47 protein-coding genes and 1 pseudogene are annotated in these 57,183 nt (G+C 64.9%); 23 read left to right on the top strand and 25 right to left on the bottom strand.

Translation table 11 applies throughout. The features are described from left to right. Positions 1-221 precede the first annotated feature (221 nt). Positions 222-629: a hypothetical protein gene (locus IAE37_RS22475; RefSeq protein ID WP_201177105.1), complete on the bottom strand. Its 408-nt coding sequence runs from the start codon at positions 627-629 to the stop codon at positions 222-224. 249 nt (positions 630-878) lie between these two features. Here IAE37_RS22475 and IAE37_RS22470 point away from each other — a divergent pair, with 249 nt between their 5' ends. Both IAE37_RS22470 and glyA read left to right on the top strand, forming a co-directional pair. After that, positions 879-4,691: a sensor domain-containing protein gene (locus IAE37_RS22470; protein WP_201177103.1), complete on the top strand. Its 3,813-nt coding sequence runs from the start codon at positions 879-881 to the stop codon at positions 4,689-4,691. 177 nt (positions 4,692-4,868) lie between these two features. Further along, on the top strand, positions 4,869-6,122 hold the full coding sequence (gene glyA / locus IAE37_RS22465; RefSeq protein ID WP_201177101.1) for a serine hydroxymethyltransferase: 1,254 nt from the start codon (positions 4,869-4,871) through the stop codon (positions 6,120-6,122). Between the two features lie 95 nt (positions 6,123-6,217). Here the strand turns inward: glyA and IAE37_RS22460 are convergent, their stop codons facing one another. From IAE37_RS22460 to IAE37_RS22440, 5 genes are all read right to left on the bottom strand, one after another. Beyond that, positions 6,218-6,505 (bottom strand): XRE family transcriptional regulator, encoded by a 288-nt coding sequence (locus IAE37_RS22460; protein ID WP_201177099.1) that lies wholly within the window; start codon positions 6,503-6,505, stop codon positions 6,218-6,220. Beyond that, entirely contained in the window at positions 6,502-6,939 is a 438-nt protein-coding gene (locus IAE37_RS22455; protein ID WP_201177097.1) for a type II toxin-antitoxin system RelE/ParE family toxin, read from the bottom strand. The genes IAE37_RS22460 and IAE37_RS22455 overlap by 4 nt, the downstream gene beginning before the upstream one ends. A gap of 17 nt (positions 6,940-6,956) precedes the next feature. Continuing rightward, the gene (gene yjiA / locus IAE37_RS22450; RefSeq protein ID WP_201177095.1) at positions 6,957-7,949 is read right to left on the bottom strand and encodes a GTPase; all 993 of its coding nucleotides are present in this window, start codon (positions 7,947-7,949) and stop codon (positions 6,957-6,959) included. Positions 7,950-8,027: 78 nt separating this feature from the next. Then, a complete protein-coding gene (locus tag IAE37_RS22445; RefSeq protein WP_008094130.1) occupies positions 8,028-8,225 on the bottom strand; it encodes a YbdD/YjiX family protein in 198 nt (65 codons plus the stop codon). A gap of 13 nt (positions 8,226-8,238) precedes the next feature. Next, positions 8,239-10,305 (bottom strand): carbon starvation CstA family protein, encoded by a 2,067-nt coding sequence (locus IAE37_RS22440; protein WP_201177093.1) that lies wholly within the window; start codon positions 10,303-10,305, stop codon positions 8,239-8,241. 174 nt (positions 10,306-10,479) lie between these two features. Here IAE37_RS22440 and IAE37_RS22435 point away from each other — a divergent pair, with 174 nt between their 5' ends. Further along, on the top strand, positions 10,480-10,845 hold the full coding sequence (locus tag IAE37_RS22435; protein ID WP_201177091.1) for a PilZ domain-containing protein: 366 nt from the start codon (positions 10,480-10,482) through the stop codon (positions 10,843-10,845). 260 nt (positions 10,846-11,105) lie between these two features. Beyond that, on the top strand, positions 11,106-12,623 hold the full coding sequence (locus tag IAE37_RS22430) for a nucleobase:cation symporter-2 family protein (RefSeq protein WP_201177090.1): 1,518 nt from the start codon (positions 11,106-11,108) through the stop codon (positions 12,621-12,623). A 99-nt stretch (positions 12,624-12,722) separates the two neighbouring features. Here IAE37_RS22430 and radA read toward each other — a convergent pair whose 3' ends face one another. Then, a complete protein-coding gene (gene radA, locus IAE37_RS22425; protein WP_201177089.1) occupies positions 12,723-14,090 on the bottom strand; it encodes a DNA repair protein RadA in 1,368 nt (455 codons plus the stop codon). Positions 14,091-14,267: 177 nt separating this feature from the next. Here radA and mscL point away from each other — a divergent pair, with 177 nt between their 5' ends. Continuing rightward, the gene (gene mscL / locus IAE37_RS22420) at positions 14,268-14,687 is read left to right on the top strand and encodes a large-conductance mechanosensitive channel protein MscL (RefSeq protein ID WP_201177088.1); all 420 of its coding nucleotides are present in this window, start codon (positions 14,268-14,270) and stop codon (positions 14,685-14,687) included. A 33-nt stretch (positions 14,688-14,720) separates the two neighbouring features. Here mscL and IAE37_RS22415 read toward each other — a convergent pair whose 3' ends face one another. Continuing rightward, the gene (locus IAE37_RS22415) at positions 14,721-15,497 is read right to left on the bottom strand and encodes a ferredoxin--NADP reductase (protein ID WP_201177087.1); all 777 of its coding nucleotides are present in this window, start codon (positions 15,495-15,497) and stop codon (positions 14,721-14,723) included. Between the two features lie 211 nt (positions 15,498-15,708). Between IAE37_RS22415 and IAE37_RS22410 the strand changes: the two are divergent. Both IAE37_RS22410 and IAE37_RS22405 read left to right on the top strand, forming a co-directional pair. Continuing rightward, a pseudogene (locus IAE37_RS22410) lies at positions 15,709-16,421 on the top strand (autoinducer binding domain-containing protein). 96 nt (positions 16,422-16,517) lie between these two features. After that, positions 16,518-17,642: a methyltransferase gene (locus tag IAE37_RS22405; RefSeq protein ID WP_201177086.1), complete on the top strand. Its 1,125-nt coding sequence runs from the start codon at positions 16,518-16,520 to the stop codon at positions 17,640-17,642. A 30-nt stretch (positions 17,643-17,672) separates the two neighbouring features. On the opposite strand, the gene IAE37_RS22400 is transcribed toward IAE37_RS22405, so the two are convergent. Genes IAE37_RS22400 through IAE37_RS22390 form a run of 3 tightly spaced genes read right to left on the bottom strand, consistent with a single transcriptional unit; the run spans position 17,673 to position 20,300 of the window. Continuing rightward, positions 17,673-17,840, bottom strand: coding sequence for a DUF2474 domain-containing protein (locus tag IAE37_RS22400; protein ID WP_201177085.1), 168 nt, complete (start codon positions 17,838-17,840; stop codon positions 17,673-17,675). Between the two features lie 12 nt (positions 17,841-17,852). After that, entirely contained in the window at positions 17,853-18,860 is a 1,008-nt protein-coding gene (gene cydB / locus IAE37_RS22395; protein ID WP_201177084.1) for a cytochrome d ubiquinol oxidase subunit II, read from the bottom strand. A gap of 3 nt (positions 18,861-18,863) precedes the next feature. Beyond that, a complete protein-coding gene (locus tag IAE37_RS22390) occupies positions 18,864-20,300 on the bottom strand; it encodes a cytochrome ubiquinol oxidase subunit I (RefSeq protein WP_201177082.1) in 1,437 nt (478 codons plus the stop codon). A 348-nt stretch (positions 20,301-20,648) separates the two neighbouring features. Between IAE37_RS22390 and IAE37_RS22385 the strand changes: the two genes are divergently transcribed. The 3 genes from IAE37_RS22385 (at position 20,649) to trmA (ending at position 24,504) form a co-directional block, all read left to right on the top strand. Beyond that, positions 20,649-21,869 (top strand): MFS transporter, encoded by a 1,221-nt coding sequence (locus tag IAE37_RS22385; protein WP_201177081.1) that lies wholly within the window; start codon positions 20,649-20,651, stop codon positions 21,867-21,869. Between the two features lie 257 nt (positions 21,870-22,126). Further along, complete coding sequence (locus IAE37_RS22380; RefSeq protein ID WP_201177080.1) at positions 22,127-23,422, top strand: NCS2 family permease; 1,296 nt, start codon at positions 22,127-22,129, stop codon at positions 23,420-23,422. After that, entirely contained in the window at positions 23,419-24,504 is a 1,086-nt protein-coding gene (gene trmA / locus IAE37_RS22375; RefSeq protein WP_201177079.1) for a tRNA (uridine(54)-C5)-methyltransferase TrmA, read from the top strand. The genes IAE37_RS22380 and trmA overlap by 4 nt, the downstream gene beginning before the upstream one ends. Positions 24,505-24,588: 84 nt before the next feature. Here trmA and pcaG read toward each other — a convergent pair whose 3' ends face one another. Continuing rightward, positions 24,589-25,194 carry a protocatechuate 3,4-dioxygenase subunit alpha gene (pcaG, locus tag IAE37_RS22370; RefSeq protein WP_201177078.1) on the bottom strand — a complete coding sequence of 202 codons (606 nt, stop codon included), beginning with the start codon at positions 25,192-25,194 and terminating at the stop codon, positions 24,589-24,591. A 10-nt stretch (positions 25,195-25,204) separates the two neighbouring features. Continuing rightward, positions 25,205-25,924, bottom strand: coding sequence for a protocatechuate 3,4-dioxygenase subunit beta (gene pcaH / locus IAE37_RS22365; RefSeq protein ID WP_201177077.1), 720 nt, complete (start codon positions 25,922-25,924; stop codon positions 25,205-25,207). Between the two features lie 223 nt (positions 25,925-26,147). Here pcaH and ypfJ point away from each other — a divergent pair, with 223 nt between their 5' ends. Together ypfJ and IAE37_RS22355 are read left to right on the top strand one after the other, a co-directional pair. Next, positions 26,148-27,032: a KPN_02809 family neutral zinc metallopeptidase gene (ypfJ, locus tag IAE37_RS22360; protein WP_201177076.1), complete on the top strand. Its 885-nt coding sequence runs from the start codon at positions 26,148-26,150 to the stop codon at positions 27,030-27,032. 208 nt (positions 27,033-27,240) lie between these two features. After that, a complete protein-coding gene (locus IAE37_RS22355) occupies positions 27,241-29,160 on the top strand; it encodes a HAMP domain-containing methyl-accepting chemotaxis protein (protein WP_201177075.1) in 1,920 nt (639 codons plus the stop codon). Positions 29,161-29,293: 133 nt separating this feature from the next. Here IAE37_RS22355 and ggt read toward each other — a convergent pair whose 3' ends face one another. The 3 genes from ggt to IAE37_RS22340 all read right to left on the bottom strand — a co-directional run bounded on the left by ggt (position 29,294) and on the right by IAE37_RS22340 (position 32,647). Beyond that, a complete protein-coding gene (gene ggt / locus IAE37_RS22350) occupies positions 29,294-30,961 on the bottom strand; it encodes a gamma-glutamyltransferase (protein WP_201177074.1) in 1,668 nt (555 codons plus the stop codon). 117 nt (positions 30,962-31,078) lie between these two features. Further along, entirely contained in the window at positions 31,079-31,975 is an 897-nt protein-coding gene (locus IAE37_RS22345; RefSeq protein WP_201177072.1) for a LysR family transcriptional regulator, read from the bottom strand. A gap of 81 nt (positions 31,976-32,056) precedes the next feature. Further along, a complete protein-coding gene (locus tag IAE37_RS22340; RefSeq protein ID WP_201177071.1) occupies positions 32,057-32,647 on the bottom strand; it encodes an NAD(P)H-dependent oxidoreductase in 591 nt (196 codons plus the stop codon). Between the two features lie 196 nt (positions 32,648-32,843). On the opposite strand from IAE37_RS22340, the gene IAE37_RS22335 reads away from it, so the two are divergent. Continuing rightward, positions 32,844-33,158: a putative quinol monooxygenase gene (locus tag IAE37_RS22335; protein ID WP_201177070.1), complete on the top strand. Its 315-nt coding sequence runs from the start codon at positions 32,844-32,846 to the stop codon at positions 33,156-33,158. Here the strand turns inward: IAE37_RS22335 and IAE37_RS22330 are convergent. Then, complete coding sequence (locus IAE37_RS22330) at positions 33,148-33,912, bottom strand: sulfite exporter TauE/SafE family protein (protein ID WP_201177069.1); 765 nt, start codon at positions 33,910-33,912, stop codon at positions 33,148-33,150. The two genes, IAE37_RS22335 and IAE37_RS22330, sit on opposite strands and share 11 nt — an antisense overlap. A gap of 78 nt (positions 33,913-33,990) precedes the next feature. On the opposite strand from IAE37_RS22330, the gene IAE37_RS22325 reads away from it, so the two are divergent. From IAE37_RS22325 to IAE37_RS22285, 9 genes are all read left to right on the top strand, one after another. Further along, a complete protein-coding gene (locus IAE37_RS22325) occupies positions 33,991-34,884 on the top strand; it encodes a LysR family transcriptional regulator (protein WP_201177068.1) in 894 nt (297 codons plus the stop codon). A 92-nt stretch (positions 34,885-34,976) separates the two neighbouring features. Then, the gene (locus IAE37_RS22320; RefSeq protein ID WP_201177067.1) at positions 34,977-35,582 is read left to right on the top strand and encodes a CDP-alcohol phosphatidyltransferase family protein; all 606 of its coding nucleotides are present in this window, start codon (positions 34,977-34,979) and stop codon (positions 35,580-35,582) included. Between the two features lie 43 nt (positions 35,583-35,625). After that, entirely contained in the window at positions 35,626-37,380 is a 1,755-nt protein-coding gene (locus tag IAE37_RS22315) for a bifunctional alpha/beta hydrolase/class I SAM-dependent methyltransferase (RefSeq protein ID WP_201177066.1), read from the top strand. Continuing rightward, positions 37,377-38,717 carry a phosphatase PAP2/dual specificity phosphatase family protein gene (locus IAE37_RS22310; protein WP_201177063.1) on the top strand — a complete coding sequence of 447 codons (1,341 nt, stop codon included), beginning with the start codon at positions 37,377-37,379 and terminating at the stop codon, positions 38,715-38,717. The genes IAE37_RS22315 and IAE37_RS22310 overlap by 4 nt, the downstream gene beginning before the upstream one ends. Next, positions 38,714-39,145 carry a hypothetical protein gene (locus tag IAE37_RS22305; RefSeq protein WP_201177062.1) on the top strand — a complete coding sequence of 144 codons (432 nt, stop codon included), beginning with the start codon at positions 38,714-38,716 and terminating at the stop codon, positions 39,143-39,145. Before IAE37_RS22310 ends, IAE37_RS22305 begins: the two co-directional genes overlap by 4 nt. A 10-nt stretch (positions 39,146-39,155) precedes the next feature. Beyond that, entirely contained in the window at positions 39,156-39,779 is a 624-nt protein-coding gene (locus IAE37_RS22300) for a lysophospholipid acyltransferase family protein (RefSeq protein WP_201177061.1), read from the top strand. Between the two features lies 1 nt (position 39,780). Continuing rightward, positions 39,781-40,713 carry a phosphatidate cytidylyltransferase gene (locus tag IAE37_RS22295; protein WP_201177060.1) on the top strand — a complete coding sequence of 311 codons (933 nt, stop codon included), beginning with the start codon at positions 39,781-39,783 and terminating at the stop codon, positions 40,711-40,713. Between the two features lie 96 nt (positions 40,714-40,809). Beyond that, positions 40,810-41,154 (top strand): cupin domain-containing protein, encoded by a 345-nt coding sequence (locus IAE37_RS22290; protein WP_003258412.1) that lies wholly within the window; start codon positions 40,810-40,812, stop codon positions 41,152-41,154. Between the two features lie 123 nt (positions 41,155-41,277). Continuing rightward, on the top strand, positions 41,278-41,664 hold the full coding sequence (locus IAE37_RS22285) for a hypothetical protein (RefSeq protein ID WP_201177059.1): 387 nt from the start codon (positions 41,278-41,280) through the stop codon (positions 41,662-41,664). A 143-nt stretch (positions 41,665-41,807) separates the two neighbouring features. Here the strand turns inward: IAE37_RS22285 and mmsB are convergent, their stop codons facing one another. Continuing rightward, entirely contained in the window at positions 41,808-42,695 is an 888-nt protein-coding gene (gene mmsB / locus IAE37_RS22280) for a 3-hydroxyisobutyrate dehydrogenase (RefSeq protein ID WP_201177058.1), read from the bottom strand. Between the two features lie 10 nt (positions 42,696-42,705). Beyond that, positions 42,706-44,232 (bottom strand): CoA-acylating methylmalonate-semialdehyde dehydrogenase, encoded by a 1,527-nt coding sequence (locus IAE37_RS22275; protein ID WP_201177057.1) that lies wholly within the window; start codon positions 44,230-44,232, stop codon positions 42,706-42,708. Positions 44,233-44,369: 137 nt separating this feature from the next. Here IAE37_RS22275 and IAE37_RS22270 point away from each other — a divergent pair, with 137 nt between their 5' ends. Next, positions 44,370-45,320 carry a LysR family transcriptional regulator gene (locus IAE37_RS22270; protein ID WP_201177056.1) on the top strand — a complete coding sequence of 317 codons (951 nt, stop codon included), beginning with the start codon at positions 44,370-44,372 and terminating at the stop codon, positions 45,318-45,320. 11 nt (positions 45,321-45,331) lie between these two features. Here IAE37_RS22270 and IAE37_RS22265 read toward each other — a convergent pair whose 3' ends face one another. From IAE37_RS22265 to recC, 6 genes are all read right to left on the bottom strand, one after another. Next, complete coding sequence (locus IAE37_RS22265; protein WP_201177053.1) at positions 45,332-45,823, bottom strand: OmpA family protein; 492 nt, start codon at positions 45,821-45,823, stop codon at positions 45,332-45,334. 3 nt (positions 45,824-45,826) lie between these two features. Then, complete coding sequence (locus tag IAE37_RS22260; RefSeq protein WP_201177051.1) at positions 45,827-47,092, bottom strand: diguanylate cyclase domain-containing protein; 1,266 nt, start codon at positions 47,090-47,092, stop codon at positions 45,827-45,829. Beyond that, positions 47,089-47,655 (bottom strand): YfiR family protein, encoded by a 567-nt coding sequence (locus IAE37_RS22255; protein ID WP_201177042.1) that lies wholly within the window; start codon positions 47,653-47,655, stop codon positions 47,089-47,091. Before IAE37_RS22255 ends, IAE37_RS22260 begins: the two co-directional genes overlap by 4 nt. Before the next feature lie 108 nt (positions 47,656-47,763). Then, the gene (recD, locus tag IAE37_RS22250) at positions 47,764-49,839 is read right to left on the bottom strand and encodes an exodeoxyribonuclease V subunit alpha (RefSeq protein ID WP_201177040.1); all 2,076 of its coding nucleotides are present in this window, start codon (positions 49,837-49,839) and stop codon (positions 47,764-47,766) included. After that, the gene (gene recB / locus IAE37_RS22245) at positions 49,836-53,522 is read right to left on the bottom strand and encodes an exodeoxyribonuclease V subunit beta (protein WP_201177038.1); all 3,687 of its coding nucleotides are present in this window, start codon (positions 53,520-53,522) and stop codon (positions 49,836-49,838) included. Before recB ends, recD begins: the two co-directional genes overlap by 4 nt. After that, on the bottom strand, positions 53,519-57,001 hold the full coding sequence (gene recC / locus IAE37_RS22240; RefSeq protein ID WP_201177037.1) for an exodeoxyribonuclease V subunit gamma: 3,483 nt from the start codon (positions 56,999-57,001) through the stop codon (positions 53,519-53,521). Before recC ends, recB begins: the two co-directional genes overlap by 4 nt. Positions 57,002-57,183: the final 182 nt, after the last annotated feature.

Genomic DNA, 57,183 nt, shown 5'->3' with positions numbered 1-57,183 from the left:
TGGCGGGCCGGGTGATGTGTTGACGGGTGTCATTGAACAAAGACGACCATTCTACGCCAACGCGCGGCGTTGCACAGGGTGGTCGGATGGTGGGCGGTTGGGGAGACTCTCGGAGTCCTGCGGCGGCCTATTCGCGGGTGAACCCGCTCCTACAGGGGTTTGCGGTATACCTGTAGGAGCGGGTTTACCCGCGAATAGGCCGAGCGGTTACCGCCAAGGGCTCAGACGTGGCGCTGCCTGGCCTTGCCCCGCGGCAACCGGCAGCGGTCGCCCTGCTCGGCCAGGCGCGCGGCCCAGGCGGCTTTCACGCTGAAACCTCCACTGCGGGCGGGCTGCTCGGCAACTGCGGTTTGGGCAACGGTAGCCTTGGGCTTGCTCGCCGCGACAACGGGCGCGGCGGCCACAGCTGGCGCAGTTGGCGCGACGGCAGGCGCGGCGGCCTTGGCGCTCTTGCGCAGCTCGGCCAGCGAGGGCGACTTGGCCTTGGCCACGGCCGCCGGGTCAGGCTTGACCAGCGAGCGCTGGCAGGATTTGCACGACACGTCCTCGGTCACGGCAGTGCTGACCAGGGTCTGACTGCTGCGCCCACAGGCGGAATCGAGGCCATTGGTGGAATAGTGTGTAACCAAAACCGAACATCTCCGATGCGTTGTCATTGAAGCGGGCGGCATTCTCGCACAAGTTGCAGGGCCTTGCCGAACCCCGGCCCGTCGGACGTCGGCCCACACCCGAGTGCTGGCAGTTTGCCACAATGCCAGGCATGCTAGCTGATTTCGGGCGCTCGGCCTTATAGTGCGCGCCCTTGATCGACTCAGACAGCGGCACACACCGTGCATGTCCCGAACCTGCCATCGCCAGCCTATTCGCAGGACCAACGCTTGACCGACCTCACTCAACCGTCATTGCCGCCCCTCTCGCGCAGCAGTTCTGCCGCCTCGCTGCATGCCACGGTAAAGGCTGCGCTGGCCCTGCTGGCCTTGGCACTGCTGGCTTTGCTGCTGTGGCAGCTGTTCGCCCAGTTCAGCCATACCCAGGCCGAACAGCGCCAGCAGCACCTGGTGACCAGCGCCGAACTGGCCGACCACCTGAGTCTCAACCTGGCGCTGAAGGCCGAGCAGGCGACCAACCTGGTCCAGCCTTACGTCAAGCCACCGTCGCCCGGCGCCCTGCCCAGCCTGCTGGCCACCCTGCGCGAACGCCTGCCCGCCTTGCAACAGTTGGCCTGGCTGGACCATGACGGGCGAATCCGCAGCGATACCCTGGCCGGCAGCCCCGACCGCCAGATGATTGGCGAATTGTTGACGCTCAACCAGGGCCGCGCCTACCTGTTCGCCAACGCCCCGGACAACCAGACCATCTACCTGCTCTTGCGCCAGGCGCCCGAGCAGGACCGCGGCTACTGGCTACTGCGCCTGTCACGCGACTATTACCAGTCGCTCATCGGCCACCTCGAACGCCCAGGGGAAACCCTCTGGCTGCTGGAGAACAGCCGCAGCGGCGAGGTGCTCGAGCGGCATGGCGCAGGGGCGTCCGGCACGGCGGCGCTGCAAAGCGTGATGCTGGCGTTCATCAACAACAGTACCTGGCAGTTGCGCGGCCTTTACGATGCCGACCTGGCACGTCAGAAGCTGCTGCCGGCGCTGATCGGCAAATGCCTGCTGGTGCTGCTCTGCGCCCTGCTGCCGGTACTCGCGCTGATGAGCATGCGCCGCCGCCAGCGGGCACTGCAGGAGGACCGTCGGCGCTATCAGGAAATCTTCGAAGGCACCGGCGTGGCGCTGTGCGTGCTCGACCTGTCGAGCCTGCCCGGCCAGCTCGACCGCTACCACCTGCGCAATTACGCCGCGCTCAAGCAAAGCCTGGCGCTGGACCCGAACCTGCGGCGTTCGCTACTGCTGGAGCTGAAGATCACCGAGATCAACCAGGTAGCCCGCCAACTGCTCAACGTCGAATGCCACGAAGGCGCCTGGCAGCGCCTGATCGACGGCAGCGGCGACGGTCGCGACAGCATCGGCATGCAACTGATCGATGCGCTGATCGAACAACGCCCGTTGCTGGAGCTGGAAGTGCGCCTGCCGGCTCCGCAGGGCGGCGAGCTGCACCTGTGGCTGATGGCCCGCCTACCCGAGCAACGCCGCGACTACCAGGCGGTGATCCTGAGCATCAGCGACATCACCAGCCGCAAGCAGGTGGAGCTGTCGTTGCTCGAACGCGAAAGCTTCTGGTCGGACGTGGTCCGTACCGTGCCCGATCAGCTGTACGTGCAGGACGTCTGCAGCCAGCGGATGATCTTTTCCAACCGCCACCTCGGCCAGACCCTGGGCTATGACCGCACCGAGCTGTCGCAGATGGGCGACCGCTTCTGGGAACTGCTGCTGCATCCCGGCGACGCCGCGTTGTATCAGGCGTCGCGCCAGCAGCAGCGCGGCACCGCCGACGACGAATCGCTGCACTGCCAGCTGCGTTTTCGCCACCGCGACGGCAACTGGCGCAGCTACGAAATCCGCGAGCAGGTGCTGACCCGCGACGCCGATGGCCTGGTCACCCGGATCATCGGCGTGGGCAAGGACGTGACCGTGCAGATCGAGGCCAGCCAGTCGCTGCGTGACAGCGAACAGCGCTATCGCCTGCTCGCCGAGAGCATCAGCGACGTGATCTTCTCGACCGATCGCCAGTTGCAGCTCAACTACGTCAGCCCGTCGGTACAGGCGGTCCTGGGCTACCCGGTCGACTGGATCTTCGACAACGGCTGGCAGTCGATCATCGCCAACCCAGCCCAGCTCACCGGCATCTACAGCTTGATGGAACGGGTCGGCAAGTCCATGGGCGACCATGAGCAGCTGGCGCAACTGCGGGGGCAGCTGCCCATGCAGCTGTTCCAGTTCGACTGCCTGCGCGCCGATGGTCGCAAGATTCCCATCGAGCTGCGCCTGGTGCTGGTATGGGATGACCACCAGCGCTTCGAGGGTGTGCTCGGCGTGGGCCGCGACATCAGCCAGCAGCGCCGCGCGGAAAAAGACCTGCGCATGGCCGCCACAGTCTTCGAGCATTCGACCTCGGCCATCCTCATCACCGACCCGGCCGGCTACATCGTCCAGGCCAACGAAGCATTCAGCCGCGTCAGCGGTTACGCGGCCGACGAAGTCCTCGACCAACTGCCTGGCATACTCACGGTCCACGAGGAGCAGGAAGGCCATCTGCGTTACGTGATCAAGCAACTGCACGACAACGACAGCTGGGAAGGCGAAGTCTGGCTCAAGCGCCGCAATGGCGAGCGCTATCCAGCCTGGGTCGGCATCACTGCGGTATTCGATGACGAAGGCGACCTGGCCAGCTACGTGTGCTTTTTCACCGACATCAGTGAGCGCAAGGCCAGCGAGCAGCGCATCCACCGCCTGGCCTACTACGACGCCCTGACCCACCTGCCCAACCGCACGCTGTTCCAGGATCGCCTGCACACCGCGTTGCAGCAGGCCGAGCGGCAGAAGTCGTGGGTGGTATTGATGTTCCTCGACCTGGACCGCTTCAAGCCGATCAACGACTCCCTCGGCCACGCCGCGGGCGACGCCATGCTCAAGGACATGGCCTTGCGCCTGCTGGCCTGCGTCGACGAAGACGACACCGTAGCACGCATGGGCGGTGATGAATTCACCTTGCTGCTGCAACCGCGCGCCACCCGCGAGATGGCCCTGAATCGCGCCATCCACGTGGCCGAGAGCATCCTCGGCAGCCTGGTGACGCCATTCGTGCTGGAAAGCCGCGAGTTCTTCGTCACCGCCAGCATCGGCATTGCCCTCAGCCCTCAGGACGGCAGCGAGCTGAGCCAGCTGATGAAGAACGCCGACACCGCCATGTACCACGCCAAGGAGCGTGGCAAGAACAACTTCCAGTTCTACCAGGCCGAGATGAACGCCAGCGCCCTGGAGCGCCTGGAGCTGGAAAGCGACCTGCGCCACGCCCTGGAGCAGAACGAATTCATCCTCTACTACCAGCCGCAGTTCAGCGGCGACGGCCTGCGCCTGACCGGGGCCGAGGCCCTGCTGCGATGGCGCCATCCAACCCGCGGGCTGGTGCCGCCGGGCGACTTCATCCCGGTGATCGAGGAGCTGGGCCTGGTGGTGGATGTCGGCGATTGGGTATTGCGTGAAGCCAGCCGCCAACTCAAGGCCTGGCACAACGCCAAGGTGCGGGTGCCGAAGGTGTCGGTGAACATCTCGGCGCGGCAGTTCTCCGACGGCCAGTTGGGCACGCGGATCGCCACCATCCTCGACGAGACCGGCCTGCCGCCGGCGTGCCTGGAGCTGGAGCTGACCGAGAGCATCCTGATGCGCGAGGTCAACGAAGCCATGCAGATTCTCGACAGCCTGAAGAAACTGGGCCTGAGCATCGCGGTCGACGACTTCGGCACTGGCTACTCCTCGCTCAACTACCTCAAGCAGTTCCCCATCGACGTGCTGAAGATCGACCGCACCTTCGTCGACGGCCTGCCCGAGGGCGAACAGGATGCGCAAATCGCCCGGGCGATCATCGCCATGGCCCACAGTCTCAACCTGGCGGTGATCGCCGAAGGCGTGGAAACCCACGAACAGCTTGGTTTCCTGCGCGAGCACGATTGTGACGAGGTCCAGGGCTACCTGTTCGGACGGCCGATGCCGGCCGATCAGTTCGAGGCGCAGTTCATGTTCCAGTGAACCCTGCTGTCGCAAAAAGCGGACTTCCAGGTCAACTCAAACCCGCATCCAGCCCAGGCAGGGCGCGGGATGCAACATGAGGCCCATTGGTCCGCGACTTGACGTCACTTCATATGCCAGGCCCGAGGCAATCGGTTAGAATGCCCCCCCAATTCAGCCCGATCCTTGAGGACCGCCATGTTCAGCCGTGATTTGACCATTGCCAAGTACGACGCCGAGCTCTTCGAAGCCATGCAGCAAGAAGCCCTGCGCCAGGAAGAGCATATCGAGCTGATCGCTTCGGAAAACTACACTAGCCCCGCCGTCATGGAAGCCCAGGGTTCGGTACTGACCAACAAGTACGCCGAAGGCTATCCAGGCAAGCGCTACTACGGTGGCTGCGAATACGTCGACGTGGTCGAGCAGCTGGCCATCGATCGCGCCAAGCAACTGTTCGGCGCCGACTATGCCAACGTCCAGCCGCACGCCGGCTCCCAGGCCAACGCCGCGGTCTACCTGGCCCTGCTCTCGGCCGGTGACACCATCCTCGGCATGAGCCTGGCCCACGGCGGTCACCTGACCCACGGTGCCTCGGTCAGCTCGTCGGGCAAGCTGTACAACGCCATCCAGTACGGCATCGACGGCAACGGCCTGATCGACTACGACGAAGTCGAGCGCCTGGCTGTGGAACACAAGCCGAAGATGATCGTCGCTGGCTTCTCGGCCTACTCGCAGGTACTGGACTTCGCTCGCTTCCGCGCCATCGCCGACAAGGTCGGTGCCTACCTGTTCGTCGACATGGCCCACGTGGCTGGCCTGGTCGCCGCTGGCGTGTACCCGAACCCAGTGCCGTTCGCCGACGTCGTCACCACCACCACCCACAAGACCCTGCGTGGTCCACGTGGCGGCCTGATCCTGGCGCGCGCCAATGCCGACATCGAGAAGAAGCTCAACTCGGCGGTCTTCCCTGGCGCCCAGGGTGGCCCGCTGGAGCACGTCATCGCCGCCAAGGCGATCTGCTTCAAGGAAGCGCTGCAGCCTGAGTTCAAGGCTTACCAGCAGCAAGTGGTGAAGAACGCCCAGGCCATGGCCAGCGTGTTCATCGAGCGTGGTTTCGACGTCGTTTCCGGCGGTACCCAGAACCACCTGTTCCTGCTCTCGCTGATCAAGCAGGAAATCTCCGGTAAGGACGCCGACGCCGCCCTGGGCAAGGCCTTCATCACCGTCAACAAGAACTCGGTCCCGAACGACCCACGCTCCCCGTTCGTCACCTCGGGCCTGCGCTTCGGCACCCCGGCCGTGACCACCCGTGGCTTCAAGGAAGCCGAGTGCCGCGAGCTGGCCGGCTGGATCTGCGACATCCTCGCCGACCTGAACAACGAAGCGGTGATCGACGCCGTGCGTGAGAAGGTCAAGGCCATCTGCAAGAAGCTGCCGGTGTACGGCAACTGATTGGCGATTGCCTGATGTGAAAAAGCCCGGCCATGTGCCGGGCTTTTTTCTAATGGAGCGTCCTACAACACCGCTACCGATTCGGCAACAACGGATTAGTGCTCCGGTACCAGGCGTATGTCCACACGCTGCCCCAGCGCTCTGGCGGCACTGGCGAGCGTCGCCAGCGTCATACCCGGGTCGCTTTGGTCCAGAGCTCTGTCCACGGCTGCGCGGCTCGTATGCATGCGCTCGGCCAGTGCCTTCTTGCTGACCTTCTGCTGTTTCATCGCCTCCGTCAGTTGCCAGGCAATGACTCGTTTCAGGGCAGTTGCCGTGACCTCTTCGAGCAGGCCTTCCTCGGCGAGAAAATCATCGAAATCGGAACCGATACGAGGGTTCATGGCGTGCACCTCCTGAGGCTTGTCTTGCGTTGTCTGGCCAGCGCGATGTCGACCAAAAGCGTTTTCTGGCATTTCTTGATGAATCCGTGAAGCAGAACCATTGCGCCGTCGCTCATCGTGAACATGACGCGCGCTGCGGTATCGCCCAGCCCAACGCGAACCTCCCACAGCCCGCTTTCCAACTTGCGGACCAAAGGCATGCCCATCGGCCAGCCCATCTGCACCGTCTTGATCTCGACCCCAATCACTTGGCGTTGCTCGCGTGACAAGCCTTTCAACCAATCCCGTACGGGCTCGTTGCCAAGCTCACTGCGAAAGAACAGAACCTTGATTTGCTGATCCGATACGGCCAAGTGTACCAAAAAAGGTACGCCTTTCAAGGGCCTGGTTGTGGCGGCCCATTGGTTGAATGAGGCCCATAAAAATGCCGCCATTCGGCGGCATGATCGAGTCAGCTACGGCTCTTTCCGCTGTGGGACAACGCCTCGAACCCAGCCCGAATCGCTTCTTCCGGCAGGTCATCGGCAATGAACACCATGACGCTCTCGCGGCGTTCATCCTCGCCCCATTCGGCATCCCAGTCGAAACCATAGAGCTTGAGTACGCCCTGGAACACCAGGCGTCGCTCATCGCCGGCGATGTTCAGCACGCCCTTGTAGCGCAGCAGTTGCTTGCCGTGGGTTTCCAGCAGCTCGTTCATGAAGTCGCTGAGGCGGTCGATGTCCAGTGGCGTCTCGCTGCGCAGCACCAGGGTGGAAATCCGGTCCGGGGTGGCAGGCTTGAGGATCGGACGCAGGGTGGGCCGTGGAGCCAGACCGAGGTCCGGGTTGAGGTTGAAACCGCGCACGTCGAGCAACTCGGCCAGGTCGATCCGACCGTGCTCGACCACGCGGATGGCGGCGCGGCCGTTGATCCGCGCCAGGCGTTCGCGCAGCGCTTGCACGGCCTCAGGCGTCACCAGGTCGGTCTTGCTCAACAGCAGGCGATCGGCAAAGCCCACCTGGGCCTGGGCGATGGTCTGCGCCAGGTGGGTGTCGGCATGGGCGGCGTCGACCAGGGTGATGATGCCATCGAGCAGGTAGCGCTCGCGCAGCTCCTCGTCGACGAAGAAGGTCTGCGCCACCGGCGCTGGGTCAGCCAAGCCGGTGCACTCGATGACCAGGCGCTCGAAAGCGATCTCGCCAGCATCCAGGCGTTCGAGCAGCAGGTACAGGGCACGCGTCAGGTCGCCGTGGATGCTGCAGCATACGCAGCCGTTGGCCAGGGTCATGACCTGCACCGGCTCGTCTCCCAGCAATTGGCTGTCGATGCCGGCCTCACTGAACTCGTTCTCGATGACGGCGATCTTCAGGCCGTGCTCGGCCTTGAGCATGTGCTTGAGCAATGTGGTCTTGCCGGCACCGAGGAAGCCGGTGAGCACGGTGACGGGAATGGGCGTGATCACGCAAGAATCTCCTGAAGCTGAAAATGACTGTGGGAGCCCGGTTCCCCGGGCTCCCACAGGTTCACGCATGTCGCGGGTTCAACAGCACTTGGGCCCGGACTTGCCACCATAACGCGCTTCCTGGCGTTCGCGGAAGAACGCCTCGTAGCTCATCACCGGCTTGTCCGGATGCTTGGTCTGCATGTGCTCGACATAGTTGTCGTAGTCGGGCATGCCGACCATCAGGCGGGCTGCCTGCCCCAGGTACTTACCCAGTCGACCCAGGTCGTTGAACATCGTTGCAGTCCTCTCAAGCGTCAGGCAGGGCCTGGAACGGGGATTCCTTGTCGCTGCGCTCCTTGCGACCCAGCGCGGCGTAACCGACCTTGATGGCGAAGAACAGCACGCTGAACACCACCAGCAGGAACAGCGCGGTGAGGCCGGCGTTCGTGTAGGCGTTGAAGATCACGTGCTGCATCTGGTCGATGTCCTTGGCCGGCGCCAGCACCTGGCCGGCATCCAGCGCGGTGCTGTACTTCTTGGCCAGGGCCAGGAAGCCGACCGCCGGGTTCGGGTCGAACAGCTTGATCAGGCCCGCAGCGGTGGTGCAGATCAGCAGCCAGGCAGCCGGCAGCAGGGTGACCCAGACATAGCGCTCGCGCTTCATCTTGATCAGCACTACGGTACCCAGCATCAGCGCGATACCGGCGAGCATCTGGTTGGAGATACCGAACAGCGGCCACAAGGTGTTGATACCGCCCAACGGGTCGATCACGCCCTGGTACAGCAGGTAGCCCCACAGCGCCACGCAACCGGCTGTGCCGATCAGGTTGGCGGTCCACGACTCGGTGCGCTTGAGGGCTGGCACGAAGCTACCCAGCAGGTCCTGCAGCATGAAGCGACCGGCACGGGTACCGGCATCCACTGCAGTGAGGATGAACAGCGCCTCGAACAGGATCGCGAAGTGGTACCAGAAGGCCATGGTGTTCTCACCCGGCAGCACCTGGTGCAGGATTTGCGCGATACCCACCGCCAGGGTCGGCGCACCGCCGGCACGGGCCAGCACGGTGTGCTCGCCGATGTCGCGGGCGACCGCTTCCAACTGCTCGGGGGTGATCAGGAAGCCCCAACTGCTGACCGTCTGCGCCACCGAGGCCACGTCGGCACCCACCACTGCGGCCGGGCTGTTCATGGCGAAGTACACCCCCGGCTCGATCACCGAGGCGGCGACCATGGCCATGATGGCGACGAACGATTCCATCAGCATGCCGCCGTAGCCGATGTAGCGGGCGTTGGTTTCGTTATCCAGCAGCTTGGGCGTGGTGCCCGAGGAGATCAGCGCATGGAAGCCGGACACCGCGCCACAGGCGATGGTGATGAACAGGAACGGGAACAGGGTGCCCTTCCAGACCGGGCCGGTGCCGTCGGTGAATTGGGTCAGCGCAGGCATTTTCAGCTCAGGCGCGATGACCAGGATACCGATTGCCAAGGCGACGATGGTGCCGATCTTGAGGAAGGTCGACAGGTAGTCGCGCGGCGCGAGCACCAGCCATACCGGCAGTACCGCGGCGACGAAACCGTAGCCCACCAGCATCCAGGTGATCTGCACGCCAGTGAAGGTGAAGGCCGGGCCCCAGACCGGATCTGCGGCGATCTGGCCCCCCAGCCAGATCGACAGCAGCAACAGCACCACGCCGACCACCGAGATCTCGCCGATGCGGCCCGGGCGGATGTAGCGCATGTAGATGCCCATGAACATGGCGATCGGGATGGTCGCCATCACCGTGAACATGCCCCATGGGCTCTCGGCCAGGGCCTTGACCACGATCAGCGCCAGCACCGCGAGGATGATGATCATGATCAGGAAGCAGCCGAACAAGGCAATGGTGCCGGGAATCCGGCCCATCTCCTCGCGCACCATGTCGCCCAGCGAACGACCGTTGCGGCGGGTGGACAGGAACAGGACCATGAAGTCCTGCACTGCGCCGGCCAGTACCACGCCAGCGATCAGCCACAGCGTCCCGGGCAGGTAGCCCATCTGCGCGGCGAGCACCGGGCCCACCAGGGGACCGGCGCCGGCGATGGCGGCAAAGTGGTGGCCGAAAAGAATGTGCTTGTTGGTCGGGACGTAGTCCAGACCGTCGTTGTTGAGCACCGCCGGCGTAGCCCGACGGGGGTCGAGTTGCATCACCTTGGTGGCGATGAACAGGCTGTAGTAACGATAGGCGACCAGGTAGATGGCCACTGCCGCGACCACGATCCACAAGGCATTGATCGCCTCGCCGCGACGCAGGGCAACCACACCCAGCGCACAGGCTCCTATGACGGCCAGCGCGAGCCACGGAATGTGACGTAGCAGGCTATTATTGTTGTTCATGGTTTACTTCCAGCTGGTGGATTGGAAAGACCGCCCACCGAGTCTAGGGCGAGTCATCGCGCATTGCCATACTTGCTTTGGTCTAGAGCCTCTGCGGGCAGATTGGCGATACCGGATGTGCACACAAAACTAACTACTAACTATAGTCAGGATGTCCTCCCGGAGAGCTCCACCATGAACCCACACGACGAACGCCGGCGGTTCCAGCGCATCGACTTCGACGCTCCCACCGAACTGCGCCAGGGCGAGCGGCGCTGGTCGGTGAAACTGCTCGACCTGTCGCTCAAGGGCTTGCTGATCACGCGACCGGATCCCTGGGACGCCGACCTCACCCAGGATTTCGACGCCATCATCCGCCTCGATGACCAGACCCAAGTGGCCATGCAGGTCGAACTACGTCATGAAGAGCCCGCCCGCCTGGGCTTCATCTGCCTCTATATCGACATCGACTCGATGACCCACTTGCACCGTTTGGTGGAATTGAACCTGGCCGACAGCACCGAAATGATGCGCGAGCTGCGCGAACTCATCGAATATTGAAATCTTTTAGCTAGCTAATAGCTCCTCCCCGGGGCGTTTCTTGTCTACCCAGACAGCTTTCTGTCTGGTGCACAGCATTTTGTACACACCCCTCTAACCCAGCCTCCCCAGACTTGGAACGCAATCTGCATTCCGGTGTTACGCACCCTGGGGGCCCCGTTGTGCGCGCTCAGATCAAAATGTTGTATACAATTGTTGTGGCAATCTTTTGTAGGAAGTGTCTACAGTAGCCACACAACAATAAACAGAGAGCCTGCTCCATGACCACGTCTCCTAGCACGTCTCCCGCCAAGCGCCCCGAGGACGAGAATCTTGGCCTCGGGGCCAACCTGGCCTATGGCCTGCAGCATGTGCTGACCATGTATGGGGGGATCGTTGCGGTGCCCCTGATCCTGGGGCAGGCAGCCGGTCTCAACCCCGCCGAAATCGGCCTGCTGATCGCCGCCTCGCTATTCGCCGGTGGACTGGCCACCCTGCTGCAGACCCTGGGACTGCCGTTTTTCGGCTGCCAACTGCCGCTGGTACAAGGGGTTTCGTTCGCCGGGGTCGCGACCATGGGCGCGATCCTCAGCAGCGAAGGCGGCGGTGGCCTGCCTGGGGTGCTGGGTGCCGTCATGGCAGCGTCGTTCATCGGCTTCCTGATTACGCCGGTGTTCTCGCGCATCACCAAGTTCTTCCCGCCGCTGGTGACGGGCATCGTCATCACCACCATCGGCCTGACCCTGATGCCAGTGGCGGCACGTTGGGTGATGGGCGGCAACAGCGCCTCGCCGGAGTTCGGCAGCGTGGCCAACATCGGCCTGGCTGCCCTGACCTTCGCCATCGTGCTGTTGCTGAGCAAGCTCGGCAGCGCCGCGATTTCGCGCCTGTCGATCCTCCTGGCGATGGTGGTCGGCACACTGATCGCCTGGAGCCTGGGCATGGCCGACTTCAGCAAAGTTACCGAAGGCCCGATGTTCGCCTTCCCCACGCCGTTCCACTTCGGCATGCCGACCTTCCACATCGCGGCAATCCTGTCGATGTGCATCGTGATCATGGTGACCTTGGTGGAAACCTCGGCCGATATCCTCGCGGTGGGTGAGATCATCGACACCAAGGTCGATTCCAAGCGCCTGGGCAACGGCCTGCGTGCCGACATGGCGTCGAGCATCCTGGCGCCGATCTTCGGCTCCTTCACCCAGAGCGCCTTTGCCCAGAACGTCGGTCTGGTGGCCGTGACCGGGGTCAAGAGCCGCTATGTGGTGGCCACCGGTGGGGTGATCCTGGTGGTGCTCGGCCTGCTGCCGATCATGGGCCGGATCATTGCCGCCGTGCCCACCCCGGTGCTCGGTGGCGCAGGCATTGTGCTGTTCGGCACCGTGGCGGCCAGCGGCATCCGCACCTTGTCCAAGGTCAGCTACAAGAATAACGTCAACCTGATCATCGTCGCCGCCTCGCTGGGCTTCGGCATGATCCCGATCGCCGCACCGACCTTCTACCACCAGTTCCCGAACTGGTTCGAGACCATCTTCCACTCGGGCATCAGTTCCTCGGCGATCATGGCCATCCTGCTGAACCTGATCTTCAACCACTTCACCAAAGGCAATTCAGACCAGCAGTCGGTGTTCGCCGCAGGCTACGAGCGCACCATCCAGTACTCCGACATCTCGGCGCTGCGCGATGGAGACTATTTCAAGGACGGCAAGCTGTTCGATGCCGAGGGCAACGAGGTGCCGGTGCAGGAGTCTGCCGAGCAAGGCAGCGAAACGCCCCGGCGCAGTGCCGTGGCGGAGCATTGAGCGAGCGGTAGTCCGTCGGGGGATTTGCAGCAACGCGAATATCGCGCGCCGCGCGGGCGGCGCACGATCTCGTAAGCGCCACATCACTACCGGCGAACCTCATTCGAACAACGCATCCAGCGCCTGTTCCAGACGCGTCACCGCAATCACCTGCAACCCCGCCGGGGCCTCCTTCGGCGCATTGCCCTTGGGCACGATGGCGCGCTTGAAGCCATGCTTGGCCGCCTCTTTCAAGCGCTCCTGGCCGCTGGGCACCGGCCGCACTTCACCCGACAAACCGATCTCGCCAAAGACCAGCAGCCCATGGGCCAGTGGCCGGTTGCGCAGGCTCGACATCACCGCGGCCAGCAGGGCCAGGTCCGAGGCCGTCTCCAGCACCTTGACCCCGCCGACCACGTTGAGGAACACGTCCTGGTCGTGGGTAGGGATGCTGCCATGCCGGTGCAGCACCGCCAGCAGCATGGCCAGGCGATTCTGGTCCAGGCCGAGGGTGACCCGCCGCGGGTTGGCCAGGTGACTGTCGTCGACCAGCGCCTGCACCTCCACCAGCATTGGCCGGGTGCCTTCCCAGGTAGCCATGACCACGCTGCCTGGCACCTCGTCCTGGGTGCGGTTGAGGAAAATCGCCGAAGGGTTGGACACCTCCTTGAGGCCGCGATCGGTCATACCGAACACGCCCAGCTCGTTGACCGCGCCGAAGCGGTTCTTCACCGCCCGCAGCAGGCGCAGGCGGCCATCGGACTCCCCTTCGAAATACAGCACGGTGTCGACCATGTGTTCGAGCACCCGCGGGCCGGCCAGCGAACCCTCCTTGGTGACATGGCCGACCAGGAAGATCGCCGTGCCGCTCTGTTTGGCATAGCGCACCAGCAGCGCCGCGCTTTCACGCACCTGGGCAACGCCGCCGGGCGCCGATTGCAGCTGTTCGGTGAAGATGGTCTGGATCGAGTCGATCACCATGACCCGGGGTTTCTCCTGACGCGCCGTGGCGATGATGGCCTCGATGCAGGTCTCGGTCATGACCTTGAGCTGGTCCTGGGGCAGGCCAAGGCGACGCGAGCGCATGGCTACCTGCTGTTGCGACTCCTCGCCGGTAACGTACAGCGCGGGCATGCCCACGGCGATGTTGCACAAGGTTTGCAGAAGGATGGTCGACTTGCCGATGCCCGGATCGCCGCCAATCAGCACCACCGAGCCATCGACCAGGCCGCCACCCAGCACCCGGTCCAGCTCGGTACTGCTGGTGGTGAAGCGCGGGATCTCCTCGACGCTGACCTCGGCCAAGGTCTTGATCTGCGCCTGCTGCCCCGCCCAACCGGTGCGACCGCTGGGAGCCGCTGCGCCACCGCTCTCGATCATGGTCTCGACGAGGGTGTTCCAGGCGCCGCATTCGCCGCACTGGCCGGCCCATTTGGGGAAGGTCGCGCCGCACTCGGTGCAGCCATACAAGCGCTTGGCCTTGGCCATGGGGCAGGTCTCCTGGGAAAAAACCGCCATGATAGCCGAGGCAGACGTGTCTCGAACGCATCGAGACGCGACAAAACTATTCGTTCTAACGGCAGTCTTTAGCCCTGAGCGCCACGCATGAAGCGTTCAGGTGGCTTACACTGCGTTTACCTCACCATTTGTTACAAGGAATCAAACATGGGCATGCTCAGTGAGTTCAAGGCCTTCGCGGTCAAAGGCAATGTCGTCGACATGGCGGTCGGTATCATCATCGGCGCGGCCTTCGGCAAAATCGTCTCCTCGTTCGTCGGGGACGTGGTGATGCCGCCACTGGGGCTGCTGATCGGCGGTGTCGACTTCAGTGACCTGGCCATCACCCTCAAGGCCGCCGAAGGCGATGTACCGGCGGTGGTGCTGGCCTACGGCAAGTTCATCCAGACGGTGATCGACTTCATCATCATCGCCTTCGCCATCTTCATGGGCATCAAGGTGATCAACCGCCTCAAGCGCGAAGAGGCCGTGGCGCCCAGCGCCCCGCCGGCGCCGACGCCTTCTGAAACCCTGCTGACCGAGATCCGCGACCTGCTCAAGGCGCAGGACCACAACCGTCTGCCCTGAGGGTCGCCAGGGCCGCGCAACGCGGCCCTGGTTTTACCAGTAGTTCTCGACCGCCACCTGGCCGGGCCGCTTGCTCAGGCTCAGTTGCAGGTCGCGCGCCTTCAGGACCTTGCGCGTTTCATCGATCATCTGCGGGTTGCCGCAGAGCATGATGCGCGAATGTTCCGGCGACAACTCGAGCCCAGCGGCTTTCTCCAACTCGCCATTCTCGATCAGCGTGGTGATGCGCGCGTTCAACGCGCCTGGGTGCTGCTCACGGGTGACCACCGGAATGAACCGCAGCTTGCCGGCGAACTCCGCCAGGTAGTCGCGCTGCTCGAGCCCGGCGATTTCCTCCAGGTAGGCCAGCTCCTTGGCCTCGCGCACGGAGTACACCAAGCGAATGTTGTCGAAGCGCTCCCAGGCCTCGAAGTCCTGCAGGATCGACATGAACGGCGCGATACCAGTACCGGTGGCCAGCAGCCAGAGGTCGCGGCCACCCACGAAGCGGTCGAGGGTCAGGTAGCCGAACGCCTGGCGGTCGACCAGCAAGGTGTCGCCTTCGCCCAACCGGCTCAGCTCGCTGGTGAACTCACCGCCTGGTACCACGATCGAGAAGAAATCCAGGTGCTCGTCATGGGGCGCGCTGACCATCGAATACGCCCGCCACACCACGCTGCCGTCGGCCTTGGTCACCCCCAGCCGGGCGAACTGGCCGGCACGGAAACGAAACCCGGTGTCACGAGTGGTCCGCAGGCTGAACAGGTTCGGCGTCAACGGATGGACTTCGAGCAGGGTCTGGCGGGTGAATTTTTCGGCGCTGGCGGTCATGAGGGTCTCCATGGGTGGCATGGGCCAAGTTTCGCGCAAAGTGACTCGAATAAACACCACTGGTTTGTAGGGCCAGCGCTTACAAGCTGGCCCCTGGCCCAGCCAAATAGGGCTCATATAGCAAAAAAACCCAACAGGATGCTGGGACATTTTCTACAATCCATCTGCAGTTCGAATGGATTGAGATTGGCCACAACAGGAGTTTTTACCGATGCCAACGCGCCACTGGAACCCCGAGCGCCTGCACCAGTTCGTCAGCGAGCGTTCGCCACAGCGCTTGTTCGACCTCGCGGTACACTTGGCGCAAGAGCTCGGCATGGAGTACCTGGGGCTGAAACTTCGCATCCAGGTGGCCACGCAAACCCCGCGGTTGTTCCTCTACAGCAACTATCCAAGCGATTGGATCGAGCGCTACCAGCGCGACGACTTTACCGGCAAGATCCAGCAGCAGCGCACAGCCATGGCTCGACCATGCCGGTGCTGTGGACCGAAGACCTGTATAGCGAAGCCCCGCACTTTCGCCAGGCAGCCCGCGCGCACGGCTTGTGTCACGGCTGGACCCAGTCGGTCCATGACTTGCAGCACAATGAAAGCCAGCTGAGCGTAGCCAGGCCGCAGCCCCGGATCAGCATGGCCGAGCTCTACGACAAGGCCGGCAGCGTGCAGTGGCTGTGTCACACCTTGCATGCCGTGCTCAGCGAGCACCACCTGGAAGAAATCTGCCCACCCACGCCGAAGATGAGCGACCGCGAGCTGGAAGTGCTGAAGTGGTCCGCCGCCGGCAAGACTGCCGCCGACGTCGCCTGCATCCTGTCGTTGTCGCAAAGCACGGTCAATTTCCACATCCGCAGCGTCATCACCAAGACCAACGCCGCCAACAAGGCCGGTGCCATCGCCATTGCCGCCCTGCGCGGGTGGATCTGACACCCCGCCCTGCGATCCTCGCTAAAGCCCTGTAGAATCCGCGGCAAAGGCCCGTGGCGATCCGCAGCGGGCAGATCCGTACCCGAGCCAGACGCCATGCCCCTGTTCACCTCCCCGTATGCCCAACTCGACCTGATCCGCCAGCCGGACCAGGCCAACGATCCCCTGCAGGCGTTCGACGCCGCCGACGAGTACCTGCTCGAACAGCTGCATGCCCAGGCGCCGGGAGCCGATTGCCGGGTGCTGGTGCTCAACGACAGTTTCGGCGCCCTGGCCGCCAGCCTGGCCGGGCACCTGCCGGTGGTCAGCAGCGGCGATTCGCATCTGGCGCGCATGGCCCTGGAAAAGAACCTGGCGCGCAACGACAAGGCCTACGACAGCGTGCCCTTCATCCCGGCCAGCGAGCCGTGGCAGGGCCCGTTCGACCGTGTGCTGGTGCGCGTACCAAAAACCCTGGCGCTGCTCGAAGAGCAGTTGATCCGCCTGCAAGGCCATCTGGCCCCCGGCGCACAGGTGATCGCTGGCGCCATGATCAAGCACCTGCCGCGCGCAGCGGGCGAGCTGCTGGATAAGTACATCGGCCCGATGCAGGCCTCCCTGGCCCAGAAGAAGGCGCGCCTGCTCAGCGCCAATTGGGCCGGGCGCCCCGCCGCACAGTCGCCCTACCCGACCCGTTACCGCCTCGACAAGCCGGCGCTGGAGCTGGTCAACCATGCCAACGTGTTCTGCCGCGACGGGCTCGACATCGGCACCCGCGCCTTCCTCCCGCACCTGCCGCGCGACCTGGGCAGTGCCCGTGTCGCCGATCTCGGCTGCGGCAATGGCGTGCTGGCGATCGCCAGCGCCGTGGCCAACCCGGATGCGCAATACACCCTGGTGGACGAGTCGTACATGGCCGTGCAGTCGGCGCGGGAGAACTGGCAGGCAGCCCTCGGTGGGCGGCCCGTGGAGGTGCAGGCAGGCGATGGCCTGGCCGGCGTCGAAAAGCAGTCGCTGGATGTGGTGCTGTGCAACCCGCCGTTCCACCAGCAGCAGGTGGTGGGCGACTTCCTCGCCTGGCGCATGTTCCAGCAGGCGCGCGAGGCGCTGGTGGTGGGTGGCGCGCTGTACATCGTCGGCAACCGCCACCTGGGCTATCACAACAAGCTGGCACGGCTGTTCCGTGGCGTCGAGCAGGTGGCGGCGACGCCCAAGTTCGTGATTCTCAAGGCCCGCAAGTAAAACCCTGGGGCGCTTTGCGCCCCCAGGACCTCAATGGGTGGTCAACCCCGCCGCCCCCATGAACAGCCGCATCACCCAAGCCGCCACACCCAGTGCGGCAACGCTCATCGCCCAGATCAGCACCAACCAGCCCAGGCGCTGCCACAGCGGCTTCTTCTCTTCCAGATCATGCTTTTCCAGGCCATGCTTGCCGGTCATGCTGCGGCCCTCCTAGTGGTAGCCATCTTCGTGGGTCACCTTGCCGCGGAACACGTAGTAGCTCCAGAAGGTGTAGCCGAGGATGAACGGCAGGATGAACAACGTGCCCACCAGCATGAACCCCTGGCTCTGCGGCGGCGCCGCCGCATCCCAGATCGAGATCGATGGCGGGATGATGTTCGGCCACAAGCTGATGCCCAAGCCGCTATAGCCCAGGAAGATCAGCACCAGGGTCAGCAGGAACGGCGTGTAGTGGGCATTGCGTGCGACCGCCTTGAGCAGCCCGTAGAAGGTCACCAGCACCAGGATCGGCACCGGCATGAACCAGATCAGGTTTGGCATGCTGAACCAGCGGTCGGCGATCTGCGGGTAAGCGATCGGCGTCCAGAGGCTGACGATGCCGATCACCGCCAGCAGTACCAGCGCCAACGGCCGCCCGAGGTTGTGCATCTGCTCCTGCAATGGCCCTTCGGTCTTCATGATCAACCAGGTACAGCCCAACAGAGCATAGGCGACGATCAGACCCAGGCCGCTGAACAGGCTGAACGGCGTCAGCCAGTCCAGCGAGCCGCCGGCATAGTGCCGATCGACCACCTTGAAGCCCTCGATGAACGCGCCCAGCGCCACGCCCTGGAAGAACGTGGCCACCAGCGAGCCCCAGATGAATGCCTTGTCCCACAGGTGCCGGCGCGCGGCGGTGGCCTTGAAGCGGAACTCGAAGGCCACGCCGCGGAAGATCAGCCCGATCAGCATCAGGATCAGCGGCAAGTACAGCGCTTCGAGCACCACGGCATAGGCCATCGGGAAGGCGCCGAACAGCCCCGCACCGCCCAGCACCAGCCAGGTCTCGTTGCCGTCCCAGACCGGTGCCACGGTATTCATCATCACGTCGCGGTCTTGCTCTGCCTTGACGAAGGGGAAGAGGATGCCGATGCCGAGATCGAAGCCATCCATCACCACGTACATCATCACGCCGAAGATGATGATCACGGCCCAGATCAGCGGAAGGTCGATACCCATGGCTCAGTTCTCCTTGCTCAAGCTGGCGGAGTTGGCCTCATGGCCATCGTCGGCGGCGGACAGCGGCCGCGCCGGGGTGCGCTTCTGCCCCGGCCCACCGGGCCGTTGCTCATCGCCCTCACCGGTATGCGGGCCCTTGCGCACCAGGCGCATCATGTAGCCGAAGCCGGTGCCGAACAGCGCGAAGTAGACGACCACGAAAGCCACCAAGGTAAAGCCGAGTTGGCTGTAGCTGTGATGGGACACCGCATCGGCGGTGCGCAGCAGGCCGTACACCACCCAGGGCTGACGGCCGACCTCGGTGGTGAACCAACCGGCCAGGAGCGCCACCAGGCCGGAGGGGCCCATCCACATCACGAAGTGCAGGAACAGGCGGTTGCTGTACAGCCCACCGCTCTTGCGCAGCAACAGGCTCCACAAGCCCGCGGCGATCATCAGCAGGCCCAGGGCGACCATGATGCGGAACGACCAGAAGACGATGGTCGAGTTAGGCCGATCCTCGGGCGGGAACTCCTTCATCGCCGGCACCTGCTTGTCCAGGCTATGGGTCAGGATCAGGCTGCCAAGCGCGGGGATCTCGATCTTGTAGCGGGTGGTCTCGGCCTGCATGTCGGGGATGCCGAACAGAATCAGCGGCGTCGACTCGCCGGGGGTGTTTTCCCAGTGCCCCTCGATGGCGGCGATCTTCACCGGCTGGTGCTTGAGCGTGTTCAGACCATGGAAGTCACCGATCACTGCTTGCACCGGTGCTACCACCAGCGCCATCCACATGGCCATCGACAGCATCTTGCGCACTGCCGGGTTGTCGCGCCCGCGCAGCAGGTGCCAGGCCGCCGATGCACCGACGAAGAAAGCGGTGGCGACGAATGCCGCCGTGGCCATGTGCATCAGGCGGAACGGGAAGGAAGGGTTGAAGATCACCGCCAGCCAGTCCACCGGCACCACTCGCCCATCGATGATCTCGTGGCCCTGGGGCGTCTGCATCCAGCTGTTGGAGGCCAGGATCCAGAAGGTCGAGACCAGTGTACCGAGCGCCACCATGCAGGTGGCGAAGAAGTGCAGGCCGCGGCCCACACGGTTCCAGCCGAACAGCATGACTCCGAGGAAGCCCGCCTCGAGGAAGAACGCGGTGAGCACCTCGTAGGTCAGCAAGGGTCCGGTGATGTTGCCGGCGAAGTCGGAGAAGCGGCTCCAGTTGGTGCCGAACTGGTAGGCCATCACCAGGCCGGAGACCACGCCCATGCCGAAGTTGACGGCGAAGATCTTCGACCAGAAGTGGTACAGGTCGCGGTAGACGTTGTCGTGGGTCTTGAGCCACAGGCCCTCGAGCACCGCCAGGTAACTCGCGAGGCCGATGGTGATGGCAGGGAACAGGATGTGAAACGAGACGGTGAAGGCGAACTGGATTCGGGCGAGCTCGAGGGCTTCTATTCCGAACATGGTGCTTCCTCTTCAGATAAATCCGGCGTCCAGGCGGTTGGCCTTGTCGCCCACGGCCCCTACGTTTCAGTCGAGTACGGCGTGTTGGAATTGTTCTGTTCGATCGCAGGGAATCTGGCCCGAAGGCACGAATCGTTGGCTCTGGAAGCATTGATCCAGATCAACGTTTGCCTGCAAGCATAGTCGGGAATGGACAGACAGGCCGTGCGGTTGTTTGCCGCGTGACCGGTTGCCCCACCGCCTTCCAGAAACGCTGGAAAAGTGCAGGCGACGGCAAACAGTAACGGGTTGTTACAAACAGATGATACGCTGCGCCCCCCTCTACTGCGCCGAGGCCACTGGTTTTCGATGTCCGATTCCGCACCGCAGTTGTTACGCCACCACCGCCCGTTCCTGGCCTTCTGGCTGGCCCGGGTATTCACCGCCAGCGGCTTCCAGATGCTCACCGTGGCGATTGGCTGGCACCTCTACCAGCTCACCGGCAACGTACTCGACCTGGGCCTGGTCGGCCTGGTGGAGTTCGCCCCTCGGGTGTTGTTCATGCTGCACACCGGGCATGTCGCCGACCGCTATGACCGACGCAAGGTCGCGGCTCTGTGCCAGAGCCTGCAGGGGCTGATCGCCCTGGCCCTGGCCGTGGGTAGCGCGACCGACAACGTCAGTCGCGAGCTGATCTTCGTACTGGCGTTCCTGCTCGGATCGACCCGTTCGTTCGAGATGCCTGCGACCCAGGCCCTGTTGCCCAACGTGGTGCCGCCCGGACTATTCCCTCGCGCCGTGGCCGCCTCGGCATCGGCCACCCAGTCAGCGACCATCGTCGCGCCGGCGGTAGGCGGCTTCCTGTATGCCTTCGGCAGCATCTGGGTGTACGGCCCCACCGTGGCACTGTATGCCATTGCCTGCGTACTCACCTTGAGCCTGGATGCCCGTGGCCAGGTGGCCCAGCGTGGCCGCGCCAGCCTGGAATCGCTGCTGGCTGGCATCCGCTTCATCCGCAGCCGCCCGGATATTCTCGGGGCCATCTCGCTGGACCTGTTCGCGGTGTTGCTGGGCGGTGCCACGGCGCTGCTGCCGGTGTTCGCCAAGGACATCCTGCTCACCGGCCCACTGGGCCTGGGCCTGCTGCGCTCGGCGCCAGCGGTCGGGGCGCTGTTGATGTCGGTGTGGCTGGCGCGCTTCCCGTTCGAGCGCAAGGTCGGGCGGACCATGTTCACCGCCGTTGGCATCTTCGGCGTAGCGACCATCGCCTTCGGCCTGTCGACCTCGTTCTGGTTCTCGCTGGCGGTGCTGGTGGTGCTGGGTGCGGCGGACATGATCAGCATGGTGATCCGTGGCGCCTTCGTGCAGCTGGAAACACCGGACGAGATGCGCGGGCGGGTGAGCGCGGTGAACGGGCTGTTCATTGGCGCCTCGAACCAGCTCGGCGAGTTCGAGTCCGGGGTCACCGCGCACTGGTTCGGCACGGTGCCGGCGGTGGTGCTGGGCGGCGTCGGGACGCTGGTGGTGACGGGGGTGTGGATCAAGCTGTTCCCGACGTTGGCCAAGCGGGACAGGCTCCACAACGGGTGATGGATCGCCTGTACCGGCCTCTTCGCGGGTAAACCCGCTCCTACAGGGGCAGTGTAGGAGCGGGCTTGCCCGCGAAGAGGCCGGCACAGGCAACAGCACACCCATCCCCCCAACGGCCATAGGCCCCCGACCAGCATGCTGGTATGATGCGCGGCTTTTTTCCGCCCCACACAAAACCTGCGTACCCGGTACGCACTGTGCTTTGCTGATGGGGTCGATACATTCACGGCGCCCCAGAGGCGCCTTGGGGAGCGGGCATGCTGGAAAGGCTGTTTCAACTAAGAGCACACAACACCAACGTGCGCACCGAGATTCTCGCCGGTGTCACCACGTTCCTGGCCATGGCCTACATCCTGTTCGTCAACCCGAGCATCCTCGGCGAAACCGGCATGGACAAGGGCGCGATCTTCGTCGCCACCTGCCTCGCCGCAGCCATCGGCTCGACGACCATGGGCCTGATCGCCAACTACCCGATCGCCCTGGCGCCGGGCATGGGCCTGAACGCCTTCTTCACCTACACCGTGGTCCTGCACATGGGCCACACCTGGCAAGTGGCGCTGGGTGCAGTGTTCCTCTCGGCAGTGATGTTCTTCCTGCTGTCGATCTTCCGCATCCGCGAATGGATCGTGAACAGCATCCCGCTGCCGCTGCGCTCGGCCATCGCTGCCGGTATCGGTCTGTTCCTGGCGCTGATCGCCCTGCATAACGCGGGCATCGTCGTCGATAACCCCGCTACCCTGGTAGGCCTGGGCGACCTCAAGCAGCCCGCACCGATCCTCGCCACCCTGGGCTTCTTCCTGATCGTCGGCCTGGAGTCTCTCAAGGTCCGTGGCGCCGTGCTGATCGGCATCCTGGCGGTGACCATCGCCGCGATCCTGATGGGCGTCACGCCGTTCGGCGGCGTGGTCTCGATGCCACCTTCACTGGCCCCGACCTTCCTTCAGCTGGATATCAAGGGCGCCCTGGACGTGGGCCTGGTCAGCGTGATCTTCGCTTTCCTGTTCGTCGACCTGTTCGACAACTCCGGCACCCTGATCGGCGTGGCCAAGCGCGCCGGGCTGATGGGCAAGGACGGCCACATGCCGAAGATGGGCCGCGCCCTGATCGCCGACAGCACCGCAGCCATGGCCGGCTCGCTGCTGGGCACCTCGACCACCACCAGCTACATCGAATCGGCGGCCGGCGTCAGCGCCGGGGGCCGCACCGGCCTGACCGCCATCGTGGTCGCCGTGCTGTTCCTGCTGGCGCTGTTCTTCGCCCCGCTGGCCGGTAGCGTACCGGCCTTCGCCACCGCCCCGGCGCTGCTGTTCGTCGCGGTGCTGATGGCCTCGGGCCTGGCCGAGATCAACTGGGACGACGTCACCGAGGCCGCTCCGGTGGTGGTGACCGCCCTGGCCATGCCACTGACCTATTCGATCGCCAACGGCATCGCCTTCGGTTTCATTTCCTGGACCGCCGTCAAGCTGATCTCGGGTCGCCACCGCGACCTGAACCCGGCCCTGGTGATCCTTTCCATCCTGTTCGTCATCAAGCTGGGCTGGTTCAACGCATGAGTGCCGTCTTCGACCCCTCTTCCTATGCCAGCCAGCTCGACGCCAAGGTCGAGCGCCTGCGCGAGCTGCTGGCCCCGTTCGGTGCTCCGGAACCGGCCGTGTTCGACTCGCCCCGCGAGCACTATCGCCTGCGCGCCGAATTCCGCCTGTGGCGCGAAGAAGGCCAACGCCACTACGCGATGTTCGCCCCGGGCGAGAAGCACAAGGCGATCCTGATCGACGACTTTCCCATCGCCAGCCAGCGCATCAACGAACTGATGCCGCGCCTCAAAGCCGCCTGGCAGGCCAGCGAGGCGCTGAGCAACCGCCTGTTCCAGGTCGAGTTCCTCACCACCCTGGCCGGCGATGCGATGGTCACGATGTGCTACCACCGCCCGCTGGACGAGGCCTGGGAAGTGGCGGCACGGCAGCTGGCAGAGGACCTCGGAGTGAGCGTGATCGGCCGTTCCAAGGGCAAGCGCCTGGTGATCGGCCGTGACTATGCGGTAGAACAGCTTGACGTCGCTGGCCGCGTGTTCAGCTATCGCCAGCCCGAAGGGGCGTTCACCCAGCCCAACGGCGCGGTGAACCAGAAGATGCTGAGCTGGGCCTTCGAGGCCATTGGCGAGCGCGACGACGACCTGCTGGAACTGTATTGCGGCAATGGCAACTTCACCCTGCCACTGGCCACTCGCGTGCGCCAGGTGCTGGCCACCGAGATCAGCAAGACCTCGGTCAACGCCGCGCTGAGCAACCTCGACGAGAACGGCGTGGACAACGTGCGGCTGGTGCGCCTGTCGGCCGAAGAACTGACCCAGGCATTGAACGAGGTGCGCCCGTTCCGCCGCCTGGAAGGCATCGACCTGAAGAGCTACGAGTTCGGCACGGTGTTCGTCGACCCGCCGCGTGCCGGGATGGACCCGGACACCTGCGAGCTGACCCGGCGTTTCGAGCGGATCCTGTACATCTCGTGCAATCCCGAGACACTGGCAGCGAACATCGCCCAGTTGCAGGACACGCACCGCATCGAGCGCTGTGCGCTGTTCGACCAGTTCCCCTATACCCACCACATGGAAAGCGGCGTTCTGCTGGTTCGCCGTTAAAGCATTCGCGGGACAAGTCGCTGCGGCGGTTCGCCGCTGCGTCTTGTCCCGCGAATGGGCGGCAAAGCGGCCCCCAGGTTTCACTCAGAAGTCGAAGAACACCGTCTCCCCTTCCCCCTGAATACGGATATCGAAGCGATACGCCGTCTTCCCATCCACTTCGCACCGCTTGGCGATCAACGTCTCGCGGCGCTGCGGCTGCTCGATCAGGTTGAGCACCGGGCACTTGGCATTGGCCTCGGCCTCATCATCGAAGTACACCCGGGTATGCAGGTGGATGTTGATCCCCCGAGCGAACAGGGCGAGGTTGATGTGCGGCGCCATCGGCACACCGGCGGCGTTGTTCACCACACCCGGCTTGACCGTGTACACGGTCCACTCACCGGCATCGAACGTGGTGGCGGTACGGCCGAAGCTGTTGAAGGCGTTTTCCAGGTTGTAGGCATCCTGGTACTGGCCGTTGGCGTCGGCCTGCCAGATTTCCAGGAACGAGTCGCGCACCAGGTGGCCGTTGCCGTCGTAGACCTGGCCGATCAGCAGGATGTGCTCGCCCGGAGCATCGGGCTTGGCCAGGCGATTCCAGATTTCCTTGTCGCGCGTGGGGTTGCCGGCCGCTTCCAGGGCCAGGCCGATGTGCACGTAGGGGCCGGCGGTCTGCGAAGGAGTTTCCGGCAGCAGTTCGATTGGCATGACGGTGTCCTCAGCAGTTCTCGAAGTGGGTCTTGCGCTGGCCACGCAGCACGATGTCGAAGCGATAGGCCAGGGCGTCCATGGGGTTGGCATGGCCCATGTCGAGCCGGGCGATCAGTTGCTGCACCGCTTCGGGGTTGGCGATCGACTTGACGATCGGGCACAGCGGGATCAACGGGTCGCCTTCGAAATACAGCTGGGTGATCAGCTTGGTGGCGATGGCCGGGCCGCTGACGGAGACGTGGATGTGCGCCGGACGCCAGTCGTTGGGGCCGTTGCGCCATGGGTACGGGCCCGGCTTGATGGTGCGGAAGCTGTAGAAGCCATCACGGTCGGTGAGGCAACGACCCACGCCGCCGAAGTTCGGGTCCAGCGGGGCCAGGTAACGGTCGTTCTTGTGGCGGTAGCGACCGCCGGCGTTGGCCTGCCAGATTTCCACCAGGGTGTTGGGCACCGGCTTGCCGTACTGGTCGAGCACGCGGCCGGCCAGGATGATGCGCTCACCAATCGGCAAGCCACCGTTGTTGAAGTTCAGCAGCAGGTCATGGTCATGGGCACCGAAGCCCAAGTGGGAAAAGTCAGGGCCGGTGGTTTCGCTGACCGACTGCGGGATGCTGACCAGTGCCTGGCGCGGCGAGCGGGCAATGGACGTCTTGTAGTCGGGCGTGAGGGCCTTGGGGTGCCAGTTGCGATCACGGATCACGAAGCGGCTGTTGTCCTGGGCGGGCATGCCGTTTTCCTCTCTTGGAATTATGTGAATACCCCCGCATGGGGCTTCCATGAAGCCCATCGCCGGAAAGCCGGCTGTTACAGGGACTTGCAGTTTCGGATAGGTCGCGCGGGATGAACATTGAAATCGCACGACTAATACATAACCAAATGGTTATGTATTAGTACCTTTGCGCGCGGTGAACTAGTCTATGACTTCATGTTTCACGCTTCGGAGAGCACTCATGGATTGGCGAAAAGGCCGGCGCAGCGACAATGTTGTCGATGCCCGCGGCGAAGGCGGTGGCGGCGGCATGCGCTTCGGTGGCGGCAAGGGGCTGGGCCTCGGCGCGATCCTGTTGATCGTCGGTATCGGTTGGATCACGGGCCAGGACCCGCTGCAGATCCTCGGCCAGCTCGCCGGGCAGATGGAGCAGCAGCAAACCGCTCCGGTCGGCGCCGGTGGCAAAGCGCCGCCGGCCAACGACGAACAGGCCGAGTTCGTCGCCTCGGTACTGGGCGATACCGAGGACACCTGGAAGGCCCTGTTCTCCCAGGCTGGCAAGCAGTACCGCGACCCCAAGCTGGTGCTGTTCAGCGGCCAGGTGAACTCCGCATGCGGCTTCGCCTCGGCAGCCGTCGGGCCGTTCTACTGCCCGGCCGACCAGCGGGTGTACCTGGACATGTCATTCTTCCGTGAGATGGAAACGCGCTTCGCCGCTGCCGGCGATTTCGCCCAGGCCTATGTCATCGCCCACGAGATCGGCCACCATGTGCAGACCCTGCTCGGTGTCTCGGCCAAGGTCGATGCCGCCCGCCGCGCCGGCCAGCGCATGGAAGGCGACAATGGCCTGCTGGTGCGCCAGGAGCTGCAGGCCGACTGCCTGGCCGGGGTCTGGGCCTACCAGGCGCAACAGCGTCTGAACTGGCTGGAACCGGGCGACGTCGAGGAAGCGTTGAATGCGGCCAATGCCATTGGCGACGATCGCCTGCAGCAGCAGGGCCAGGGACGCGTGGTCCCGGACTCGTTCACCCATGGCACCTCGGCGCAGCGCGTGCGCTGGTTCAAGGCGGGGTTCGCCCAAGGCGATGTGAACAGCTGCGATACCTTCAGCGCGCGCAGTCTCTGAAAGATCGCCACCACCCTGTTCGCGGGCCAGCCCGCGAACAGGCCTCATGCAAAACGCAAACGTTTTCATAGGGTTGCATCTTGGCTGAAAAAGCGTTTCAGCTTCGCGGTTCCCTGCCGATAACCCCTGCACGAATCAGCAGGCCCCCAGAAGAACAACGCCCTGCGATCGAAGATCAAGTGAGCGAACAACTTTCTGGAGAGCGTGCATGAACAGCTGGTTTGCCAATATCAGCGTCAACCTCAAGCTGGGCCTGGGCTTTGGCCTGGTCCTGATCCTGACCGGCCTGCTGGCCCTGACCGGCTGGAACAGCCTGGGCAGCCTGATCGACCGTAGCAACTGGATGGGCGACATCGGCCAGCTCAACAAGGACCTGACCGACCTGCGGGTCGCCCGCCTGCAGTACATGATCGCCAACGGCGACGATGCGGCGGCCGCCAACACCCTGACCAAGCTGGAGGCCTTCAGCAAGCAGCAACAGCACCTGGTCACCACCTTCATCAGCCCGGCCAACGTCAAGCTGCTGCAGGAGCTGGGCGGTACCATCGAGCAGTACAAGGTCTCGCTGGCCAAGATGCGCGTCGGCTACAAGAGCAGCCTGGCTGCCCAGGAGGCGATGAACGTATCGGCAGCCAATGCCGACCAGGCCATGGAAACCCTCAGTCGCGACGTGCTGAACCGCCCGGAGGCCGACAGCGTACACCTGGAGCAGTACAGACTGGTCAGCGACGCCCGCCAGCAACTGCTGCAAGTGCGCGTGGACGTGCGCGGCTACATCGCCGACAACAGTGCAGCCAACGAACAGGCCGCCCTCGGCCAACTCGACAGCGCCTTGGCGCAGGTCGATGCGCTCAAGCGCCAGTTGCCCAACGAAGCGGCCCGCCTGCAACAGTTCGACCAGGCCGTGCAGGCCTACCGTGACGCCGTGCGCCAGTTCCGCGATGCAGTGGCGCAGATCACCATCGCGCGTGCGGAAATGACCGTGCAGGGCGCCGATATCGTCAAGCGCAGCGATCAGCTCTACCAGATCCAGATCGAACGCCGCGACGCCGAAAGCGCCCAGGCCCGCAGCATGCAGATCATTGCCACGCTGCTGGCGTTGCTGGTGGGCGTGCTGGCCGCAGTGCTCATCACCCGCCAGATCACCCGCCCGCTGCGTGAAACCCTGGTGGCGGTGGAGAAAATCGCCGGTGGCGACCTGACCCAGAACCTGCGCGTGACCCGCCGCGACGAGCTGGGCGTGCTGCAGCAAGGCATCAGCCACATGGGCACCACCCTGCGCGAACTGATCGGCGGCATCCGCGACGGTGTCACGCAGATCGCCAGTGCCGCCGAGGAGCTGTCGGCGGTCACCGAGCAGACCAGCGCCGGTGCCAACAGCCAGAAGGTCGAGACCGACCAAGTGGCGACCGCCATGCATGAAATGGCCGCGACCGTGCAGGAAGTGGCGCGCAACGCTGAGCAGGCTTCCCACGCTGCCACCGGCGCCGACGGCGAAGCCCGTGCCGGCGACCGCGTTGTGGGCGAGGCGATTCGCCAGATCGAACGCCTGGCCGAGGAAGTCCACCGCTCGACCGAAGCCATGAGCCTGTTGCAGCAGGAAAGCCAGAAGATCGGCAGCGTCATGGATGTGATCAAGTCGGTGGCCGAGCAGACCAACCTGCTGGCGCTCAACGCGGCCATCGAGGCGGCCCGTGCCGGTGAGGCGGGGCGCGGCTTCGCCGTGGTCGCCGACGAAGTACGCGGGCTGGCCCAGCGTACGCAGAAGTCCACCGAGGAGATCGAGGAGCTGGTGGCGGGCCTGCAGGCCGGAACCCAGCAGGTGGCCAACGCCATGCAAGGCAGCCGCACCCTGACCGACAGCAGCGTGGAACTGGCGCGCAAGGCCGGTGCGTCGCTGGAGAACATCACCAGCACGGTGTCCAGCATCCAGTCGATGAACCAGCAGATCGCCGCAGCCGCCGAGCAGCAAAGCGCGGTGGCCGAGGAGATCAGCCGCAGCATCCTCAATGTCCGCGATGTGTCGGAGCAGACCGCTGCGGCCAGCGACGAAACGGCGGCATCCAGCGTCGAGCTGGCGCGCCTGGGTGGGCACCTGCAGATGCTGGTCAGCCAGTTCCGGGTCTGACCTTCAGCTTCTGGGGCCGCTTTGCGGCCCTATCGCGGCGCAAGGCCGCTCCTACACCCCTGTACGGGTTTCTGTAGGAGCGGCCTCGCGCCGCGAAAGGAGGGCGGAGCCCTCCCGGCAATCTCGAACGTCGTTACTTGACCACCACCCCCACCCCACGCCCACGCGGATCCGACGCGGTCTCCAGCTTGTCACCGGTCACCCGGATCGCCTGGATATCGCCCATCTCCCAACCCTGGTCCTCCAGCACGTAGCCCATCTTCTTCAACTCATCGGCCACCGCGCCGGTCAGCGGCGCATAGCTGTCGAAGTAGATCGTGTCCTTGGGCAGCAACTGATGGTGCACACGCTGCGCCGCCACGGCCTTCTCCAGCGGCATGCCGTAGTCGTACAGGTTGTTCATCACCTGGAAGATCGAGGTGAAGATCCGCGAGCCGCCGGGAGTGCCGAGCACCAGCACCACCTTGCCATCGCGCGTCATCAGGCTCGGGCTCATGGACGACAGCATGCGCTTGCCCGGCTCGATCGCGTTGGCATCGCCGCCGACCACGCCGAATACGTTGGCGGTGCCGGGCTTGGCGCTGAAATCATCCATCTCGTCGTTGAGCAGGAAGCCTGCGCCCTTGACCACGACACCGCTGCCATAGTCGAGGTTGAGGGTATAGGTGTTGCTCACCGCGTTACCCTCCTTGTCTACGATCGAGAAGTGCGTGGTCTGGTGCGGCTCCAGCCCCGGCTTGACCTGATCGGTGGCGGAGATCGCCTTGGGGTTGACCTGGGCGGCGCGCTTGGCCAGGTAGTCCTTGGCCACCAGTTGGTCCACCGGCACCTGGGTGAAGCCGGGGTCGCCCAGGTAGTCGGCGCGGTCGGCGAACACGCGTTTCTCGATTTCCGCCAGCAGGTGGATGTACTGCGCCGAGTTATGGGCCACTCCCTTGAAGTCGGCGGCGCGATCTTCCTTGATGCCCAGCAACTGGGCCAGCGCCACGCCACCGGAGCTCGGCGGCGGCGCGGTATAGACCACGTTGCCGCGCCACTCGATAGCGATCGGCTCGCGCCACAGCGCCTTGTAGTCCTTGAGATCGTCCTTGGTGATCAAGCCTTTGTCGGCCTGCATCTGCGCCACCAGCAGGTCGGCGGTCTTGCCCTGATAGAACTCGCTGGCACCCTTGTCGGCGATTCGCTCCAGGGTCTGGGCCATTTCCGGCTGCTTGAACGGCTCGCCCACCTTCATGTTGCCGAAATAGTCGTTGAAGTTGGTCGCGGTCTTGAACATGCCCTGGGCATCGTCGCGGTACTGGTACTGCTTCTGGGCGATCTTGAAGCCGTCGCGGGCATAGCCGATGGCCGGGGTCAGCAACTCGCTCCAGGGCAGCTTGCCGAACTTCTGGTGCGCCTCCCACAGGCCCATCACGGTGCCCGGCACGCCAGCGGCACGGGCGCCAACCAGGCTGAGGTTCTCGATCACCTCACCCTTGTCGTCCAGATACATGTTGCGGGTCGCGGCCTTGGGCGCCACTTCGCGGTAATCGAGGAAATACGGCTTGCCGTCGACGAACAAGGTCATGAAGCCGCCGCCACCGATGTTGCCGGCCTCGGGATAGGTCACCGCCAGGGTGAAAGCGGTGGCGACCGCGGCGTCCACCGCGTTGCCGCCCTTCTTCAGGATATCGGCGGCCACCTGTGCGCCATATTGATCGGGCGCTGCCACGGCGCCACCCTCCAAGGTCACGGCATAGGCCGAGGAGCAGCTCAATATCGCGGCTGCGAGCGCCAGGGACTGGAACGGGACAATACGCATGACACTTCCTTGGTGTTGTTTTTGTTGATCAGTCAGTAAGGCCGAAGCGGGCCGACTGTGCAAACACTTGAAGGAAGATTCGCCGCCAGCGGACAGGATCTGTCGTGTACAGGCAACTCAGCAGGCGTATCGCGCCAGCTTGTCCTGGATGAAATCGAGGAAGCACTGGATACGCAACGCCAGCTGCGTGTTGCGGTAGTAGACCGCGTGGATCGGCTGCCGGTAACCATTGTTGGCTTCGCCGAGCAGCACCTGCAGGCGGCCAGCGCGGATGTCTTCGTGGGTCATGAAATGCGACAGGCTGACGATGCCCTCGCCGGCCAGGGCCAACTGCCGTAAGGTCTCGCCACTTGAGGCGAGCAGCGCCGGGCGGATGCTCCAACGGTCGCCCTGGGCATGGCGCAACGGCCACTGGTTGAGCGACTCGGGCTGGCTGAAGCCGAGCAGGCAGTGATTGCTCAGGTCTTCGACCTGGGTGGGCGTACCATGGCGTTGCAGATACGCCGGGCTGGCCAGGACCTGTACCGGGCTGCACCCCAGGGCCCGGGCATGCAGGCTGGAATCGGCCAGCTCGCCAATGCGAATGGCGACGTCGGTGCTCTGTTCGAGCAGGTCGATGATCAGGTCGTCGGTGTTGAGTTCGAGCTCGATGGCCGGATACTGGCGGCGGAACTCGCCGATCCAGGGCAGGATGGCGTGCAACATGAAAGGCGCGGCGGCATTGATGCGCAAGCGCCCGGAGGGTGTCTGGCGATGCATCGACAGGCGCTCTTCCATCTCGTCCATCTGTTCAAGCACCAGGCGTGCGCGCTCGAGGAAGAACCGCCCCTCCTCGGTGAGGTCCATGCGCCGGGTGGTGCGGTTGAGCAGGGTGGTGCCGAGCTTGGCCTCCAGCCGGGCCAGGGTGCGGCTGACCGCCGATGGAGTCTGGCCGATCTGCTCGGCGGCAGCCGAGATCGAGCCGCAGTCGATCACGGCGACGAATACCTGCAGTTCTTCGGATCGGGTTTTCACATCAGAGCCTTCGCCGTCTGTGTAGGAGCGGCGGTTCGCCGCTGCGATTTACCTGCGAATGGGCCGTTAAAGCCAAGCACATTATCCCGCCTTGCCAAACACCTTTTCCAGATGCGCCTCATAGGCCGCCAGCGCCGCCGGCACATCCGGGTTCTTGATCACATCGTTGGTCAGGAAGGTCGGCAGCCCAGTCATGCCCAGAAACTGGTTGGCCTTGTGGAACGGGAAGTACACCGCATCCACGCCCTTGCCTTCGAAGAAGTCGGCCGGGTCGTCGAAGGCCTGCTGCGGCGCGTTCCAGGTCAGCGACAGCATGTACTGCTTGCCCTGGATCAGGCCACCGCTGCCATAGCGCTTCGAGGCATCGGAGCGACTGCGACCGTCGCTGGCATAGAGGCTGCCGTGCCCTTCGGTGAACACATCGTCGATGTACTTCTTCACGGTCCACGGTGCGCCCATCCACCAACCGGGCATCTGGTAGATCACCACGTCGGCCCAGAGGAATTTCTGCACTTCGGCCTGCACGTCGTAGCCGCCGTCGATGAAGGTCTGCTGCACGTCGTAACCGGCACGGTCCAGGTAGGCCATGGCGACATCGTGGAGGGTCTGGTTCAGGCGGCCGTCGGAATGGGCGAACTGCTTACCACCGTTGAGCAAAAGGATCTTTTTCATGCTGGCCTCGGGTCTGTTCGGGTCGACCGTGGCTTGCCGCCTGGGTCGAGTCGGTAATGAATTGACCGGCAGGTTAGAGGCTGAGGGGCTGGGTAAAAAGTAGCCACGCGGCAAAATACATTTGCTCTGCACTCACAAATTAAAAGGTAATTATTGCCTTAGAATGGCTTCACTTTCCCTCAGCGAGTAGCCATCGATGAACGAGCAGTACGCATTCATTCTCAAAGCCAAGACCCGCCCGGAAATGGCCGACGCCTTCGAAACCCTGTTCCGCGCCTACGTCGAGCCGAGCCGCCAGGAGCCTGGCTGCATCGAATACCACATGCTGCGCGACCAGCAGGACCCGAGCCTGTTCGTGTTCTTCGAGGTGTGGGCGAACAAGGCCGCGCTGGACGTGCATTCGGCCCTGCCGCACATGGCAGAGTTCTTCGAAAAACGCATGGATTACCTGGAGCGCGAGTTCGACATCCAGCGCATCGACATGCTCAGCGCTTCCTCGGCTAGCCGTTGATCAGCAAATGGCCGCCCAGTGCGGCCAGGCCGATGAAGAAGCAGCGTTTGAAGACCACCGGGCTGATCCGCTGACGCAGCCACTGGCCCGCCAGCATGCCCAGCAGAGCTGGCGCCACCATCAGCAGCGACGCGCCCAAGGCCTGGCCACCCAGGGCGTCCTGCCCGGCCAGGCCCAGGGCCAGCGCCAGGGTAGACACAGTGAACGACAGGCCCAGGGCCTGAATCATCTCGTCGCGGCTCAGGCCCAGGCTCTGCAGGTAGGGCACTGCCGGCATCACGAATACGCCGGTGGCCGCCGTCACCACACCGGTCACCAAGCCGCACAGCGGGCCCAGCCACCTTTCCCTGCCCCGCGCCACCCGCAAGGTCGGTCCGACCAGGCCGTAACCGGCGTAGACCAGCAGCGCGGCCCCCAGCGCATGCGCCGCCCACGGTCCGCTGTTGATCCCCAGCCAGACGCTGCCGAAGGCGGTGCCGATGAAGATCATCGCCAGCATGGGCGCCAGCCGTCGCAACAGTGCCCGTAGATGACCGCCTGTGGCCAGCTGCCAGAGATTGGTAAGGGTCGAAGGCACGATCAACAATGCCGCTGCCTGCGCCGGAGGCATAGCCAGGCCGAGCAAGCCCATGGCGATGGTGGGCAGCCCCAGGCCGATCACGCCTTTGACCCCGCCGGCGACGACAAAGGTGAGGACCACCAGCACGGTCAAGGCAAGGCCGATATTTTCATAGAACGCGATCAAGGTATTCATGGCGGACATGATGCCGAGCGGCAGGCGGGTTGAAAATCTGGCATAACTGCACCCAGACTCTTGCCAGGACAGAGGCAGATGCATTTCGACCTGATCGACCTCACGCTGTTCCAGCACACCCTCGAATGCGGCAACATCACCGCAGGGGCGCGCCGCAGCCACCTGTCGCTGCCGGCGGCCAGCGCGCGCATCCGCGCCATGGAGGCCTCGCTGGGCGTCGCGCTGCTCGAGCGCAACCGCCGTGGCGTGCAACCGACTCCGGCCGGCCAGGCCCTGCTGCAGCATGCACGAACGATCGGCCAGCAGGTCGAACGTCTGCAGTTCGACCTGGCCCAGTACGCCCAGGGCCAGCACGGCCAGGTGCGGCTGTTGTGCAACACCGCGGCACTGACCGAATACCTGCCGGAACTGCTGGCCAGCTACCTGGCCGATAACCCTGGGGTCAGTGTCGATGTGCAGGAGCTGCCGAGCCTGCGCATCGTCCAGTCGCTCACCCAGGGCATGGCTGACCTGGGCATCCTCTCCAGCGCCGCGCCCAGCGCGCACCTGCAGACCCTGCCCTTTCGCGACGACCCACTGGTGCTGGTCGCACCGCCGGAGCATCCGTTGCTGCTACAGGCCAACCCCAGCTTCATCGACAGCCTTGCCCATGGCCATGTCGGCCTCGGGGCCAGCAGCGCGCTGGGCCTTTACCTGGAGGAACAAGCCCTGCGTGAAGGCCGGCGCATGCGCGTGCGAGTCCGGGCCGAAGGCTTCGACGGGGTGATTCGCATGGTCGCGGGCGGGGCCGGGGTCGCCGTGGTACCACAGGCTTCGGTGCGACGCTGGCAAGGCGTGCTGCCGCTGCGCTGGGTAGCCCTGGAGGAAGCCTGGGCCAAGCGCCAGTTGCTGCTGTGCGCACGGGATTTCACTGCTTTGCCGGGATACGCCGCCGGGTTGGTGGCACATCTGCAGGCGAATGTCGGGCTTTAGCGCATTGGCGAAGTGTCCTGCACCGACGCGCTTGCCGATAACCGCTCGGTTTGCTCACAATCCTACTGACGCACGACCTACAGGAGTTCCCAGTGCCTTCGATCTACCAGCTCAAACCCCGCTTCCAGGCACTGTTGCGCCCCGGTGTGGAACGCTTGCATGCCCGTGGCGTCACCGCCAACCAGGTCACCCTCGGCGCCGCGCTGGTGTCGCTGCTGCTGGGCCTGCTACTGGCCTGGCTCAACCACCTCACCTGGCTGTTCATCCTCATCCCGCTGTGGATGCTGCTGCGCATGGCCTTCAATGCCGTCGACGGCATGCTCGCCCGGGAGTTCGGCCAGCAATCACGCCTCGGTGCCTACCTCAACGAACTCTGCGACCTGGTCGCCGATGCCGCCCTGTACCTGCCGTTCGCCCTGTTGCCAGGCGTATCGCCGACCCTGGTGGTACTGGTGGTCATCGCCGCGATCATCAGCGAATACGCCGGTGTGATGGGCCCGCTGGCCGGTGCCTCGCGGCGCTACGACGGGCCGATGGGCAAGAGCGACCGCGCCTTTGCCTTCGGCGTGCTGGGTACCGGAGTGGCCTTTGGCCTACTGCCTTCGAGCTGGATCAACGGCTTGCTGCTGGTCATCTTCGCGCTCTCGCTCTATACCCTGTACAACCGGGTGCGCCAGGGCCTTGCCGAAGCCCACTGAGCCTACCCTTGCCGTCACCGCCGCAGTAAAAGGACTTTTGATCATGCGCCAAGCGCAAGCACTGCATTTCCCTACCCATGACGGTGTCGAGCTGCACTACGGCCACTGGCCCGCGACCCGCAACGAACACCAGCCACGCCGGGCCGTGGTGATGTTCCATCGCGGCCATGAACATGGTGGGCGCATGGCCCACCTGGTCGACGAACTGGACCTGCCCGGCTACGACTTCTTCGCCTGGGACGCCCGCGGCCACGGCCATTCGCCCGGCGCCCGTGGCGACAGCCCGGGCTTCGCCACCAGCGTGCGCGATGTGCAGACCTTCATCGAGCATATCCAGGCCCACCATGGCATCGCCGAACAGGACCTGGTGGTGCTGGCGCAGAGCGTCGGCGCGGTGTTGATTGCCACCTGGGCCCACGACTACGCGCCCAAGGTGCGCTGCCTGGTGCTCGCCTCGCCGGCCTTCAAGGTCAAGCTGTACGTACCGTTCGCCCGCCCCGGCCTGAAGCTGCTCAAGGCCTGGCGCGGCAACTTCTTCGTCAACAGCTATGTAAAGCCAGGTCTGTTGACCCACGACGCCGAGCGGGCCGTGTCGTACAAGGCCGACCCGCTGATCAGCCGGCCGATCTCGGTGACCATGCTGCTGGGCCTGTACGAGGCCGCCGACCGCGTGGTCGCCGACGCCCAGGCGATCCAGGTGCCGACCCAGCTACTGGTATCCGGCGCCGACTTCGTGGTCGAACGCAAGCCGCAGGAGCGTTTTTTCGAGCGCCTGGGCAGTGCGCGCAAGGAAATGCACATCCTCCCGGGGTTCTTCCACGACACCCTCGGCGAGCGCGATCGGGCCCATGCCCTGCGGCGCATCGAGCGCTTCGTCGAGCACTGTTTCAGTCATCCTGCCGCCGTGCCCTCGCTGCTCGATGCGGACAAGACTGGCGCCAGCTGCGCCGAAGCCGAGAGCCTGGCCGCGCCGTTGCCACGCCATTCGCCGCGCGAGCTTTACTGGCGCGCCACCCGTGCCGGCCTGCGCCTGGGCAAGGGGCTCAGCGCGGGGGTGAAGCTGGGCTTCGACACTGGCTTCGACTCGGGCAGTACGCTGGACTACGTGTACCGCAACCAGCCGACCGGCAAGGGCACCCTGGGCCGGCTGGTCGACCGCAACTACCTGGATGCGATCGGCTGGCGCGGCATCCGCCAGCGCAAGCTGCACGTCGAGGAGCTGCTGCGCCTGGCCATCGCCCGCCTGCGCGAACAACAGCGCCCGGTCCACATCGTCGACATCGCCGCTGGCCATGGTCGCTACATTCTCGAAGCCTTGCAGGCACTCGAACAGTTGCCGGACTCCATCCTGCTGCGCGACTACAGCGAACTGAACGTGCAACAAGGCAGCGCGCTGATCGTGGAGAAAGGCCTGGCCGAGATCGCCCGCTTCGTCCAGGGCGATGCCTTCGACCGCCACAGCCTGGCGTCCCTCGACCCGCGCCCAACCCTGGCCGTGGTCTCGGGGCTGTACGAGCTGTTCCCCAGCAACGCGCTGGTCGGCGAGTCCCTGGCTGGCCTGGCCGATGCCGTGGAAGATGGCGGCTACCTGGTCTACACCGGCCAGCCCTGGCACCCGCAACTGGAAATGATCGCCCGCGCCCTGACCAGCCACCGCGGTGGCGAAGCCTGGGTGATGCGCCGGCGCAGCCAGGCGGAGATGGACCAGTTGGTCGAGGCCGCCGGTTTCCGCAAGCTGGCCCAGCGCATCGATGAATGGGGCATCTTCAGTGTCAGCCTGGCGCAGCGGGTCCGATGAACGAGCCACGTGAGCCCGGCCTGATTCGCCGGGGCGTGTGCTGGCTGTTGCTGCTGGGGCCGTTGTTCTTCCTCAGCTACGGCCTGGCCAACGACCGCGCCGCAGCACGTAGCGATATCGGCAGCCTGGTGTTCGCCTGGGAGCGGCATGTACCGCTATGGCCGTGGACGATCCTGCCGTACTGGTCGATCGACCTGTTGTACGGGCTGTCTTTCCTGCTGCCGCGCACGCGCCGGGAGATGGACCGGCATGCCCTGGCGCTGCTGACCGTGCAACTGCTCTGCGTGACCTGTTTCCTGCTCTGGCCGCTGCGTTTCACCTTCGAGCGGCCGGTGCTGGACGGCCTGTTCGGCTGGGGCTTCGACGTGCTGATGGGCTTCGACAAGCCATACAACCAGGCACCTTCGTTGCACATCGCCTTGCTGGTGGTCATCTGGACGATGTTCGCCCGGCATGTGCAGCGCCAGCCGTGGCGCTGGCTGATGCACGGCTGGATGGCGCTGATCGGGGTGTCGGTGCTGACCACTTGGCAGCACCACTTCATCGACCTGCCCAGCGGGGCCTTGGCCGGCTTCCTATGCCTGTGGCTGTGGCCCGCCGAGGGCAAGCTGCCCTGGCAAGACGCACGCCTGGCGCGTGATGCCAAGCGTTGCCGATTGTCGCTGTGCTACGCCCTGGGCGCGGGGGCCTGTCTCGGCTTGGCGTTCATCCTGGGTGGCGCCGCCTTGTGGTTGGCCTGGCCTGGACTGGCGCTGGCCTTGGTTGCCCTGAACTACGCGGTGCTGGGTGCTGGCGGGTTCCAGAAGGGCGCCGATGGGCAGTTGTCGAACGCGGCGAGGTGGCTGTTTGCGCCCTATCTGATCGGGGCCTGGATCAACTCCCGGTGGTGGACGCGCAAACACCCGCAGGCCGATGAAGTGAGCGATGGCGTGTACCTGGGGCGGATTCCAGGCCATGGCGAAGCGTCGCGGTTTGCCGGCATCGTCGATCTCTGCGCGGAGCTGCCATGCGGTTGGTCCCACGCTGGCGCCGACGCCGGCAAAACGGCGTCTACAGGCTACCAGGGCTTTGCGTGCCTGGACCTGGTCGCGCCTGAAAGTGCGCTGCTGAGCCAGGCCGCCCACGCCATCGAACGTTTGCGCGAGGAGGGCCCGGTGCTGGTCTGCTGCGCCTTGGGCTATTCGCGCAGCGCCAGCGCCGTAGCCGCCTGGCTGATGCAAAGCGGCCGCTGCAGCGATGCCGATCAGGCCGAGCGCCTGATTCGCCTGGCACGCCCCGGCATCGTCCTGCACCCCGCTCATCGCCAGGTGCTGCAGCGACTGGGAGCCTTGCGATGAACCTGTACCTGATCGCCAGCCTGCTCAGGCGTGGTGCCCAACTGGAGCGCTGTGCCGATGGCATCAGCTTGGTGGCCCTGGCCTATGGCCTGGCACCGCTGCTCGGCGCCACATTGCATCCACTGGCCATGCTGTCGTGCATCGTCCTGCTCGGCCTGGGCCTGCTGCACAAGTACTGGGCGATCCGCGTGGCCCTGGATGCGGACCTCTTTGCCCGGCTCGCCGCCAGCCCCGACCTGCCGGCCGAAACCCAGGCCCTGGACCAGGCCCTGGCCGAACTGCGCCTCAAACCCACGACCAGCGACAGCCGCGACTGGCCCGCGCGCAGCCGGGGGGCATTGGCCCTGCTGCGGCGCCAGGCGGTGTGCCTGGGCCTGCAAGTGCTGCTGGCCCTGGCCACCTTGCTCACCCTGTTATCTACCGGATAAGAATCGATCCATGCTCGCCAACCTCACCGCTTTCGTCATCACCTCAGCCGCCCGCCTGATCACCGGCGCCCGCGCCTTGTGGCTGGGCTGCACGCCATCGCCGGTGCAGCGCCTGTACTTCGCCAACCACACAAGCCACGGCGATTTCGTGCTGCTCTGGGCCTCGTTGCCGGAACCCTTGCGCAGGCGCACGCGGCCGGTGGCCGGTGCCGACTACTGGGCCAAGCCCGGTATTCGCGACTTCCTCATCCGCAAGGTGTTCCACGGCGTGCTGATCAACCGTCAGCGCGGCGAAGGCCAGGGCAACCCGTTGCAGCCGATCCTCGAAGCCATGGCCCAGGGCGACTCGCTGATCTTCTTCCCGGAAGGCACCCGCAACCTCGGTGACGAACCGCTGATGCCGTTCAGAAGCGGCCTCTACCACCTGGCCACGGCCAACCCTGAGATCGAACTGGTGCCGGTATGGATCGCCAACCTGCAGCGGGTCATGCCCAAGGGTCGTGCCCTGCCCCTGCCGCTGCTGTGCACGCTGAGCTTCGGCGAACCCCTGCACCTGCAAGCCGACGAGAGCAAGCAGGCGTTTCTCGAGCGGGCCAGCCAGGCCCTGCTGAACCTGGCCCCGAAGGATGCCTGACATGGACCACAACACCCTTTCGCTGTTCGCCGGCATCGGCGCCTTGCTACTGCTCGCCAGTGTCATCGGCCGCCTGCTCAAGTGGCGTGCCGGCAATGCACCGCACGCGGTGATCGACAACCTCAACGCCCGCATCAATGCCTGGTGGGTGATGGTGCTGGTGATCGGCATCGCCTTCCTGTTCGGCAAATACGGCGTGATCGTGCTGTTCTACGGCGTGTCGTTCTACGCCCTGCGCGAGTTCATGACCCTGACCCCGACCCGACGCAGCGACTACCCCGCGCTGGTGGCGGCGTTCTACGTGGCGCTGCCGGTGCAGTACGTGCTGATCGCCATGGACTGGTACGGCCTGTTCAGCATCTTCATTCCGGTGTACCTGTTCCTGTTGCTGCCGATCCTGGCCAGCTTCGGCGGCGACACCACGCGCTTTCTCGAACGCGCCTCGAAAGTTCAGTGGGGGCTGATGATCGCGGTCTACTGCGTGTCGTCGGTACCGGCACTGATGACCCTGGATATCCCCGGCTTCGAGGGCCGCAACCTGCTGCTGATCGCCTGGCTGATCCTCGTGGTGCAACTGAGCGACGTGCTGCAGTACGTGTGCGGCAAGCTGTTCGGCAAGCACAAGGTGGCGCCCAACCTGTCGCCCTCGAAAACCTTGGAGGGCTTGGTCGGCGGCGTGGCGCTGGCGACCTCGATCGGCGCGATGCTGTGCTGGATCACCCCGTTCAGCTTCTGGCAGGCCGCGTTGATGGCCCTGGCGGTCAACGCCATGGGCTTCTTCGGCGGCCTGGTGATGTCGGCGATCAAGCGCGACCGCGGCGTGAAGGACTGGGGCCACATGATCGAAGGCCACGGCGGCATGCTCGACCGCATGGACTCGGTGTGCTTTGCCGCGCCGGTGTTTTTCCATTTCGTGCGGTATTGGTGGGCATAGCGCGCCCAGACAGCTGGACGTCGAGCCCAGGCAACTGCGGCTCGGCCGATGGCCCTATGGTGACGAGTCATTCAACCAGTCACCAGGAGTTGTGTCATGTCCGATTTCATCACCGTCCTGCGCGAGACCTGCCCGACGCCGGTCGTGGACGCCACCAAGTGGAAGCGTATCGGCGGCGACCCGCACACCGTCAACCTCAACGCCTACCTGTCGGCGGACGGCAGCAAGATCATGGGCACCTGGATCTGCACCCCGGGCAAGTTCGAGGTCAATTACGAGAAGTGGGAGTTCTGCCACTTCCTCGATGGCTACTGCATCATCACCCCGGAAGGCGAAGAGCCGAAGCACTTGAAGGCAGGTGATGTGTTCGTGATCGAACCGGGGATGAAAGGGACCTGGGAAGTGGTCGAGACCGTGCGCAAGTATTTCGTCTTCGCCTGAGTTGTAGCCTTCACGGGTTGATCGCACTCATCCGAGAACTCCTACAAGAGAAAGCGACCCAGGATGGCTTCCTGGAGCGACGGCGTGCCATACAAACGGCCTTCGAATTCGAGGGCTATCACCATGACTACAACGTACGAGCCTGGCAGGAACGCCGAACGGCTCAAGCAGGCGCTGGAAACTTTTGCGATATCGTTTATCCGCAAATCATTCAGGGCCCGGTTTCTACATGAGGCGATCAACAAGCCTGAGCAACTTTCGCAACGGGGACTGCACGTTCTTTTCGATGAGTCGTTATCCGGCACGCCCGAGCAACTACCCACGACCGGTGAGTTCTGGATACTTGAGCAAAAGGGATTCACGATCCAGGGCTGGGAAAGTGGTATGGCCCTTCACCTGCTGAGCGATGGAGGGCTGATCATTGCTTGTGAGGGTCGCTGGTTCTGGGCCCGCAGTGAACCGGGGCGGCATGAGCCTGGCTTTGATTACCATGCGGTGGTGCGAAGCTGAGGCGTAGTTCCTACGCCCTGGCACGGCGTGGGCAGGCAGAAGGTCGAAACCCAGGCGACAGCGACTGCCCGCGAACACTGGCGCTGCCATGCCGCCTGGCATCCGTCACCTGCTTCGCGGGCACACCACACAATCCCTGCGCATCAATCCTTCTTGCAGTACGCTTCGACGATCGCCGAGAAGTCCTTGCCGCCCTCGCCGCGCAGGCTCATGGCCTGATACAGCTGCTGCGCCACGGCGCCGAGGATCACCGGTTGGTGGGCCTGGCGCGCCGCTTCGGTCGCCAGCCCCAAGTCCTTGAGCATCAGCTCGGCGCCAAACCCACCGGTATATCCACGCGAGGCCGGCGCCGTCTCGATGATCCCCGGCCATGGGTTGTAGGTGTCCGAGCTCCAGCAACGCCCGGTCGAGCTGTTGATGATGCCAGCCAGCACCTTGGTGTCGATGCCCAATGCGTTGCCCAGGGCCATGGCCTCGGAAACGCCGATCATCGAGATGCCCAGCAGCAGGTTGTTGCAGATCTTGGCGATCTGCCCGGTGCCCACCTCTCCGCAGTGCACGATGTTACGGCCCATCTGCTCCAGCACTGGCTTGAGCGTGGCGAACAGCTCGGCGTTGGCGCCGACCATGAACGTCAAGGTGCCCGCGGCAGCGCCGCCGGTGCCGCCAGACACGGGCGCATCGCCCATGTCCACACCCTTGGCCGCCGCAGCCTTGGACACCTCGCGGGCAGTCTGCGGATCGATGGTGCTGCAATCCACGGTCGGCGTGCCAGGGCGCACACCCGCCAGCACGCCATCTTCGTTGAGATAGACGCTGCGCACATGGGCCGCTGCCGGCAGCATGGTGATTACCATTTCGCTGCTGGCGGCCGCGTCCTTGGGCGAGGCGCTGACCTGCCCGCCCAGCTCGGCGAGCTCGGCCAGCACGGTCTGGTTGAGGTCGAACAGGTTCAGCTGGTGCCCGGCCTTGATCAGGTTGCGGGCCATGGGCGCGCCCATGTTGCCCAGGCCGATGAATGCGATACGCATGGCGAGCTCCTTAGCGAAGGCTGATGGTGGTATTCACACCGTCGTTGACGCTTTCATCATCGAACCAGCGGGCAGTGACGGTCTTGGTCTGCGTGTAGAACTGCACCACCTGCTTGCCATAAGGGCCGAGGTCGCCCAGTTTGGAGCCGCGCGAGCCGGTGAAGCTGAAGAACGGCACCGGTACCGGGATCGGGATGTTGATGCCGACCTGGCCGATGTCGATCTCGCTCTGGAATTTGCGCGCGGCCGCGCCGCTTTGGGTGAACAAGCCGGTGCCGTTGCCGAACGGGTTGCGGTTGACCAGGGCGATGGCCTCGTCGAGGGTGTCGACTTCCAAGGTCACCAGTACCGGCCCGAAGATTTCCTGGGTATACACCTGCATGTCGGTTTTCACCCCGGAGAACAGGGTCGGGCCGACGAAATTGCCTTGCTCGTAGCCCGGCACCTTGACGTCACGGCCATCGAGTTCGAGCTTGGCGCCTTCCTGGACGCCGCTTTCGATCAAACCCAGCACACGCTCCTTGGCGCGCTTGGAGACCACCGGGCCCACGTCGGTGCCCGGCTCGCAACCGGCATTGACCTTGAGCTTGCTCGCCGCCTCCTTGATATCCGGCAGCCATTCGCGGGCCTTGCCCACCAGCACCGCCACCGAGGTGGCCATGCAACGCTGCCCGGCCGCGCCAAAGGCGGCACCGACCAGGGCGTTGACGGTCTGCACACGGTTGGCATCGGGAAGCACTACCGCATGGTTCTTCGCACCCATCATCGATTGCACGCGCTTGCCGTGCTGGCTCGCCAGGTTGTAGACGTGGGTACCGACTTCGGTCGAACCCACGAACGAAATTGCCTTGATGTCCTGGTGAGTGCAGATCGCATCCACCACCTGCTTGCCGCCATGCACCACGTTGAGCACACCGGCCGGCACGCCGGCTTCCAGCGCCAGCTCGACCAGTTGCAGGGTCGACAGCGGGTCCTGCTCGGAAGGCTTGAGCACGAAGGTGTTGCCGCAGACGATGGCCATCGGGAACATCCACAGCGGGATCATCGCCGGGAAGTTGAACGGGGTGATCCCGGCGCACACGCCGATCGGCTGGCGCAGGGTATAGGTGTCGACGCCACCGGCGACGTTCTCGGCGAATTCGCCCATTTGCAGGGTGCCGATCGAGGCGGCGTGCTCGACCACCTCCAGGCCCCGGAAAATGTCACCTTCGGCGTCGGCAAGGGTCTTGCCCTGCTCGGCGCTGAGGGTCTGGGCGATGCGCTTGGTGTGTTCACGGATCAGCGCCTGCAGCTTGAGCATGATGCGCATGCGCGCGCCGATCGGGGTGTCACGCCAGGAGGCGAACGCACGCTGGGCGGCGGCCACGGCCGCATCCACTTCCTCGACGGTGGCGAATGGCACCCGCGCCAGCACCTGCTGGGTGGCTGGGTTGACGATGTCACGCCATTCGCTGGACTTCGACTCGACCCACTGGCCGTCGATCAGCAGCTTGACCTGCTCGACCTGGGTCTGGACGGGGTTCTGTGGTGCGTTCATCTGCGTTCTCCTTGGAATTATTGTCGGACGCGACGCCGGTGCCTGAACAGCAGCGTGGTGACGCTTGGTTCGTGGGGCTTTTTTCGAGTATAGATGTGCATACATCCCATAAGAACGCACAAAAAAACCGGATCATCATGCAAAAAGACCTCACTTCCCTGAGCGCCCTGAACTGGGACGACCTCAAGTTCTTCCTCGAGGTGGCGCGCACGCGCAAGGCCAGCAGTGCGGCCAAGCGCCTGAACGTCGACTACACCACCGTCTCCCGGCGCATCGGCTCGCTGGAAGGCGCGTTGGGCACCCTGCTGTTCGAAAAGTCGCGCACCAACGGCTTCGTGCTGACGGCCGAGGGGCAGCGTCTGCTGAGCTATGCCGAGTCCATCGAGAGCACCCTGCACATGGCCTGCGAGCAGGTATCCGGTTCGGGAGTGGCGCTCTCGGGGCACGTGCGCATGGGCTGCACCGAGGGCTTTGGCAGCTTCTTCGTGACGCCGCAACTGAGCCATTTCGTCGATGCCTACCCGGCGATCTCGGTGGATATCCTGCCGCTGCCGCACTTCATCAGCCTGTCCAAGCGCGAGGCGGACATCGTCATCGCTCTGGAGCGCCCCGAGCATGGCCCCTACGTGTGCTGCAAGCTGTGCGACTACCGGCTGCGGCTGTACGCCACCCAGGACTACCTGGACAACCATGCGCCGATCCGCCAGCCGAGCGACCTGGCCAGCCACCCGTTCATCAGCTACGTGGACGACCTCGCGTTCAGTTCCGAACTGCTGTACCTGGCCAACCTGATTCCCAATGCCAACGCGCACCTGCGCAGCACCAGCGTGATCGCCCAGTACACGGCAGCGTTGCAGGGACGCGGGTTGGCGATACTGCCGTGCTTCCTGGCCGCGCAGAACCCGCGGCTGGTGACGGTGCTGCCCGACGAGGTGGAGGTGACGCGGCAGTTCTGGATGTACTGCCGGGAGGATCTGCGCAAATTGAAGCGCATCACCCTGCTGTGGGACTACATCAGGGAGGCGACGGAACTCAACGCACCGCTGATGATGGGCGGGACGGCGAAGATGGAGTTCGCCGCCCGCTGAGCGGCACGCCCCTAGTAGGAAGCGACCACGATCGATACCCGTCGATTCTCCGTGCGCCCTGCGCTGGTGTGGTTGTCCGCCACCGGCTGGCTGCTGCCCAGGCCACGGGTGCGAATGTTCGGCGCCGCCATGCCGACTTCGACCAGGACCCTGGCCACGCTCTGCGCGCGGCGCTCGGATAGTTGCTGGTTGTAGCTGGCCTTGCCCGAGGCATCGGCGTGCCCGTCGACGCGCACGCCTTGAATGCCCACACCCAGCAACGCCTTGCCGATGTGCTCGACGATCGCCTGACTCTGGCCGTTGAGGCTGTCCAGGTCGCTGCCGAACAGGACCTTGCCGGAAAGGTCGTAGGCCCAGCCCTCATCGGTGGGGGCGAACCCTTCGTGCTTGAGCACGGCGATCTGCTCGGCCGTCAGCCCTGTCGGCGGGGTGCTCTGGCAACCGGCCAGCGTGAACAGCGCCAGCAAGATGGCCAGCAGGGGAAAACGTATCGGCTTGATCATGGTTCAACTCCTGTCGTTATTGTCGGCAATCGACGCTTGCGGCGCTTGCCTCTGGCTTCGGCGTTCACGCTTGGCCCGGTACATCGACGCGTCGGCGGCATCGAGAAGGCTGGCCTGATCGCGACCATCTTCGGGATAGAAGGCGATGCCGACGCTCAGCGAGGTGACGAGGCTGCGCCCCGCCTCGAGCTGCAACGGCACTTTCATGCTGGCGATGATGTTCCTGGCGACCTGCTCGGCGTCCTCGCGCGATTGCAGCGGCGTCAGCAACACCGCGAATTCATCGCCCCCCAGGCGTGCCACCAGATCGTGCTCACGCAACTGCGCACGCAAGCGACTGGCCAGGTTGACCAGCACCTGGTCGCCGACTGCATGGCCCAGGTTGTCGTTGATTTCCTTGAAATGGTCGCTGTCGATGAACAGCAGCGCCAGGTGCTCGCGCTTGCGGGCGGCATTGAGCAGGCTGCGGTTGAGCCGACCTTCGAAGAAGGCCCGGTTGGGCAGCCCGGTAAGGCTGTCATGGTTGGCCTGGTAAGCCAGCGTGGCATTCTCGCTCTGCAGATGGCTATGCCAGACCTCAAGCTCATCGAGCAAGGCGTTGAAGTCGTTGCCCAGCTCGTTGAGGTCGGCGATGGCCGCTTCCGGCACGCGCCGGTCGAAACGACGCTCGCGTCGCGCCGCGTGGGCGACACTGGCAAGGCTGCGCAGCGGGCGGACGATATCGCCGAGCAAACGCCGCGACAGGTGCAATGCCACGCCCATGCTCAACACCGTGCACAACAGCACGCCACCCAGGCCGCTGAGCAGGAACAGCAGCAGGTTGCGGCCTTGGCCGATCAGCTCGATATGCCCGACCTGCCGTTCCTGATGCACGATCGGCAGATTGATCGGCTCCTCCAACAGGGTCGTTGCCACCCGCGCCTCCAGGGTCGCGAGCAGGCTGTCATCGTTGCGCCGCCAATGCGCCAGCAACTCGCCTTCGTCGGTGAACACCTTGGCCTCGGCCACCTCCTCGTTACTGGCGATCACCGCCAGCGCCTCGTTGGCCGCAGCACCATCGTCGAACACCACGGCCGCTTCGACGGTGTAGGTGATCGAGCGGGCAATGAGGTCCAGGTTATGGTTGGCGTAGACCCGCAGTGCCAGCACGCCCAGCACGGTCAGCAGGATGCCGGCCAGACCCACGGCCAACAGGGCGACGTTGAGGTGGCCGCGGCCCAGCGCAGAGCGCAGGCTTGGACGGGCTTGGCGCTTGCCGGCGCGGTTCACGGTTGCACCGCCCGGCGCCGCGACAACTGCAACACGCTGGGGTGAATACGCACCCCGGAACGCGCCACCGAGTCCAGGTTGACCTCGAATGCCACTTGTTGGTCGCTGACCCGCAGACAGAACAGGCTGCCGACGGTGCAGGGATCATCGGCCTCGCTGATGCTCAACACCGGGCGGCCGCTGAGTTGCTCGAACAGGCGATCACGCTGACCGGCATCGAGCTTGCCGATGTAGACGGCATCGCAGGCCCCGGCCACCTGCCGGTCATCTGCCAGCAGACGCGTAACTCGCATCGGCTGGCCGGTGTTCTGCACCGTGCCCTTGATCAAATCGTCGGCATATTCGGTAGGGCCAACCAGGCACAAGCGCAACGGCATCGGTTCGACTGGCCAGCGGGCATAGCTGAAGATGCCGAGCACCACCTGGGTCACCGCCGAGGCACGCGCCTGGGCCTGCGCGGCGGTGATGGGATCTGCGGCCCTGAGGGGGGCGGCGAGCAACGAAAGGACCAAGAACAGCAGTGATGGAACACTGCCTGTCAACCCATCCTTGGCCCTTGTCATGTGAGAGGTCTCTCAAAACTCTAACTGAACCCGGCGAAGATAGCACATTGCCTGCCGTCAGAAGTGACAATCCATTCGAGGAGCGCCCGCCTCCGCCGCCCCAGGTCTTCAGATCTGTTCCAGCATCAACCCTGAAATGCGCCGGACCTTGCGCGCCACGGCCTCTTCGAAAATGCCCTGGCGCGGCTCGATGAGGCTGAAGCAATGCTTGGCGCGGGTGATGCCGGTATAGATCAGCTCCTTGGTCAGCACCGGATTGAGCGCGTCGGGCAAGACCAGGGCGGTGTGGCCGAACTCCGAGCCCTGGGACTTGTGCACGGTCATGGCGAATACCGTTTCCACCTCGTTCAAGCGACTGGGCAGCACGAAGCGCACTCCGCCACTGCCATCGTTGCGCGGGAAGGCCACGCGCAGCAGCGGCTGGCCCTGCTCATCGGGCAGACGCAGGGCGATGCCGATATCACCGTTCATCAGCTTCAGACCATAGTCGTTGCGCGTCACCAGCACCGGTCGACCTTCGTACCAGGGCTGCTGGGCATCGACCAGGCCTGCGTTGTGCAGCACTCGCGCCACCCGCTCGTTGAGCCCTTCCACACCCCAGGCACCCTTGCGTACCGCACACAGCAACTGGAAGTCCTCGAAGTGCTGCAGCACCTTGCTCGCCCACTCGTCCCAACGTAGGTCATCGTGGCGGGTGCCGGGAGGCGGACGATAACGGCCAATGGCACGCAGGTAGCTACGGTAGCCTTGCGGGCCCTCGACGCCACGGCCCAGGCCGTCGAGCAGCAGCCGATCGAAGGCGCGGTCATGCTCGCCGCGCAGGGCCAGGCCGAACACGTCGGCCGGGGGGAGGGTCAACAGGTCACGCGCCGCCTGCGCCTGCTGGCGGTTGACCAGGCGCGCCAGCTGGCCGATGCCGCTGCCTTCGCCAAAGCGCCGGGAGAAGCGCAGCATCACTACCTGCTGGGCCAGCGGATGACGTTGCCCATCACCGGGCTTGAGCCCACTGTCGGCCAGCGACTGACCGCCGATGTGCTCCAGCCAGGCCTGGGTCTCGGGGGAATAGCGGCCCTCCTCGGCGTCCCGACACAGGTCACCCAGCACCGCGCCCGCCTCCACCGACGCCAACTGGTCCTTGTCACCCAGCAGGATCAGGCGTGCCTGTGGCGGCAAGGCATCGAGCAGGTTGGCCATCATCTCGAGATCGATCATCGAGGCCTCGTCGACCACCAGCACATCCAACGGCAGCGGGTTGCCAGCGTGGTGGCGGAAATGCCGCGAGCCCGGGCGACTGCCCAGCAGCCGGTGCACGGTGCTGACGTCGGTGGGAATCTGCCCGCGGACGTCTCCCCCCACCTGCAGGCGCTCGACCTGCTGGCCGATCGACTCGGTCAAGCGCGCGGCGGCCTTGCCGGTCGGCGCCGCCAGGCGGATACGCAACGGTCGCCCCTGCTCTACCGCAGGCGCCTGCAGTAAAGCGAGCAGACGGACCACCGTGGTGGTCTTGCCCGTGCCAGGGCCTCCGGTGATGATGCTGAAGCCGGAACGGGTGGCCAGGGCACAGGCCAGTTTTTGCCAATCGACCTGCCCGGCCAGGGCACCGCCATCGAACAGCTGGGCGAGGCGCTCGGGCAGGTCGGCCGGGGTAGCCTCGTCCTGCAGCAGGCGTTGGCGCAAGGTCTGGTCGATCTGCCGCTCGTAGCTCCAGTAGCGGCGCAGGTACAGACGCTGGCCGCTGAGCACCAGCGGCCGTGCCTGCTGCCCGCTCGCCGAACCAGCGGCCACCAGCGGGCTGGCGGCGATGCGGCCGATCCAGGTGGACAGGTCGAGGTTGGCGAGCAATTGCGAAGGCAACAGCAGCGGCCCGGTCAGGGCGTCGCCTTCGGGTGGCAACGACAGGGCGAAATCAGGTTCGTCGAGGGTCTGGCCGAGGTCGAGGCAGACATGGCCATGACCCAACTGGTGGCTGGCCAGCGCCGCGGCCAACAGCAACAACGGATCGCTGCCCGGCGCTCGCTCCTCGAGGAACGACACGAATGCCCGGTCCAGGGCACGCAGCCAACCGCGCTCGACCCAGCGGTCGAGCAGTTGCAGCAGGTCGTTGCTGTCGCGCTGCGGCGCCAATGCCAGCAGGTGCTGCGCGTCCAGCGGTGTTGGCAACAGGTCGTCAAGGCTTCGGCTCATGGTGCGGCTCCGGCAAACAGGTCTTGCTGCTCGGGCTGGTTGACGCCGCGAAACAGCGCGTCGAGGGCTTCGATCAGCGCTCGCGGTGGCTTGGCGGAATACACGCCATGGCCGCTGCTGCTGCTGGCTCCGCGCAGGAAAATGAACAGGGCACCGCCGACATCGCGGTCGTAGTCGTAACCCGGCAGCCGCGCGCGCAACTGGCGATGCAAGGCCAACAGGTAAAGCACGTACTGCAGGTCGTAGCGATGCTCGAGAATGGCCTTCTCCATGGCCGGGGCATCGTAGGCCTCGATATCCACACCCAGCCAGTTCGACTTGTAGTCGGCGACGTAGTAACGGCCATCGAGTTCGAACGCCAGGTCGATGAAACCCTTGAACATGCCGTTGAGCAGCGTCGGCTGGGCGGCCGGGCGGGCTGCGCCGGGGTGGGTATGGCGCGCCACCAGGCGGTCGAGCTGCTCGGCATCGACCTGATGGCTGGCGAACCAGAATTCCATTTCGATCTGGTAGTGCTGCAACTGCGCCAGGGTCAGCCCGGCAGCCTGCCCAGGCAACGGCAGCGGCTCGGCGAGCAACTGCTGCAGCCATTGGCTGAGGGTGGGAATCCAGCCGGTCCAGTTACGCCGATTGCAGCGTTGGCCAACGGTTCGCTCGATCCGCCCGGGGTCGCCGGCGACCTCGGCAAACCCTTCGCGTCCGGCCCACTCCAGCAAACCGTGAAGGAAGGTACCTGGACCCGGGCCTCGCGGGAAACGATGCATGTCGCCGCTTTCTGCCAGCGCCTGGCGCGGCACTGGCATCTCCACCGCCTCGTCATCGAGTAGCTGCTGAGCCTGGGAACTGTCGGCCCCCAGGGTCTGTTCACCGACCCGCAAGGCGCTGTAGGAAGCGATCCACCAGTGCTCGGAAGCGGCTCGACGCGGCTTGCGTGCCGGCACCAGGTCGTGCCCGCCACGCGGCGTGCGGTAGGCCTGGTCATCGGCCTCTGGCAGCGCTGGGCAGGCGATGTCCGAGCAATCGTTGGCCAACCTCTGCAGCCACTCGGCCAGTTGTGCGGAACCGGGCAATGCCAGCCCACCGCCAAGCAGGTAACCCAGCGCCGAGCGGTGCAGCTGCGAGCTCTTATGGTTGCCACGCTTGAGGTCGGCGACGCCGAGCCAACAGGCGTGCTGGGCGCGGGTCAGGGCGACATAGAGCAGGCGCAGGTCCTCGGCCAGACGCTCGTCGTCGGCGCGGGCGATCTGCTCGGCGTCCGGAGCCAGGGTCAGGTGTGCCTGGCCCTGGCTGTCGTGCCAGGCAAGGGGCAGGCGGCTACCGTCCACCGGCTTGCTGGTACAGATGAAGGGCAGGTATACCAGCGGGTATTCCAGGCCCTTGGACTTGTGGATGGTCACCACCTTGACCAGTTGCTCGTCGCTTTCCAGGCGCAGGATCTGCTCCTCGCCGGCCTGGCCGGCATTGGCCAGGTGCTCGGCCAGGTGGCGGATCAATGCCTGTTCGCCATCCAATTCACTGGCGGCCTGCTGCAGCAGCTCGGCCAGGTGCAGCAGGTTGGTCAGCACCCGCTCGCCCTCGCTGCGCCGCAGCAGGGTGCGGGGCAAGGCGAAGTCGTGCAGCAGGTGGCGCAGCATCGGCAGCACGCCCTGGCGCTGCCAGGTTTCGCGGTAGCGCCTGAAGCGCATGACCCAGTCTTCCCAGACCCGCTCATCCTGGTTCAGGCGGTCCAGCTCGACCAGCGACAGGTCAAGCGTGAGGCTGGCCAGCGCGGCTTTGAGCAGGCGCTCGGAGTCGGGCTCGGCGCAGGCTTTGAGCCACGCCAGCAAGTCATGGGCCTCCTGGGCGGCGAATACCGAGTCTTTGTCGGAGAGATACACGCTGCGCACATCACGGGCCGCCAACTCGGCACGCACCATCTGCGCCTCGTGGCCGTCACGCACCAGAATCGCGATATCCGCAGGCAGGCAGGGGCGCAGCGCGCCGTCAGCGGTCGCGAAACCGGTCACACCTTGTTGGCCACCGTTGAGCATGGCGACGATATGGCTGGCGCAACTGGCCGCCAGCTGCTGGCGATAGAGCGCGCCGGAAACCGGTTCTTCGCTATCCAGCCGCCAGCACTGCAGTGCCGCGCAGGGCTGGCCGTCGATCAACAACTGCTCGCCACGGCCCTTGGCGTGCACCTCGATGAAGGGCAAGGGGTTGTCGTGCGCTTCGCGGAACAGGAAGGCGCCACGGCCCTGCTCGCGAGCCTCGGCCTGCAGGAACACCTGGTTGACCGCCGCCACCATGGCCTGACTGGAGCGGTAGTTGGTGTCGAGGCTGTGCAGGCGCCCTTCGGTCGCCCGACGGGCAGACAGGTAGGTGTAGATGTCGGCGCCGCGGAAGGCGTAGATCGCCTGCTTGGGGTCACCGATCATGAACAGGCCGGTTTCCGGACGGTTCTCGGTGATGCGGTAGATGCGTTCGAAAATCCCGTACTGGACCGGGTCGGTGTCCTGGAATTCGTCGATCAGGGCTACCGGGAACTGCTCGCGGATCAGCCCGGCCAAGCGCTCGCCGGCCTCACTGGCCAAGGCGTGCTGCAGGCGCAGGAGCATATCGTCGAAGCCCATCTCGGCGCGTCGGCGCTTTTCCAGCTCGAAACGTGCCGAGACCCAGGCTGCGGCATGCTCCAGCAGGCGCACATCCGGGCTGGCCAGGCCCTGCAGTTGTCGTTGCAGGGTCTGCATGGCCTCCAGGGCGGGGTGCGCGGGCGGTTCGCCAACTTTCCAGGCCTCGGCCATGCCGGCCGGGGTCAGGCGAGTGAAGCCGGTGCCGAGGTCGAGTTCTTGCAGGTCTGCGTCTGCGGCCCAGGCACGCAGCTTGTCGAACCAGGGCTCGAAATACCGAGCTTGCAGCTTGCGGCCATCGGCCTGCTTGGCGGCGACCGCGTCGCGGCACAGCTGAAGCAACTCGTCGGCCCATGCGCTCCAAGGCGCCTTCAGTTGGGCCAACTGCTCGGTACGCTCGCGCAGCGCCGCTTCGATCAGCGCTTGTGGCTCTTCGTCGCCCTGCTCCTGCTGCGAACGCACACGGCCAAACAGCGGCCGGATACGCGGCAACAACGCGTCAGGGCTGCCCCAATGACCGCGCACCCACTGCAGCGCCTGGCCTTGCATGCCATAGCAGAAGCGCCGCCAGTAATCGCGCATCACCTGGCCGAGCAGCTCGCTGTGGTCGGTCTCCAGGCTCTGGGTGAACAGGCTGCCACTGTCGAAGGCATGCTCGCGCAACATCCGCTGGCACCAGCCATGAATGGTCGAGACCGCTGCCTCGTCCATCCACTGCACCGCGATTTCCAAGCGGCTGGCGCAGCGTGGCCATTGTTCTGGGGCGTAGTCGTCGCGCAATTGCCGCAGCAAGGGATCGGCGCCCTCCAGCTCGCCACGGAAAAACCGCGCGGCCTCGGCCAGGCGCGCGCGAATGCGTTCGCGTAGCTCCTTGGTGGCGGCGTCGGTAAAGGTCACTACCAGGATCTGCGGCGGTAACAGCTCGCGGCCGAAGCCCTGTTCGCCACCATGGCCGAGGATCAGGCGCAGGTACAGGGCGGAAATGGTGAAGGTCTTGCCGGTGCCGGCGCTGGCCTCGATCAGCTGGCTGCCATGCAGGGGAAATTGCAGTGCCAGGGGGCGGACTGTGGTCATGCGCCGGCCTCCGGGTTGCCCAGGGTCTGCCAGGGCGCGGCAAACAGGGGACGGTAAAGGGCTTCGCACCAGCCTTCGAAGGTCTCGTCGGCGCTGAGTGCGGCAAAGTCGCGGAACTGCCGGGCCAGGGCGATGCTTTCGCTACGCTCGCCGAAGTGGGTACGTTCATCCCCTTCGTAGGCGCGCGCGGCAGCGGCCAGGGCCTTGTCCGGGTCCTCCTGGGCCAGCCAGGCGAAGGCCGTCTTGGCAGCCACAGGCAGCGGTGCGTTCATGCCTGCCTGACGCGCCACCAGCAGCTCGCCGAGCAGTTCGCTGGCCTGCTCCTGCGCCAGGGGCGCGAGCAGCAAGGTGAGGTCGCTGGCGACCAGGGCGCTGTTGAGCGGGTAGCCCACCGCGCAGGCCGCAAGGTGCATGACCCATGCATTGACCAGGCGATGCCACTTGAGGTTGTTGCGCCCTGCGCTGATGGTATTGGGCACGGTCGAAACGCTCAGCAGGCTGCGATCATCGGCCTGGTAGACCCGGCCGAGCCAACCGTCGAGCTCATGCCCGGCATGCTCGAAGTGAATCGGCAGAGCGCCCTCCATCACCTTGGGCCAACGCTGTAGCAACTGGCGATGGCGTTGCAGCAGGTCAGGCAGCGGCTGGACCAGCTCGGCCTGCAGCAGTTCACCGAAACCGGCCAAGGGCAACAGGCCGCAGGCCTGCAGGCGGCGTGCCTGGGCGTGCAACGCCTGCTCGGCGTTGTCCGGATCGAGCAGGGCCGCGCCCAGCAGGCTCTCGCTGGCGCCGTAGCGCTGCAACGCATCGAGGACGAAAGGCTCCTCGTCCGGCGTCGGTGCCTCCAGGGCTTCGAAGAACACCTTCAAGCGCTGGCTGAAGAAATGCCGCACGGGGTGGCGAAGAAAATCCTGCAACTGCGGTAGCGTCAGTGCTTCGTCGTGCTCATAGGGCAGTAGTCTGGCTGGGTCTTCGAGCGAATCGGCTGTGTCCTGGTGCAACAGCTGCCATTCGTGGGCATAGCTGAACAATCCGCTGCCTTTCTGGAAGTAGCGCGGACTGAACGGTTGCAGCGGGTGCTCCTGGGTCAACGCATGCAGCAACTGCTCACCGGGCTCCGGCGGCTCTCCACTGCGTGCCGCCGCCAATTGCCAGCCAGCAGCCAGATGATCACGCAGTTGTCCGATCAGTACCGAGGCCGGACGTTCGCTGTTGTCACGAATGCTTCGCCCCACCCAGCTGATGTAGAGCTGGTCACGCGCCGAGAGCAATGCCTCGAGCAGCAGGTAGCGATCATCTTCGCGGCGTGAGCGGTCGCCGGGGCGGTAGTCGCTGGCCATCAGGTCGAAATCCAGCGGCGGCTGAGCGCGGGGGTAGTCACCGTCGTTCATGCCCAGCAGGCAGACCACGCGGAAGGGGATCGCGCGCATGGGCATGAGCGTGCAGAAGTTCACCGAGCCGGCCAGGAAGCGCTGCGACAGCTTGCCCTGATCCAGGCCCGACAGCCATGCCTCGCGGACCACGGTCAGGGGCAGGAGATCTTGCAGGCCGACGGTTTCGCACACTTCCAGCCAGCTGTCGCGCAGGTCTTGCAGTTGCATCAGGAGGAACTCGTCATGCTCATCTTCGGCCAGGAAGAACACTTGCAACAGGGCATTGAGGCGCTCGCCCCACTCGCCTGCGCTCGCCGCCTGGGTGAGTGCCTGGCAGGCGACGTCGAGGGCATCCAGCAGGGCTACGAGCGGGCCGATCAGCGCGGCATCCAGGCCTCCGATCTCGTCATAGGGCTCGATGCCGTCACATCCTTCGCCCACCCCCACGGCATAACCCAGCAGCATGCGTCGCAGGCCGAAGCGCCAACTGTTCTGCTCAAGGCCATCCGGCAGGCCCAGCGTGGCCCGTTGCTCGGCGTTCAGGCCCCAGCGGATACCTGCACCTTCGATCCAGCGGTGCAGGGTCGGCAGGTCGCTCTCACGAATACCGAAGCGGGCGCGCACAGCAGGCACGTCCAGCAGGTCGAGCACTTCGCTGACGGCGAAGCGGCTTTCGGGCAACTTGAGCAGGTGCTCCAGGGCGATCAGCAAGGGGTCGCGACCGCGCTGGCCCTGGTCGGTCAGGGTAAAGGGGATGAAACGGGGATCGTTGCATTGCAGTTGGCCGAACACTGCACGGATATGCGGGGCGTAGGTGTCGATCGCCGGCAGCATGACGATCACGTCACGGGGGCGCAGGGTGGGGTCGGCACTGAAGCGGGCGAGCAATTGGTCGTGGAGGATCTCCACCTCGCGCTGGGGGCTGTGCGCCACGTGGAAGCGCACCGAACGGTCCTTGCCGGGGTCGATGGCCGGCCACCGCGCACGGCTTTCGGCCAGGGGGCGCAGTTCGAGGATATCGTCCTGCAACTGGTTGAGCAGCGTGGTCGGCTCGCTGTCGCTGAACAGGTCGATACGCCCGTCACTGAACACGCCTCGGTAGCTGCCAGGGTCATCGTAGCTGTCGAGCAGGTTGATGTAGTCACGGCCCTGCTTGCCCCAGGCCGCCAGTAGCGGATGGGCGTGCTGGTGCAGCGATTCGTCGTCCAACTCCAGGGGCATCCCCTGCTTGCGCTGCTGGCGCTTGTACTGGTGGCGCAGCAGGTCCTTGTCGGCAACGATGTCGGCCCAGTGGTGGCGGCAGGGGTTATGCACGCACAGCAGCACCTGGCTGAACCGTGCCAGGCCCGCCAGTGCCTCGAGCGCCTGGGCGGGCAACGAAGAAATACCGAATACGATCACCCGTGCCGGCAACCCCGCAGGCGCCTGTTCGAGAGTATTCATGCGCTCGATGAAACGCTGGTGCACCCCGGCGCGGCTCTGGGCCATGCCCTCCTCGCCCACGTCCAGCAACAACGCCCGCCACAGCTCGGCTTGCCAGCGATTGCCCGGCGCCAGGGGCTTGCGCTCACCGCGCGCAGAGTTGAGTACGTGCTCACCTGCCGCCCAGTCCTTGAGCCAGTCGGCACGGTAGACCTGGTACTGGTCGAACAGGTCGGCCAGGCGCTCGGCCAGTTGGTAGCGTTTGCGCAGGTCGCTGTCGTCGGTCAGGAAGCGTCGCAGCGGCTCGAAATGCGGGCGTTCGATCAGTTCGGGCAACAGGCGCATCAGGCGCCAGGTCAATGGCGCCTTGTCGAGCAACGATACCTCGGGGATCTCATCGCGGCCCAGTACCCGACGGTATAGCTGCCACATGAAGCTGCCCGGGAGTTGCACGTCCACGGCGGCGGCGATACCACAGCCACCCTGGTCGTCGGCTTGCGGATCCTCGGCCAGGGCCAGCTTCAGCCATTGGGCGATACCGTTGCTCTGCACCAGGGCGATTTCGTTTTCCAGCGGCGCCAGGGGATAACGGCGCATCCAGCTCACCACCAGACTGCGCAGCTCGTCCAGGCGATTGCCGTGGACGATCATGAAGCCGGGGTGGAGTGAGGTGGTGTTGGCCATGAAGGGATCTCGAGAGGCGGTGGGCGAGGGGCCGGGAACGACAAGATACCTTGTAGCGAGGGCCTTGTGTCGTGAAAGGGTTTCAGGCGATGGCCCAGGTAGCCAGAAAAGACAAAACCCCTACCTGCTCACGCAGATAGGGGTTTTGCGAAATGAATCTTGACGATGACCTACTCTCACAT

This window comes from Pseudomonas sp. S31 (assembly GCF_016648105.1).
GTDB lineage: Bacteria > Pseudomonadota > Gammaproteobacteria > Pseudomonadales > Pseudomonadaceae > Aquipseudomonas.
Note: the sequence above shows the minus strand (reverse complement) of the source record. Positions and strands in the feature narration are given on the sequence as shown.

What these genes read in the sequence shown, in the direction of transcription:
- IAE37_RS22270 (WP_201177056.1), top strand. Translation starts at nt 44,370, where the DNA reads ATGCAAAAAGACCTCACTTCCCTGAGCGCCCTGAACTGGGACGACCTC.
- recC (WP_201177037.1), bottom strand. Translation starts at nt 57,001, where the DNA reads ATGGCCAACACCACCTCACTCCACCCCGGCTTCATGATCGTCCACGGC.
- IAE37_RS22330 (WP_201177069.1), bottom strand. Translation starts at nt 33,912, where the DNA reads ATGAATACCTTGATCGCGTTCTATGAAAATATCGGCCTTGCCTTGACC.
- IAE37_RS22315 (WP_201177066.1), top strand. Translation starts at nt 35,626, where the DNA reads ATGCGCCAAGCGCAAGCACTGCATTTCCCTACCCATGACGGTGTCGAG.
- IAE37_RS22385 (WP_201177081.1), top strand. Translation starts at nt 20,649, where the DNA reads ATGTCCGATTCCGCACCGCAGTTGTTACGCCACCACCGCCCGTTCCTG.
- IAE37_RS22325 (WP_201177068.1), top strand. Translation starts at nt 33,991, where the DNA reads ATGCATTTCGACCTGATCGACCTCACGCTGTTCCAGCACACCCTCGAA.
- pcaH (WP_201177077.1), bottom strand. Translation starts at nt 25,924, where the DNA reads ATGCCCGCCCAGGACAACAGCCGCTTCGTGATCCGTGATCGCAACTGG.
- IAE37_RS22340 (WP_201177071.1), bottom strand. Translation starts at nt 32,647, where the DNA reads ATGAAAAAGATCCTTTTGCTCAACGGTGGTAAGCAGTTCGCCCATTCC.
- IAE37_RS22335 (WP_201177070.1), top strand. Translation starts at nt 32,844, where the DNA reads ATGAACGAGCAGTACGCATTCATTCTCAAAGCCAAGACCCGCCCGGAA.
- IAE37_RS22440 (WP_201177093.1), bottom strand. Translation starts at nt 10,305, where the DNA reads ATGAACAACAATAATAGCCTGCTACGTCACATTCCGTGGCTCGCGCTG.
- ypfJ (WP_201177076.1), top strand. Translation starts at nt 26,148, where the DNA reads ATGGATTGGCGAAAAGGCCGGCGCAGCGACAATGTTGTCGATGCCCGC.
- IAE37_RS22405 (WP_201177086.1), top strand. Translation starts at nt 16,518, where the DNA reads ATGCCCCTGTTCACCTCCCCGTATGCCCAACTCGACCTGATCCGCCAG.
- IAE37_RS22275 (WP_201177057.1), bottom strand. Translation starts at nt 44,232, where the DNA reads ATGAACGCACCACAGAACCCCGTCCAGACCCAGGTCGAGCAGGTCAAG.
- IAE37_RS22305 (WP_201177062.1), top strand. Translation starts at nt 38,714, where the DNA reads ATGAACCTGTACCTGATCGCCAGCCTGCTCAGGCGTGGTGCCCAACTG.
- cydB (WP_201177084.1), bottom strand. Translation starts at nt 18,860, where the DNA reads ATGGGTATCGACCTTCCGCTGATCTGGGCCGTGATCATCATCTTCGGC.
- IAE37_RS22265 (WP_201177053.1), bottom strand. Translation starts at nt 45,823, where the DNA reads ATGATCAAGCCGATACGTTTTCCCCTGCTGGCCATCTTGCTGGCGCTG.
- IAE37_RS22390 (WP_201177082.1), bottom strand. Translation starts at nt 20,300, where the DNA reads ATGTTCGGAATAGAAGCCCTCGAGCTCGCCCGAATCCAGTTCGCCTTC.
- pcaG (WP_201177078.1), bottom strand. Translation starts at nt 25,194, where the DNA reads ATGCCAATCGAACTGCTGCCGGAAACTCCTTCGCAGACCGCCGGCCCC.
- trmA (WP_201177079.1), top strand. Translation starts at nt 23,419, where the DNA reads ATGAGTGCCGTCTTCGACCCCTCTTCCTATGCCAGCCAGCTCGACGCC.
- recB (WP_201177038.1), bottom strand. Translation starts at nt 53,522, where the DNA reads ATGACCACAGTCCGCCCCCTGGCACTGCAATTTCCCCTGCATGGCAGC.
- glyA (WP_201177101.1), top strand. Translation starts at nt 4,869, where the DNA reads ATGTTCAGCCGTGATTTGACCATTGCCAAGTACGACGCCGAGCTCTTC.
- mscL (WP_201177088.1), top strand. Translation starts at nt 14,268, where the DNA reads ATGGGCATGCTCAGTGAGTTCAAGGCCTTCGCGGTCAAAGGCAATGTC.
- IAE37_RS22290 (WP_003258412.1), top strand. Translation starts at nt 40,810, where the DNA reads ATGTCCGATTTCATCACCGTCCTGCGCGAGACCTGCCCGACGCCGGTC.
- IAE37_RS22455 (WP_201177097.1), bottom strand. Translation starts at nt 6,939, where the DNA reads ATGGCGGCATTTTTATGGGCCTCATTCAACCAATGGGCCGCCACAACC.
- IAE37_RS22285 (WP_201177059.1), top strand. Translation starts at nt 41,278, where the DNA reads ATGACTACAACGTACGAGCCTGGCAGGAACGCCGAACGGCTCAAGCAG.
- IAE37_RS22355 (WP_201177075.1), top strand. Translation starts at nt 27,241, where the DNA reads ATGAACAGCTGGTTTGCCAATATCAGCGTCAACCTCAAGCTGGGCCTG.
- IAE37_RS22400 (WP_201177085.1), bottom strand. Translation starts at nt 17,840, where the DNA reads ATGACCGGCAAGCATGGCCTGGAAAAGCATGATCTGGAAGAGAAGAAG.
- ggt (WP_201177074.1), bottom strand. Translation starts at nt 30,961, where the DNA reads ATGCGTATTGTCCCGTTCCAGTCCCTGGCGCTCGCAGCCGCGATATTG.
- IAE37_RS22380 (WP_201177080.1), top strand. Translation starts at nt 22,127, where the DNA reads ATGCTGGAAAGGCTGTTTCAACTAAGAGCACACAACACCAACGTGCGC.
- IAE37_RS22460 (WP_201177099.1), bottom strand. Translation starts at nt 6,505, where the DNA reads ATGAACCCTCGTATCGGTTCCGATTTCGATGATTTTCTCGCCGAGGAA.
- IAE37_RS22300 (WP_201177061.1), top strand. Translation starts at nt 39,156, where the DNA reads ATGCTCGCCAACCTCACCGCTTTCGTCATCACCTCAGCCGCCCGCCTG.
- mmsB (WP_201177058.1), bottom strand. Translation starts at nt 42,695, where the DNA reads ATGCGTATCGCATTCATCGGCCTGGGCAACATGGGCGCGCCCATGGCC.
- IAE37_RS22295 (WP_201177060.1), top strand. Translation starts at nt 39,781, where the DNA reads ATGGACCACAACACCCTTTCGCTGTTCGCCGGCATCGGCGCCTTGCTA.
- IAE37_RS22435 (WP_201177091.1), top strand. Translation starts at nt 10,480, where the DNA reads ATGAACCCACACGACGAACGCCGGCGGTTCCAGCGCATCGACTTCGAC.
- IAE37_RS22415 (WP_201177087.1), bottom strand. Translation starts at nt 15,497, where the DNA reads ATGACCGCCAGCGCCGAAAAATTCACCCGCCAGACCCTGCTCGAAGTC.
- IAE37_RS22445 (WP_008094130.1), bottom strand. Translation starts at nt 8,225, where the DNA reads ATGTTCAACGACCTGGGTCGACTGGGTAAGTACCTGGGGCAGGCAGCC.
- IAE37_RS22430 (WP_201177090.1), top strand. Translation starts at nt 11,106, where the DNA reads ATGACCACGTCTCCTAGCACGTCTCCCGCCAAGCGCCCCGAGGACGAG.
- radA (WP_201177089.1), bottom strand. Translation starts at nt 14,090, where the DNA reads ATGGCCAAGGCCAAGCGCTTGTATGGCTGCACCGAGTGCGGCGCGACC.
- IAE37_RS22255 (WP_201177042.1), bottom strand. Translation starts at nt 47,655, where the DNA reads ATGACAAGGGCCAAGGATGGGTTGACAGGCAGTGTTCCATCACTGCTG.
- recD (WP_201177040.1), bottom strand. Translation starts at nt 49,839, where the DNA reads ATGAGCCGAAGCCTTGACGACCTGTTGCCAACACCGCTGGACGCGCAG.
- IAE37_RS22310 (WP_201177063.1), top strand. Translation starts at nt 37,377, where the DNA reads ATGAACGAGCCACGTGAGCCCGGCCTGATTCGCCGGGGCGTGTGCTGG.